Origin of the sequence: Pontibacter sp. H249, assembly GCF_037892465.1 — a bacterium.
Lineage (GTDB): Bacteria > Bacteroidota > Bacteroidia > Cytophagales > Hymenobacteraceae > Pontibacter.
This window is the reverse complement of the sequence record NZ_JBBKTR010000008.1, coordinates 1-57,671: the sequence shown is the minus strand read 5'-3', so window position 1 is coordinate 57,671 and position 57,671 is coordinate 1. Positions and strand designations below refer to the sequence as shown.

Sequence of the window (57,671 nt, the reverse complement as noted above, 5' to 3'; positions counted from 1 at the left end):
ACAATGGATGCCAATTTTTGACCCCGAGGCGGGAACAGTAAAAGGCGAGGGTACTATGCAACAAGAGAGTGGTGGTACCTTGAGTTTTAACTTGAATGTAGCTTACGGGCATAGATATAATACCGCTCCACAGTTCTGGCAATCAAATTTTATAATAGAAGGATTAGGTGAATTCCAAAGCAGTTCGGTGCAATGGCTGGTAGTAACAGAAAACAAAGCAGCATGGCAAGGGGAGGGCACCTTGAACGGCACAGGCTACTATGGTTTTATCACATCTGTGACCGATGCAGGAGGTACAGGACCGGACGATACAGGCGACAGGCTACGACTCAAAATCTGGGACAAAAGCAGGGGCAACCGACTTGTCTACGATAGTTTTGCGGAGGGTGGCGAGATTTTAGATTTAAGTAACCAAGGTCCTACCATAGCCAGGGGCAATATTATCATACAGGACAATGGCAGTAGCACGACTAGTACCGAAAGCGCTATAAGCCTAGAAGCTTATCCTAACACATTTACGGAGCGAACAGCTATAGCATTCAGACTGCAGCAAGGTCAGCAGTACCATATCGATATTTATGATACAAAAGGCAACTTTGTGCAACGGCTTGCTGAGGGCAGCGCTATAGCCGGAAAGGATTATGAGTATGTACTAAACGGAACAGGACTTGATAATGGGCTTTACATTGCCAGACTGGTAACACCCAAAGCATCTAAAAGTATAAAGTTACTACTGAAACGACATTGAAACCACTAATAAAAGAGGAAGCCCAGGCTTCCTCTTTTATTACCTGAGCAACGTGACAGTACCGGTTCTGCGTTTGGTCTCGCCGAAGTTAGTTTTAACCGTAATTTCGTAGGCGTATGCTCCAGCCGGCAACAGCTTACCCTGGTAGGTTCCATTCCAGTTGGCTGCACCATCCGTTCCCTCATACACTACGTTGCCCAAGCTGTTGTATACTTTTAAAGTATAGCTTTGGATAAAGCGTCCTTTTATTTCAAGTTCATCGTTAAGGCCATCTCCGTTTGGTGTAAAGGCACTCGGAATATACAGCTGCAGCTCTTGCTTTATACTTTCCAGGTTTGAGAAAGATACCTCTGTGCCAGTGTTTGAGCTTGCCCTTACACGATAACGTAGTACCTGCTGTTGATTGCTTAGTGTAGCATCGGTGTAGGAAGTACCCTGTGCAACAAAGGAGTTGATTGTATTGCCGCTTTCATCCAATAGCTCAACAACGTATTGTTTTATACCATTAGGGAAACCGGTGTAGCTGCTCCACCTTAATAGTACCGATCCATCCGATTGTCTTTCAGCTTTTAATAACATGGGGCAGGCTGTGTTGCTCATAGGTGATGTATTGATGCAGGGATCAGTAAAAGTAACCTGATAGCATACTTCTGTCATGTTAGGCAGCTTATCTGTATACTGCGGTTGCTGCACAGTTGCCAGGCGCTGGTAAGCGGCACCATTAATACTTTTCTGAATGTCAATTTGCTGTGCTATTTTATCTTGCGGTAAAGTTATACTTAGCTCTACCTCGTTGTTCAGGTTAAAAGACGCCAGTAAATACGGAGCAGCTGGTACGGTGGAAGAGGTAACCTGCACAGCCTGCGGAGCAGAAACAGAAGTACCCCCATCTGCACTAATTCCTTTAATAAAATAAGTATACGTCTGGCCGCAGCTGAGTCCGTTATCGGTGTATGTGTTTGTGCCAGCCTGCAGTGTGGTTATTAATGTATTGTTGCGATACACCTCAAATTGATTTGCACCCGGTATATATTGCCAGTTGAGTACTGCCTGTTCGTTACCAGAAGTGATAGCAAGAGCAATGGAGCTTACAGTATTAGAACTACTTGCAGCAGTTATGCTATTGCATTGGTCTGCGATCCGGATCAAATACTGTACAGCTTCAGTAGTGTTTACATTCCGAACTGTGTGGGTAATATTAGTTTGGCTGATGTTCCGTATAGTATCGATTTTTACAAAATTTCCCGCGGAGTTCTGCCAACGTTCTACAATGTACAGGTAGCCCGGTTGCAAGTTCTGAATATCAAACTGTATCTCACCTGATACGCCTTGCTGAGCCACAGCAAGATTTTGCAATCGGGGTAGTACAAACGGTGGAAGTGTACTAACCTGCTTTGCGCTGCTTCCGTTGCAGGTGCCTCCAGTATATCGCCCTGTTACAGTTACGGTGTATGTTCCGGAGGTGGGGTAAGTATAATTAGGGGCAGTACCGCTTTGTGTTTGTTGAAAGGGAGTGCCTCCATCACCGTAATTTATGGTATAGCTGTCGTAGTTGGTATCGGTGATATTTACTCGAACAGCATTGTTAGCGCACGCTGTTACGGTAAAAGCCGGTGCAGGCGTATCTTTTACCTCAAATACCTGTGATACTGTATCGGTGCGGGTAGCGCCACCATAGTTGGCAATTTGCAGCACCCTATACTTGCCAGGTTTTGTGTAAGTATGCTTTTTAATAGGTGCTGTTACTTGTGGTATTGCTGTGCCTGATTTATAGTCAAACACATAATATTCCTGGTCATCGGGCACCACATTGCCACAGTCCTGAAACGTAACTTCCTGGTTTACGCATAATGTTGTAATCTCAGTACCAGATGGAGCATAAGCCTTAAAGCATCCATTTTGAGCATAGGATGTAAAGGTAAGCAGCAGCAATACTATGTAAAGTGTACTTTTCAGCAAGGGTTGTTTATGAAATGCTTTACCGAATTTACTTAATTAATGGGTAACAGGCATTATTAATCTTTTACTAACTAAAAAGACCCTGTTTAAGTTAAACTTTAAACAAGGTCTTTTCATTATAATTTATACTTTAGGCTAGGCGGTATACTTTCTCATAAAGTCGATGGTTTTTATAATATCGTTGTGCAGTATTCTGTCAGTGTCTACAAAAGGAACTGCCACACGGTAGTCCTGTACCAACTGTTCAAGTATAGGAGATGTTTTCTCTGGTCTCCTAAACTCCACTGCTTGTGCGGCATTCAACAATTCAATAGCTAAAATACGCTCCAGATTATGCACCACCTGGTATAGTTTAGTAGCGGCATTGGCACCCATACTTACATGGTCTTCCTGGTTGTGCGATGATGGGATAGAGTCGATGGAGGCTGGTGTGCAAAGTTGCTTGCTTTGGCTAACAATGGAGGCAGCCGTATACTGGCTGATCATAAAGCCCGAGTTTAAGCCTGGCTCGGCTACCAGAAAGGCAGGTAAACCTCTCTGCCCTGAGATAAGTTGATAAGTCCTGCGCTCTGAAATGCTGCCGAGTTCTGCCAAAGCAATAGCCAGAAAGTCGAGCGCTAGTGCCAGAGGTTGGCCATGAAAGTTACCGCCAGAGATTATCTCGTCTTCATCAGGGAAGATGTTTGGGTTGTCAGTTACAGCATTAATCTCTGTCAGAAAAACCTGCTCGGTGTAGGAAATGGCATCTTTCGAAGCACCGTGCACCTGTGGTATGCAACGGAAAGAATAAGGATCCTGCACATGCTGCTTTTCTCTAATTATTAACTGGCTACCCTGAAGTATGTTTCTAAAGCTCTCTGCCGTCTTCAACTGCCCTTTGTGCGGTCTGATGCGGTGGATCAGTTCGTTAAACGGTTCAATTCTGCCATCAAATCCATCCAGAGACAATGCACCTACTAAATCTGCCTGCCTGGAAAGGCGCTTAGCCATTAGCAGCACATACACACCGTAAGCAGCCATAAACTGCGTGCCATTTAACAGGGCTAGTCCTTCTTTGGCTTTTAAAGCGATAGGTTCCCAACTAAACATTTCCAGCACATGTTCACTTGCCAGCTTATAGCCCTGAAAGTTTACCTCGCCTTGGCCGATAAGCGGCAGGCAAAGGTGCGCCAGAGGTGCTAAATCGCCGCTGGCACCCAATGAGCCCTGCTGGTACACCACCGGGTAAACATCACGGTTAAAAAAATCGATCAGACGTTTAACTGTTTGTAGCTGCACACCACTGTGGCCATATGCTAATGACTGTATTTTGAGCAGCAGCATCAGTTTTACCACACCAGCCGGTACTTCAGCACCTGTACCACACGCATGCGACATCATCAGGTTGCTTTGCAGTTGCTCCAGGTCGGCAGGAGAAATCTTTTTACTATATAAAGACCCGAAGCCGGTGTTGATGCCGTAAATGCTGCGGTCAGAATCCTTTATTTTCTGGTGCAGGTAATTATAGCAGCGGGTTATTCGCTGTTCGGCATCCTCTGAAAGCGCTAAGCTATACTTTTCGCTGATGATAGTTTCGATCGTCTCCAGACTTAGGTATTCGCTGGAGATGTAATGCACATGGCTCATTCAGTTCTTTATTTGGTAAGCTCACTGATAATTTCTTCGATTGTCAGGTCCTGTTGTTCGCCTAGCTGCATGTTGCGTAGCTTCAGTTTTCCTGTTGCAATCTCTTCTGAGCCAACCAGGATCACGTAAGGTATATTTTTTTGGTCAGCATAGCCCATTTGCTTTTTAAGCTTGGCCGCTTCAGGGTATAACTCCGATGCTAAGCCTGCATCACGTAGCTTCTGAAGTAAAGGCAGTGCGTGCATTTCAGATTCTTTATCGAACTGCACAAGCAGGACTTTAGTGCCTACCTGGCTGCTGTTTGGGAACAGTTGTAGCTCTTCCAGTACATCATAAATACGGTCAACTCCAAAAGAGAAGCCAACACCCGAAACACCAGGCATACCGAACATGCCTGTCAGGTTGTCGTAACGGCCGCCGCCGCTGATGCTGCCCATGCTAACATTATTCACTTTTACCTCGAATATGCAGCCGGTGTAGTAGGAGAGACCTCTTGCCAGTGTTACATCCAGCATCAGCCTTGGATTATCTGATTCGTTTTTAGCTGTTAAAGCCTTGCTGTTAAGTGAAGCTAAGTATTGCCATACTTCGCTCAGGTCTTTCAGGCCACGCTGGCCTTCTTCTGTGTTGCCAAGTATAGTTTGCAGTTGCTCCAGTAGCTGCTCGTTGTTACCCTCTAAAGTATAAAGTGGCTCAAGTTTAGATACTGCCTCCTCTGCTATGCCTCTTTCCAGTAACTCTTTGCGGACACCTTCCTGCCCGATCTTGTCTAGTTTATCGATAGCCACACAGATGTCGCCTTCTCGCCCTTTTTCGCCGATAGCTTCAGCAATACCTGCCAGTATACCTCTGTGGTTGATCTTGATAGTAAAGTCGGTTAGGCCCAAGTTGGTTAGCACCTCGTTAATCATCTGCACAATCTCAGCCTCACATAGCAAAGAATTGGTGCCTACCACATCAGCATCGCACTGGTAAAACTCACGATACCGCCCTTTCTGCGGACGATCAGCTCTCCAAACCGGCTGAATCTGGTAACGCTTAAACGGAAAAGTTATTTCGTTGCGGTTCATCACCACGAAACGGGCAAAAGGCACTGTAAGGTCGTAGCGTAGCCCTTTTTCAGAGACTTTGCGCGTCAGGTGTTTATACCCTTGTTCAATATCTTCTGCTTTGGTTTTAGCCAAAAAGTCGCCTGAATTAAGAATTTTGAAAAGTAATTGGTCTCCTTCGTCGCCATACTTGCCTGTAAGTACAGACAGTTGTTCCATGGCTGGCGTTTCGAGAGGCAGATAGCCAAATTTTTCGAATGTGCGCTTGATGGTATTAAAAATGTAGTTTCTTTTAACAACTACTGCCGGGCCAAAATCACGGGTTCCTTTTGGTATAGATGGTTTCTCTTTGCTCATACTTCTGCAGGTTTGCCGGCGAAGTTACTAAAAGCTTGGGAAATGGGGTAGGAGTGGTGCGTGAATTCCTGAGCAAAGACTTCTAAAGAGTAGTACTCAGGTACTAACAGGTGCTGGCATACTATAGGTAGAAACAGGTTCTTCTTTTAATAATAAGTGTTTCTCTTCAGCTTCAACAGTATACTTGGTGATAGCGTTTTTGTTTATTTCCTTCCTTTCAATATCATTAAACCAACCCCATTTTGTAAAGTATTTGATCATAGAAACTGTATGAAGCAGAAACATTTTAGGATTTCTAGAAGATGCTCTTTGATAGTGATGGTAAATAGTTGCCTGGCCGTGATAAACTATTTTAAACTGTTTACTCATACGCCTGCAGAGGTCAAGGTCTTCGAGGTATACAAAATAGCGCTCATCAAATAAACCAACCTTTTCTATTGCAGACATCCTTAAAAGCATAAAACAGCCTAAAAGAAACGGGACTTCGAGTATAAAACGGTTATCTACTTCATGGTACTCGTTGATGCTGGCCCTTTTTTTAAAAATAAGTTTACCACCTGGCAGTCTGCGAGCTACCAAATCAACTGGGTTTGGTATTAGCCTTCTGGATACTTGGGTATCGCCGTTTGGGTATAATACTTTAGGCGCAATCAAGCCTACATTATTATGAGCTTCAAGATAATTAAAAAGTAGACTTAGGGTTAGCTCATCAAAGTATACGTCAGGGTTTAATACTAGAAAATACTTAGCCTTATTTCTATAGTATTTGATTCCTTGATTATGCGCTTTACTGAAGCCTACATTTGCATTATTGAATATGTAATGAATGCGTTCGTCTTTTAAAAGCTTAGATTTAAGAACATCAGTAGGAGAGTTGTCTACAATAAGTATACTTACACTTAAGCTAGTATTGAGAAAGCTAGAAATAGCCTTGTTGATGATAGCAGCATCATTTTTATAGGCAACAATGGATGCTGCGATATCACAACTGAACATTTTACCCATTCCTTGAATTACTCTATGCTGCAGCTAATAGTTAAGATCTTTTATAAAGGTAGATAAATATAATTATTCTATTATGAAAATCAAGCTGTTAAAGTTAAATGATTATTAATAGGCATGTTCATCTCCCTTAAAAATGTTAAGTACAGTGTAGAGTATAATTTTTAAATCCAGAATGAATGACCAGTTCTCAAGATAAAAAATGTCAAGTTTTACACGGCCCCTTATCTGGTAAAGCTCAGATGTATCGCCGCGATAGCCTCTAACCTGAGAAAGACCTGTAATTCCAGGCTTAACGAAGTGGCGAACCATGTACTTATCTGCTACCTGCGCATACTCTTCGTTTAGTTTTAACATGTGTGGTCTTGGACCAACAATAGACATATGCCCAAACAGAACATTAAAGAATTGTGGTAACTCATCGATACTGGTTTTGCGGATAAACGCACCTACAGGTGTAATTCTGGAGTCGCCTCTTCGAGCAAGCTGCTGATTTGCTTGCTCATTTACATACATGCTCCTTAGTTTATAGCAGTTAAAATTTTTGTTGTTGATACCCGACCTAACTTGTTTAAAGAATATTGGTCCTTTAGAATCAAGTTTTATGGCAATTGCAATAATTGGCAAGAGCCAGGAAAGTATAAATACAATTACAGTAAGAGAGAAAGCTATATCAAAAGTTCTTTTTATGAGTTTGTTCATCGCATCATCAAGTGGGATGGTACGAACCATTAAAATTGGAAGGATATCATATAAATCAATTCTTAGCTTTTGAAAACTGTAGTTATCCAGTTCCGGCAGGATTTTGATACGGACCAGATTGTTGTCTGCAAAATCAATCAGCCTCTTCATATCCTTCTTTCCAATTTCATTCTGGCAGCAGTAAATTTCATTCACGTTGCTATCAAGAACATACTGCTCAATATCGTTTAGTTTACCTTTTAAATTTGGGTTGATAACCTTCGTATCACTGAAAAAACCCATAAACTTATAACCGTACTCTGGATGAGCAGTAATGAAGCGATATATCTCCAAGGCCATCTCGTTATGGCCGGCAATAATAATCCTTCGTAGGTTATAGCCTCGGCTTCTGTATATCCTGAGTGAAGTAGTAACGGTAAGCCTTAGAGTTACTACTGATAAAGCAAGAAGTATATAATGGTAAATAAGTGTTTCGCGTGATAGTACAGATGTGTTTGTAAGGTTTAGCCCTGCCTCAAATAAAATAACATAAAGTATAACTGTTTTTAAAGCAGACAGAAGTACATAAAGTCTCCTGGAGATACGATAAATCTCGTATGATCCAAGCAAGTTAGTGCATATCATCCATCCCGCAACAGAAAAGAAAGCGAAAGGTAAGAATAGATGCCAATTACTACCATTATTGTTTGGCTGGGAGAAGTAAAGTGCGCCTGTTATAGAAAACAGAATGGCGGTTAAATCTCCTAAGTTATAAATAAGCCTTATATATTTTGAGTATCGGCTAGGCATACAATCTTGTATAGGTGAGTATTGTAAGTTTTCGTAAAAGCTTATTTTCTGTTTATGTATCTGTCTGAGATCAGATGAATAGAGATTTAAAATAATTACGAATATATGGAAAGGCAATTACAAATGTAACCGTAAAAGAAAATTGACTTAGGGGCAGCACTTAAATTGGATGTACTGAGTAAAACTTATGCCATATTATTTTGATGCAGTAAGTACTTTTCTTGGACGTATTTCATTATGTTAGCATTAAAATTGCTTTTGTCAAACTTCTCCGCATGGTGGCGTATAGTTTCAGCATTAAACGAGTTTGCTATTTGCTCAAAGTATAAAATAGCCTGTAGAAGGCTTTCTGTTGTTTGCTCCTTAAAAAATACGCCTGTTATTTGCTCCAAAACAGTTTCAAGTGCTCCCCCTTTACCATATGCAATCACAGGCGTACCACATGCCTGTGCTTCTACTGGTGTAATTCCAAAGTCTTCATCAGCTGCAAACACAAATGCTTTTGCTTTTTGCATATAGGCGTTTAAAGTGTCGAAATCTTGGTAACCTAACAACTGAACATTTGCTTTGGCCTTCTGGCGAATTTTATTAAAATCAGGGCCATCCCCTATAACAATAAGCTTTTTGCCAGGTAACTTATTAAAAGCTTCAACTATCAGATCTACTTTTTTGTAAGGAACCAGGCGAGATGCAGTTAAATAAAAGTCTTCCTTCGCTGTGCAAAGCGTGAAGCTATTTACATCTACTGGAGGATATATAGTGTCTGAAGTTCTATTATATGTTCTCCTGATTCTTCTGCCAATGTAGTTTGAGTTAGAAATAAAGTAATCTACTCTGTTTGCTGTAGTTATATCCCAAATCCTAATATAATGGAGTATAAGTTTGGCAGCAAAACCTCGTAGTCCTCTTTTTAAGTTAGTTTCGTGCAGGTAATGATGATATAAATCCCAGGCATACCTTATAGGAGAGTGTACATAACTTATATGCAGCTGATTGGCATTTGTTATTATGCCTTTAGCCACTGCATGACTACTTGAAATTACGATATCAAAGCTTGATACGTCTAGTTGCTCTACTGCCAGCGGCATCAGTGGCAGATAATTTCTGTATTGTTTCTTGGCGAAAGGTAACTTTTGTATAAATGAAGTTTGAACCGGTTTATTGTTTACAATAAGAGATTTATGATTTTCTGATAAAAACTCAACTAAAGCAAATACTGTGGCCTGTGGAAATATTTGAACAAGTTGTTCAAGAACTTTTTCAGAACCTGAATAATCTATCAACCATTCGTGTACAATAGCAATTTTTAAGTTATCTATCATGTTTTAACAGCTTGTATCGCAACTAGTGGTGACCTCTGTGATTAATTTGCAACAATATTAAATCCAGTGATTAAGGTTAGATTAATATAAGAAGACTGCGCTTATTTAGAAGTTTACTTAAACGGGTACAATAATTAATTTCCTACTCCACAAAAGCGTTTATAACGCGGTGAATAATATAAATATTTAAAATCATAATATAGAATTTGACTTTTCAAATATAGCGTTTTAGACTATGAGTAGTAAAGGTATATCCGCAATTCTAAACTACCTTGTACAAATAATAGGTTGTAGCGGAATATATGAAAATTTAAATTCGTTAAGCAGGGTAAGCCGTTTTAATATCTTTTTTAGTCTCGGTACTAAATAAGCTGAACATAAAAATAGAATTGAAGAAAGCATAAAACATTATTCCAGCCTGCCTAGATAACATGCTTTCAGCAATACAGCATAAAGCAAACAGAAGTATAAAACTTGTGTAAAGGTACTTCTGATAATAAATGCTGAATCCAAATGCTATAGCTAAACTAGCAAACAAAAGACCGAATCCAACTATGCCATTGCGGAGCATTTCTTCCAGATACTCATTATGTGCATTATGTTTTTGTCCAAAAATCCATGGATTTTTTCTTTCATAGCATTCTAGTAGCTGATCTTTAGGAGCCCCAACCCCTAAACCAGTGAGCCAGTTGTTGTCCCTTTTGATAATTTCTAAACTACAGCCCCAATTTATATATCTTATATTTATACTTGATACTAAGTGTATGTTATACTCTTCATATGAAAAGTCTTCGAAAGTTGTTATTTTACTGTATATAGTTTTTAATTGATCGTTCGTCTTTATTAAATAAATACCCACTATTAAAGATGCTATAAACATCAATAACGATAAGTAAATATTTATTCTTCGTGCTACATATATAAATATAATTATAGGAGAAAGTATAGCCAGAGCTACAATAGCCATTTTAGCATGAACAGCATAAGTATAGAAAAGAAAGTAAGCTGCCAGAAGCAAAGCTACAGACTTAACTATCCAATGTATTTTATACTTTAAAAAATGAATTATAATTAGAAAAGCTAATACACTATACATTCCTAAGTAAGGCCTATGCAGCGGTACAAGCCGCAGTAAATTAGTTAGATCATTCTTATCAAGCAAAATAGTTACTCCTTCTCTAAAAGTATAAAGTGAGATAAGAAACATACTTGATACAAACACTAATAATAAACCATGAATATGGCCCTTTGATAGGCGTGGTGCTGTAGCAATAATTACTGGTAGCAACAAAAGAGGCAGTTTTCTAACTAGCAAATCACTTCCATCATCAGAATTATCTGAATACCAAATAGTGATGAGGTTTACCAGATAAAGAGAGGTAAAAAGCCACAAAAACTTATTATGCCTTATTTGGTGCCATCTATTTTTCCAATTGCCCGTAAGCAAGTACCAAGCAAGAAGTAATACCGAGGCAAAACTTAAAGCTTTAACTTCAAATAATTCAGTTGTTGGTAATAAGGCAGCATTTAGTGCCAATATTATAACATATATATTAAAATATTTTTTTTCGTATAGAGCTTTCATATCAAGACTCAGTTTCAGACGATAGTATTGAGTGAAGCATCTGCCCAGCAACCTCCCAAGAATACTCTTTTATGAGATAGTGTCCTTTTTTGACTAAATCATTTCTCAGCACATCATCCGTGGATAGGGTTTGTATTGCAATAGCTATTTGCTTAGGATCTCTAGCATTTATATATAAACTTGCATCCTTACATACTTCAGGCATACTAGCAGCATCCGAAACAATAGTTGGACAACTACATGCCATAGCCTCTAAAGGAGGTAGGCCAAAGCCTTCATAAAGTGAAGGAAATATAAAAAGATCAGCCTGTTGATAAACAACTGGCAAATGATCATTATCTACAAATCCAGTAAAGAAAATGGAGTTGCTTAATTGTTTTTGCTGAATAAGCTTGTATAGCTGCTTATCTGCATTCAAGAAACCTTCTTTTTTCCCAACAACAACTAGGGGTATACACTGCTCAGAATTAAGTAAAGCTATAGCCTCAACAACATTAATTAAGTTTTTATGCGGTTTAACGTTACCAACATAAAGCATGTATTTACTTGGTAAGTTATACTTTAATCTTATGAGTTCTACTAATTTGCTGTCGTGGCTGGTATAGTTAAATCTAGACTTGTCAACTCCTAATATAATCTTATGTACCGGCTTATTTCCAATATTCAGATATCTTTTCATTTCAGATATTGTAAAATCTGAAATGGTAATTACTTTATCAGAAAGCTTTGCTGCTGCAGTTAGCAAAAGCTTAGCGTAGAGTTTCTGAATAGGATTGATTGATGTTGATGCCAAATGGTACACATCATGAATAATAACAGCACGTTGTTTTGCCTTAATAGGCAGAAATGGAACGTTAAAATGAGGTGATAGAAAAATATCACAAGTAGGTACTACTAAAGGAAGCAACAACTGCTCTGAAATTGAGTAGATGGGACTTGTAAAACTTATTACCTCTAAGTCTTTCGCCCATTCATATTGGTTAATCTCTTGAGAGTTACCAAGAAGTGTTAACCTATACTTTCGCATTAGGTATGGTAGAAGGTTTTGAAGATCAGTGCCTATGCCTGACGCATTAATCATTCTTACATCTACTACTAATTTTTTAAGCTGATCACTCATTTACTGCTTTTGATTTTTTTGCAGGAAAGGCAAGCGCCATCCCGATCAGGAACCAAATGTACAGAAAGTGTAACTGTACACCTAACATGCTAATAAGTATGAATAACAGAATTAGTTGTTTTGAAGCTGTAGCGTAACTTTTGTAAATACTGTACAATAGACTGCAAAACAAAAGAAATCCAATAATACCGTGGTCAACTAAGAGGGAAATGAACACACCTAATCCAGGAGCATCCCATAATTTAACCGTAGGCCACATGCCTAAGTACTCAGGATTGTTGCGCAGTAGTGCGTAGTTCCCTAAACCAATCCCAAACAAGGTATTATCGAAAAACATGTTGGGAGCTATAAAAACTGCTGCTATTCTTCCCATCACGAAATTTGTGTCGGTTAGTCTGTTAGGCAATATTTTATCTACATTAGAAAGTAGGTAAATGTATTCTTGAGCAATTTTAGTAAAAGCAACAATAAACACAGGGACAATCAAAAGAATAATGATCGGTTTTAGCCAAACAGTATTATGAAATCTTCGGTAAAATTTATATGCTAACCAAGCAATAACTCCTACTAAACCTGCTTTTGATTTAGCCATTAATATTACAGTAAAGAAAATTGCTTGGTAAAACCACCTTTTACCTTGTAACCAAAAGGTGAGTATAAAAAGGAAACAGTATAATAACCCTAAAGGACCTCCCTCTACATAAAAGCCTCTTAACCTTATTGTTGGGTCGCTATAAGGGCTTGCATTGTACAATAAAGAAGAGGTCTCAAGTCTCTCGATATTAAAGTATGTAAGAAGGTAAGCTATTATAAATATAAATGATATCAAGACATTTATATTTAGCACATCTTTTATCACAAGGCTTGCTTCTTTACCACGGTCTAAATAAAATTTAAACGTTTTGTAAGTTATTACTGCAAATGCTAAGCAAGCTAAATATTCTATGAATCTTGCTACACTAATCATGTAAGGCCTCTTCAGAAAAGATAAGCCATCAATGTTAAGATAAAATGTTTGCGTAAGGTTTTTAGCAAAAGTGATTAAGAGTATTGATATAAAGAAGATTAGAAAATATAAAAGAAACTTGTTTATACTTCTGATTGTGAGCAGCAGGAAGGGAATTGTAAGTAAAGAGATTAGTTCATTAAGCTTAATGTCATAGAACTTAACTTCTGTAAAGTGAAAGCATATAACGCAGTAAATTGAGAATAAGAGTAACCTTATATTAGGTACTAATAACTGAGTTGAGGCTTTCAATTGTGGGGTTTATAAATACTTTTAGCAATTAACTTTAGAATCATTGGCAATCTATCAAACTGCCTTCTTTTGATGCGATTAGCAACTACAAATATTAAGCTAAAGTATACAGAAGGCAAATAACGTTTATAATATTTTTTGGTAATTAAGATTCTGTTGCGAATACTGTAAAAGTCAGATAACTCACTTTTATTGTTATTGTCTTTTAAACTACCTCCAATTGATGCTCCCTCTTTATGATATACTTTTGAATTAATGCAGACATCTATGGTGTATCCATATTTCTGACCTCTCTTAACCCAATCTAATTCTTCAAAATATATAAAGTAATTTTCAGCCATAAGTCCAACTTCCTTAATAAAGTCGGTTGAAACAAACATAGAAGCGCCAACTACATAATCATTTTTTTGTATTGTGGGAAAACTTGTATGATGTCTATCTTTAGAATGTAAACCAAGATGTTCTGTAGTAGCCGAAAGTGGTTTATATCTACCCAGCAGTGCCTGAACTGTATCTGGATTATGGTAGTATAATAATTTAGATCCTAGAATACCTAATGCTTCTTTGTTATGACGCTTTCTTCTAAAATATTTAACAAGTTTGCTAAGCGTATCTTGTTCAACCACAGTGTCATTATTGAGAAGCCATACGTAGTCTGCTTGATTATTAAGTGCTATTCTTATACCGATGTTGTTTCCTCCGGCAAAGCCTAAGTTTTTTTCTGAATCAACTACAAGTAAATCATAGTTGCCAGGATTTGCCTGATCTAAATTATCAGCGTGAATATGCTGGCAGGTTATAGTTTTGTTAACTAGTTCGGGTTTTATAAACTGGCTTTTGTAAACTTCTTCCTGTATTGGTAAAGTATACTCTGAATTAGACCAATCTCTTATTTGCTCTACAGAACCATTTGCAGAGTTATTGTCTACTACCACTACTTTAAAGTTGACATAAGATAAATGGAATAAGCTATTCAGGCATTCAAGTGTATCTTGCCAGGTTTTATAGTTAACTAATACTATATAAACTAAGGGTTCATTAATCATATTTGGCTATAGAAGCAGATTTAGTAAAACAATCATGCTCGTAATAATATATTAACGGTTTTCTTTAAAGTACACCGGTAAAACTGATGTTTTATGATAAGATATTTCTTCTCAAGAAAGCTACTGTCTTTAATAGCGATGAATGCTTTTAATATTTTTAATTTATTCGGTTGATTGGACAGTTTATCAATATATGCATTGTAAAAAGAAGAAGCTTGTTTAATTTCTGGCCCAAGAAGCAAAAAGTCGTTGTTCTTTATTTTTAAAATGCCGCTTTTGATTTTTTGATAAAGTGTTGCTTGGTGCGCACCCACCACATTATTGGTATGTTGTCTGTAAAGAACAGTTCTATTGAGTAAGTAAGAAACATTACCAAAGTATGAGGCAACTAGTAAAAACCAGACATCATGCATCATAGCGTCTTTAGGAATAGGAAGTGCCATATCTATTGTAGCCTTATTCATCAATGCAGTACAACCAGTCACAACGTTTTCAACTAATACTCTGTTTAACTGAGTATTTTTCGGATTTAGCTTCATATAGTCCCAGTAAGAATTGTTGATAATATTTAAGTTGTCGTCAACTACAGCTAAATCACTAAAAACAAGTGCTGGTTTACCTTCGCCATCTTTCTGCTCAATGGCTTTTAACAGGTGCAGGCTAAGTTCGAGCTTTTCTGGCTTCCAAATATCATCCTGATCTGAAAGAGCAATGTACTTTCCTTGAGCATAGGTAATAGCTTTCTCAAAATTCTTAACTACACCTAATCTTGATTCATTTACATAATACCTTAATCTATACTTCTTTTCATACTCCTGAAGTATCTTAATAGTATCATCTGTAGAAATATCATCACAGACAATTACTTCAAAGTTTTTGTAAGTCTGATTAAAGATAGACGTTAACTGCTCTTCTAGATATCTAGAACCGTTATATGTTGCTATCACTACAGATATCAGATCTTCAATAATCATTTATTCAACTTATTAAAATGAATTTTAAGGATGAATATAACTTAGGAGCCATTTTAATATAAAATGAAATAACAGAAGTATGAGCTACCATGCCGTTTATCAGTAGTCATATTTACCAAAACGCCTCCTCTTAAAGTCTAAGTAGCCTAATAAAAAACTTTTAAGTTTTCTAAACTTATCCTTTTCAAGGAGTATCACTTTTACTATTTCAAGCAGGTTCTTATTTTTTTCTGTTCTTAAATATTCTGGAAAATTGCGCTTGTACAGCTTCAGTATTTCTAATCTGTTTCTTGTTATGTAATATCTTCTTAAGTAATTATGGTTACTCGTGCATATAATTCTTCCGAACAGGTTGTGAGATGTTAGGTTGCCAAGGTTATGCAACAGCTTTACGTCGTTTAAAACAAGAATTTTGAAGCCTTGTAATTTTAGTCTTAAGCAATAGTCATGATCTACAAAATCAATAAATAAATCATCTCTAAAAGAACCCACCTGTTTATAAGCTTTAAGATTGAGTAGGCTACCAGAAGTAATAGCAGTATAAACTTCTTCTACCTTGGGCTTAGTCAAATTAGCTGGGTTTTCAATGTATTGCGATGCAATTATTCCGACTTTATCACTAGTGGTTCTTAATGCTAATGAAATTAACTGATCCAACTGACCTTCACTAAACTTACTGTCTTGGTCCATCATCAAGATCCAATCATAGCCTTCTTGCGCCGCTCTTACAGCAGCTGCATTTAAAGCAGTGGCTATTCCTTTATTCTCCTTAAATGCTATGTAGTCTAGTTGTTTAGGAATGATACTATGAAAGTGAGAAGTTATACTGGCAGAAGCTTCATCAGAATTATCTATAATAAATAGCTTATCCAGATATGGTATATATGTGCAAATATTTTTTAGCACTTTGGTCTCTGGATTGTAAAGTACTACTACACCGGCTACTTTGTTACTCATGATTTATGCTGATATAGTCTACTGATTATTCAAATTCTAAGTAATCACTTTGCTTTGCTATAGCTTTCCTATTAAAGAAGATGTACTTAGGATGGTACTTATATAAAACATAGTATAGGGTGCAAACAACTACAGTTTCAGTGACTAAGATGCAAATAGCAGTTCCAACAGCTTTAAAATAATAAGCCAATATAAAATTCAAGCTTACATTCAAAACTGCACCGATGCTCAAAATAACAGCATAATCTTTACTAAGCTGGTTTGCTAACATAACCTGTGATGCAGGTACAGCAAGGGCAGCCATTAGAGGACCTATGGCTATGATTCTTAGTATAAGTGATGCTTCATCTATATATTGCCCTGATACTAAATATATTATGTAATCGGAGAGGAAAAAAGTAACAATTGAAAGAGATAGAAATGCAGCGATTATTACAGCTGTAGTTTTTCTTAAAAAGTGAGTGAGCATAGAAGTTGATTCTTGCGCAAGAAAGCATACTCTTGGATAAATAACTTGATGAAGTATGATCGCAAATGATCGAAAAATTATGAAAATTTTTTCAGCTATACTATAGTATCCAAGCACTAAAGGATTGGCATAAAATCCTAAAATTAAAATATTTGTATTGTTAGCTATCGTAACAGTAACATTTGAAAAGAAGATATTCCATCCTTCTTCTAATTGTTGCTTAATTTGTTCTAAAGATGGAAGATGAACTTTAATTTGGAATTTTTTGAAAGCTATACCTAAAATCAATATACCACCAACTATTGAACTTACGCCATTAATCAAATTTATATAGATATAGTCATCTTTTTGCTTTATATATAGGAAAATAAGTATAGCATAAAGTGCTCTGTTGATTATATTTATATATGTAATGTACTTCATCTTTTCAATTCCTTGAAAAAACCAAGTTGGGATTATAAGTTGACCCAATACAATAGTTAAGCTAAATAATGTAAGTGTAATATATATTCTATATTCAGGAAGGAAGAAAAAAAATGCAAAAATTGCAAATAGCGATGCGACAAAGAGTATTGTTTTTGTAGCTAACACTTCAGAAAATATTGCTGATACCTTAAGTAGATTACCTCTATGCGTAGACACTTCTTTAGTGGCCGATAGATTAAAGCCGTAGTCTGTCAAGACAGTAAAATAAAACATCAAAGCTTGAAAAAAAGTGACAATACCAAAGTTCTCTACACCAACTGTTCTGATTATATAAGGGAAAGTAAGTATCGATAGTAGGAAATTAGTGCCTTGTATGAATCCAAGTGAAAAGAAGTTTGCAATTAAGGTTTTGGATTCTTCATTGCTTATTTTGTTTATAAAATTCTGAACTTTAGCTTTTGTATTCAAGTGTATTTAAATAATCGTTTGGTAAAATAAGCTGTATAAATGAATATGTTCTGCTGAAGTAAATATGGTTTAATCAAGTTTACCTGAGATGAATTTAAGAGAAGCTTTCTTGCTCATTTTATTATTTATACTGTTTGTATATATCAATAAAGTTTTTCAATCCCGAATTTTTGTACTTCTCAATTTCACGGTCAAGGTGCCCAAATTCTTTTGCATAGTAAGGACCACAAGCGTGGAAGCAGTATTCTTTCTTTATTATGCCTGATTTTAGTCCCAATTTTTTATAAAGTAGTTTCGTTATAAGTCCATCCTCACCTCGTTTCATGTTCAAATTTGTGAATAAAAATCTAAGTCGGATTTTGCTATAGTCTTTCACTCTAAAGCAGGAACACCAGCCACCTGTAGGTCCTTGCTCAATTGTTTTATCTTCTTTAGTATCATCTACATAAAAAGAAGGTTCTGGCTTTGCACCATTAGTAAACTCGTTCTGAATAACGTTTAGTGCTAAAAAACCATAATCTTGGAAAGAGGTCATGTAATCGATGAAAATTTTATCTACACTTTTCGGAAAGTTAAGTACATCATCGTCAACAATTACCACATATTCTCCTGAAGCTTGCTTGAATAATTTTTTATAAGCATTAAGTCCGTAATTTTTCTTTCTTCTAATAATTTTTACAAGATTGTTATTAACAAACCTGTTTAAAACCTCAGGTGTTTTATCAGTTGAACCATTATCCATTACAATTATTTCACTATTCAGTTCGTCGTCGATACTATTAACTAACTCTTGAATACATCTTTCAAGAAACTTGTAGCGATTCCAAGTCAAAATGACAAAGCTTACTTTCATGAACTGAATGAGTTAATTGTGTAAATAGTTAATAGTTTCTGATGTAGCTATGGATGATTGACCCTAATAAAGCTGATGAAATTAAAACTATGAAGGTTAAATTTAGCTATACCTTCAATAGTTATTTGTAATATACTTTATTTGAATTAAGGCAATCTAAAAATGGTCAAACAATTATGCCTAAACCATTGCAGTGAGGGTAATTATAAACTTTTTTTCTGGTTGCTTTAGCAATATCTATTACAGCTTTTCTTACCTCAACAAAGCTTTCGGTGTCATGAAATATTGTACACTTGCTGTGTTTCGCAGCCCAAAGGCCACACTCAAAAGTATGTTCATAAGTGTGTACAATATCTACATGAGCTAAATCATATTTACTGTTGTCTTGTTTAATCCAATCTTGGTAAGCAGACTTGACTAAAGTTATATTATTAAAAGCAGAAAGAGCCTGTCTAGTTTCTTCGAAGTGGTTTCCTTTATGGGTCGTGTGTATGTCACCTTCAAAAGTATCTACTCCAATTACCTCTTTAAAATAGTTTGAAAAAGCAACAGATGAGTAACCAAATTCAACTCCAAATTCTATACACCTGTCTCTACCTATATCGAATCTTTCTAAAATATCCTCAATTATAAGTTCTAATCCTTCCCAAGCTGAAACGATATTTATCAGTTTTTGAGGACTAGACTTTTTCTGAGGTCTATAAATCGGAATATTATAATATTTATTTTGTATTTTCTTAATGATGGATTTCATAGTTTGACTTTAGTAATTAATAATGATATAGATTATATGATCAATATTTGAATCTTAACTTTAATAGATTTTATATAAGTATATATTATTCTTCATAATAATTATTTTCAACAATTAGAAAACCTGATTTTTAGATTAATATCTTAGAGAACCAAATATCATTATATTTGCATAAAGAAACTACAAATGTACGAGAATAAACAGCAGGAGAAGAGAGAAAAAAATAACATACAGCATGATGAGATAGATCTGTATTTTATATATAATAAGATCAACTTATTCGCTAACCGTATAGGTCAAAAGATTTCTTACTTCTTTAAGCTTCTTTTTATATACAAATGGCTTCTGATCTTATTTGTGTTAATTGGCGGTGCTCTTGGCTATTTGGCTTTTTACGTTACTAAGCCATACTACAGCTCAACCATGACACTCATGCTTTCAAATATCAGAAATGAGTTTATTGAGGATCAACTTAGTAAGCTTACTGATATGGTTAAAGAAGATAATTTTGAGGAAATTGCTAATAGGCTAGATATTAACTTAGAAGCAGCGAAACAAATTAAAGCATTAAACTTTTCTAACTTGGATGAAGATAGAATTGAAGAAGATAGTATTCTAGTAGGATCTCCTTTCAAAATTGAGCTACTGCTATATGATCGTAAGCTTTTTAATTCGATGGAGCCTGCAATAACTAACTACCTAGAAAATAATCGTTATTTTGCTAAGCAAAAGCGGATAAGACAAAAGCAACTTGAAAGTTTAATTAATAAGTTAGAGAGTGAGATTTCCTCTATTGATAGCATCAAAACTGAAATAGGCTCACCTAGAGGACCTGTAAATGGATTTGTATACGGCCAGCCGATTGATCCTACTAATTTATACCGAGAAAGTGTTAATATGTATAAAGAGCAGGTTAGTTTATCAGCAAATCTTGATCGTTTAGAAAACGTAGAAGTTATAACAGGTTTTGCCCCTAGACTATATCCTTCAGGACCTAATTTGATAAAGTATATCCTTATAGGAGCAATAGTTTCCTTTCTATTTGGAGTTATAGTGGTACTAAATAAAGCCAGACCCACTAAATAATATTTTACAAGTATTTTTTTAAATTAACAAGGCCGCTATTTATGCAATAGCGGCCTTGTTAATTTTGGAGTTTACTCCTCCTTCCGCATTACCCAACTCAAGCTATACAAATCTTTACGCCTATCTCTTAAATTTCTCACACTACCAGCTGTGTTCAAGTCCTTCAGCAGGTCCAGGTCTAGGTCGGCAATAAGCGTCATTTCGGTATTAGGAGTGGCTTCGGCTACCACAGCATCGTGCGGGAAGGCGAAGTCGGAAGGGGAGAATACCGCAGATTGAGAATACTGGATATCCATGTTCTCTACTTTTGGCAGGTTGCCCACGCTACCGGTAATAGCTACATAGCACTCGTTTTCAATAGCTCTGGCCTGGGCGCAACGACGTACGCGCAGGTAGGCGTTCTTGGTATCAGTCCAGAAAGGTACAAACAAGATCTTCATGTCCATGTCGGATAGCATGCGTGCCAGTTCCGGGAACTCAACATCGTAACAGATCAGGATACCTATTTTACCAATATCTGTGTCAAATATTTTAAGCTTATGTCCGCCGCGCATACCCCAGTAATGTGACTCGTCAGGGGTTACGTGCAATTTATACTGTGCATCATAGGTGCCGTCGCGGCGGCAGAGGTAGCTTACGTTATAAAGCTTGTTATCATAATACTCAGGCATACTGCCGGCAATGATGTTGATGTTGTACGACAGAGCCATCTGCACCATTCTTTCACGGATCTCTTCGGTATACTCAGCCATACTTCTGATGGCTTCTGATGGAGATTCTTCATTTGTGAGGGCCATCAGCGGGGCATTGAAGAACTCAGGGAACACCACCATGTCTGATTTATAAGAGCTCACCGTATCCACAAAAAACTCGATTTGCTGCATCATGTCGTCTAGGTTCTTAACCGCACGCATCTGCCACTGCACAATACCTATGCGAACTACTGTTTTTTTGCCGCCTATCAGCTTCTCTTTCTCCTCGTAGTATACATTTACCCATTCCAGCAGCGTAGCGTAAGCCCGAGAGTCTCTATCGTCTGGCAAATAACCTTTCAGAATTCTGCGCACGTGGAAATCGTTGCTCAGTTGGAACGACAGGACAGGGTCTGACAACTCCTTGTTGCGCACCATTTCGATATACTTAGCAGGTGTAAGCTTATCGGCGTAATTTTTATAGCCAGGTATACGGCCCCCGGCAATTATGCCACGCAGATTTAGCTTTTCGCAAATCTCTTTCCGGGCATCGTATAGGCGTCGGCCCAGGCGCAGGTTGCGATACTCAGGGTGTACAAATACATCTATACCATACAGTGTGTCACCATCCGGGTCGTGTGTTTTAAAAGAGCCTTTGTCTATTATCTGATCGTAGGTGTGCTTATCTCCATATTCATCGTAATCAATAATGAGGCTAAGTGCAGCAGCTACTACAGTGCCATTATCTTCGATGCAAATTTGGCCCTCTGGAAATTTCTTTAGCAGATTGGAGAACTCTTTTCTGGTCCAGGCGCCATCAATATTAGAGTACACCAAGTCCATGATATTTTTTACTTCTTTGTAATCCTTCAGCTCGAGCTGGCGCAGCAAAAGCCTGTGCTCAAAGCTGGTCTCGTTTCTTTCGCTCATTTGTGTTTTTATCGCAATTTATACTTGCTACTAATATACGTGTAGTTTATGTAGTTTTGATATATTATAATTTAAGCATAGCTATGTGCTAGATTTCTTCAAACTTCGAAAATAAAAAAGCGCAGCTGTTAAACTGCGCTTTCAGAGCTTAAAACCAAAGTCTTATACTTTTATTTCAGGCACCTCGCCCTCAATAACTAAATTGCCTTCTGTAGCTTTTTTGATGTCCTCCACACTTACTCCGGGGGCTCTTTCCAGCAGCTTAAAACCGCCTTCAACCACTTCCAGAACAGCAAGGTCAGTAACGATCTTCTTCACACATTCCAGGCCGGTAATAGGCAAGGTGCATTCTTTTAGCAGCTTAGAAGAGCCATCACGTGCAGTATGTTGCATGGCTACGATAATATTTTTGGCAGAGGCCACTAAGTCCATGGCGCCGCCCATACCTTTTACCATTTTGCCTGGTATCTTCCAATTGGCTATGTCGCCGTTCTCGGATACCTCCATAGCGCCAAGTATGGTCAGGTCAACGTGCTCGCCGCGTATCATGCCAAAGCTCTCTGCCGAGCTGAATATAGAGGAGCCTGGCAGGGTTGTGATTGTCTGCTTGCCTGCGTTAATCAGGTCAGCATCTACTTCATTGTCGGAAGGGAAGGGGCCCATACCTAGTAATCCATTCTCCGACTGCAGCACTACTTCTATACCATCTGGAATGTAATTTGCTACCAGGGTTGGAATTCCAATACCCAGGTTAACATACATTCCGTTTTTAACTTCTTTTGCGATTCTTTTCGCTATCTGATTTTTATCAAGTCCCATGTTGTTTCGTTTTAAGCCTGTCTAACTGTCCTCTGCTCGATGCGTTTTTCATACTTTTCGCCCTGGAAAATGCGCTGTACAAAAATGCCAGGTGTATGAATCATATTTGGGTCTAGTTCGCCGGCTGGTACCAGCTCTTCTACCTCTGCAACAGTTATCTTGCCGGCCGTAGCCATCATTGGATTAAAGTTTCGGGCTGTTCCTTTGTAGATCAGGTTGCCAGCCGTATCGCCTTTCCAGGCTTTTACAAAAGCGAAATCAGCTCTAAGCCACTCTTCCATCAGGTACATTTTGCCGTTAAACTCACGACTTTCTTTGCCTTCGCCTACCTCGGTGCCGTAACCAGCCGGCGTAAAAAAGGCAGGTATACCAGCTCCACCTGCGCGAATACGCTCTGCCAGTGTGCCCTGTGGTATAAGTTCTACCTCGAGTTCTCCTGAAAGAAGCTGGCGCTCAAACTCAGCGTTCTCACCTACATAGCTGGAAATCATTTTCTTTACCTGGCGCTTCTGCAACAGCAGGCCAATACCAAAATCATCTACACCGGCGTTGTTAGAAATACAGGTCAGGTCTTTTACGCCTAACTTAAGTAGCTCTGAAATAGCGTTCTCCGGGATTCCGCACAGGCCAAAACCACCAAGCATCAGAGTCATGCCGTCTTGCACGCCCTGTAGAGCTTCTTGTGCGTTCTTAACAGTTTTATTAATCATAGTTGGTTTATTGTGCTGATGTGTTCATGTACTAAAGCAAGTAATAACTACTTGTTTCTCCATAAAAGCACTGTTATACATTTTATTTCTGTAGTAGGTAAGATAGATAGAAAAAAAGCCATATACAATGTATGGCTTTTCGTTTTTGGGTGAAATAGGTTTTATCTTAGGTGAAATTTATTGTCTATACCTCATACTTGCAGTACCTTCCTGGTTGCCTCCTCGTCTCGTTTTAACTGCGTTTTCAGTTCATCCAGTCCACTAAACATCTTCTCGTTGCGCAGGTGCTCTACAAATTCTACTGTTATACTTTTGCCGTAGATATCTTGGTTAAAATCAAGTATGTGCACTTCTAATGAAAGATCTTTCCCTGACACCGTAGGTCGTAAACCTATGTTCATCATAGCAGGGTAGTTCTCATTATCAAGAGAGACTATAACTGCATATACGCCATTGGCAGGTGTAAGCTTATGAGCTTCGGGAAGTGCCAGGTTTGCAGTAGGAAACCCAATAGTACGGCCAATTTTATCACCTTCTATAACAGTAGATGTGATCGTATACTTCCGTCCTAAGTATAAGGTAGCTGTATCAATATCGCCAACCTCCAGGGCTTTGCGGATTTTGGTAGAGCTAACTCCAACGTCATCAATATCCTGGCGCGGAATCTCTTCTACTTCAAAGCCATACTGTGCAGACCGCGCCTTTAGGTTTTCGAAGCTACCCTCACGATTTTTACCGAAACGGTGGTCGTAGCCAATAACTAGGAGCTTTGTATTAAGTGCCTTAACTAGTATATCGGTAATAAAGCTGCGGGAACTGGTACGCGAAAACTCTTTTGTGAAAGGTATAATCAGCAGGTAATCAATTCCAAAGCCGCTCAACTGATCAATTCTCTCCTCAATAGTAGAAAGCAGCTTTAGCTTGTTATCTTCCGGAAAGAGCACCAGACGGGGGTGTGGCCAGTAAGTAATCACCACACTTTGCCCGTTTTTTTCTTTGGCGCGCTCTATTACACGCCTCAGTATTTTCTGATGGCCAATGTGTACGCCATCAAAAGTACCGCTGGTAACAACGGGGTAACTTAATTGCGGAAAGTCTGCTATATCACGAATTACTTTCATTCGCCTCTAGCTGCTTTTTTCTGATTTCCTGGATGTCTTCTATCGTAAGGGCATCTTCCAGTTTATACTCGCCAATGCGCGTTCGAACCAGAGAAGAAAGGTGTGCTCCACAACCTAATATCTTACCCAAGTCATGCGCCAGGCTGCGAATGTAAGTACCTTTTGTGCAGATTACGCTAAAGTGCAGTTCAGGGCCTTCTATTTTGTTGATATCAAATGCCTTGATGGTAATGGTACGGGGCTTGAGCTCTGCAGACTTTCCTTTTCTGGCTAGGTCGTAGGCACGCTTACCGTCTACCATCACAGCTGAATAGATAGGAGGGACCTGTTCTATGGTGCCAACAAATTGCTTGGCAGCTGCCTTTATTTCGTCTTCTGTCAGGTGACTGATGTCGCAGGTCTCGGTTACTTCGGTCTCGCGGTCGTAAGAAGGGGTAATTTCACCAATGCGGATTGTACCGGTATACTCCTTTTCCTGCCCCTGAATCTCTTCGATGCGCTTAGTATACTTGCCTGTGCAAAGTATAAGCAGCCCCGATGCCAGAGGGTCTAAAGTGCCGGCGTGGCCTACTTTTTTAACACGTATAGTGTTGCGCACCTTCTTAACCACATCAAAGGATGTCCAGTCGAGTGGTTTGTTTATTAGTAGTATTTCGCCTTCGGCAAAATTATAGTCCATAATTATACTCTTAAGTCTACGCCCATGGCAAGCAGTGCAAGCAAGGCAATACCAAGTGCTATTCTGTAGTAGCCAAACATTTTAAAGCCATACTTTGTCAAGAAGCTGATGAAGAAGCGAATCGCCAGCATGGCTACGATAAAGGCTACAAAGTTACCAACCAGCAGTATCTGCAAATCATCAGATGTGATCACTTCAAAGCTGTTAGTTATTTTAACGATGTCGAACTTTAAAAGGTCAGATAGCTCTAAGCCAAGCAGATCAGTGATAAGCTTGTAGGTAGCAGCAGCCAGCATGGTAGGTACAGCCAGGAAGAAAGAGAATTCTGCGGCAGCTTTCCTGTCGATGCCCTGCGCCAAACCGCCGATAATGGAGGCAGCCGACCTTGAAACACCTGGTATCATAGCCAGACATTGTGCTAAGCCAATCAGGAAAGCGTTTTTATAAGTAATCTCAGTGTTATCTGAGTTGCGGAACCACTTATCCACGAACAGGAGTACAATTCCTCCTAACACCAGCATAGTTGCCGTAACAAGAACACTCTCCAGAAGCGAGTCGATGATGTCGTTAAAGGCAAACCCTAAAACGGCGGCAGGTATAAAAGCAATGAATAATTTAAAGTAAAAGTTTATACCCTGTACAAAGCGGCGCCAATACAGCACTACTACCGAAAGTATAGCCCCAAACTGTATGTTAACTGTAAAAATCTTGGTTATCGGCAGCTCGTTTATACCCATCAGGCTCGAAGCGATAATCATGTGTCCGGTGGACGAAACAGGTAAGAACTCGGTAAGCCCTTCAACAATGGCTAATATGATAGCCTGCCAAATACTCATTTATCTATGTGTTTTATCCTTTACCATGATAGCAAACAGCTCAATAATAAAGCCTGCCATTACTACTATTGGGCCCAACGTGATGCCCATAAATCCAAGGCCATATGCCTCTTTATCCAGCGTCATGATGATAAAACCTACAGCTAATACCACTATGCCAATAAGCATAAGAGTATAGTTTTTTTTGCCGAAGGCCAGTCTGTCTTTATTTTCTTCCATGTTTAGTATAGTTCATCTAAAGATAAGCCAAGGTATTTACGTACAGCTCTGTAAGAGCTTAAGAACCCGATCACAATACCGATAAGCACTAACGCACCCATCAACAGATAGGTTTGCTCGTCGTTGCGCAGCAACTTCAACTCTTCTACCTCGTGGTAAGCGTACTGCATCAGGGCAAATAACAGCATAGAGGCTACAACACCGCTTATCATACCCTGCAATGCGGCTCTGTTTAAAAAGGGCCGCTGAATAAAATACGATGTCGCACCTACCAACTGCATACTCCTGATCAAGAAACGCTGCGAGAATAACGCCAGCTTTACTGTATTATTAATAAGTATGATAACTACAAGTATAAGTATACCTGCAAATGCCAGCAAGAGGACGCTGATTTTCTCAATATTGGAGTTGATAGATTCTATCAGGCTCTCCACATACTGTACTTCATACACGCCGTTCACAGATTCCAAGTCAAGCTTTATACTTTTGAGTTCGGGTGAGCTGGAGTGGTCTGCGTCAATTCTAAGCACATAGGCATCGCGCAGCGGGTTATCGCCCAAGAATTCCATAAAGTCTTCGCCGGTCTCATCTAAAAAAGCCTTTGCACCTTCTTCTTTAGAGATAAAACGTACTTGTGCCGTATCGTTTTGCTGCGCTACGTAATCTTTAGCGGTAAATGTTTTTTGCAAGCGGGTAAGCTGTGTATCGGTCAGGTTTTTATCAAGGTAAACCTGCATTTCAATACTTTCTTTTACTTTATCAGAGAGTTTGCTGGCGTGGATTAGCAGCAAACCAAAAAGCCCAATCACAAACAGGGCCAGCGATATGCTGAATACCACCATCAGGTGAGGGTAATTACCTAACTTCTTTTTCTTGATATGTTTAATGTTTCTTGCCATACTACGAGCTTCCTCACAAAAATAGAAATATTATTTAGAAATATAGCGGATAAGCCCCTTCTAAAGCAAAAAGGCCCGGCTTTATACTTGCCAGGCCTTTTTGCTTTTATAGATTTAATCTTGGATCGGAATCCAGAATGATCCTTTCCCGCTCTAATTCCCGTTCCTGCTGCCTTCGTTCGCGCCTCTGGCTGCCAAACAGCTCCCGCAAGTTATCAAAACGCTTCGTGTGCAAAAAGCTGATACGTTGCCTTGATGCCACAGAAGTTCTGTAGTCGAAGTAGGTGCGGGGAGTGGTGCTGTATTCCAGTCTTAGCCTGAGCTCGCCTGATTGTGTAATGTAATATTCTAAGAACCAGTCTCCAACATAGTTGGTAGCGTTGTTAGCTCCGTTTAGTTCGTTGCTGCCTCCAATACCTGTTTGGTTTGTTACCCTTAGCCTGCCCTGGAAAAAAGTATAGCTCAGGCGCAGTTGCAGGGTAGAGAGAGATTCTTGGTTGATGCCCGTTAAACCTATGTCTATCTCCAGGTTGCTGTCGATGCTGCTCAGGAAGGTATTTAGCTGCCCAGTTAGTAAACTACCTAAGCTACCACCCACCGCACTTGCGCCCACGCCGCTTTCCAGGGTAAGGGAGCCCGGTGTGGTAAGGCGTTGCAATACCAGCAAGCTAAAGACCTGCCTGTTCAGTTCTGTTTCATCATTGTTTATACTATTAAGTATAGAAATATCAGTTGTAGCCAATCGTAAGCCAAGGTCAACCTGAGGTGTTAAAAGTGGGCCGGTCAATCCGATCTCTACTGTAACTGGCTCCCGAACGTTTTGATAGCCTAGCGGCTGTAGCGAAGTAAGTTGTGTGTATTCTGCCACAATGTTCATGACACCGGCTGTCGGATCTCCATTCCAAGTGATAGTGCCTCCCGGTACTACCCTGAATTCCCGGCTTACAAGCCCCTCAAGCAGGTTAAGGTTGTAAGCGCCATTCGTAATTTCGAAGCCGCCATACATGTTAAATTCACCCCGCGTGTCGATGGTCATCCTGATGTCGCCGTTGCCGCTGCCCCTGATCACGTCACCGGTGGTTCTGTCGATGATGATCTCAAAGTATGCGTCGTCGGTAACATTCAGGTTAAAGTCCAGGTTAATGCCAGATAGGTCGACCTGCTGGTCCTCTACAGCCAGTCCGATGCCTGTTGTATCGGCACCTTCTTTCTCTACAAACCGGATAAAGTCTTTTCGAGCTACATCTGTCTGATAATCGAGTGGCAGTACGATACGTGTGTTCTCGTTACTGGTGGCATCCACTTTTACCTGCAGATTATCAGTAGGGCCCAAGACACTGGCAGACCCAGAGGCGAACGCGGTACCGTAGAATAACTCGTTCTGCTCTTCTGTGGTATTTAACACCATAAAGTTCTTGTAACGGGCATCGATGTCAAGCACCATGTTTTGGAAACCATCGTGGGCGATACCACCCGATACTGTTGCACGGTTACCAAAGATATCACGTAGTTGAGCGTTCCGGAAGCTGATGCTGTTGGCGTCAAAGTATATTCTGTCGGAGAAAGTATAGGCTGTGTTCAGGTAATCAAATGTAAATTGGCCTTTTGTAACCATTACAGAGCCTTTGAGTATCGGGTAATCAAGTCGGCCAAGTATGCGCAGCCTGCCTTCCATCTCCCCGTTTAGGTCAGACATAATATCTTTCAGCACCGGCTCTACCAGTTTCAGATTGGTCTGATCGAGCACGGCCAGCAGGTCTAGTTGGTCTTCGTTGGCTAATGGGCTGTAGTTACCTGTAACAGTTAATACTTTTTTGTTATCCCGTTCAATCCCGACATCTACAGAGGCTTGCTTAAGTTTGTTATTCCAATGCGTTTGCCCTTGCACATTGCCAATATAAACTGCATCCAGGTAAAATGAGTCTACCCGCATACTCCCGTCGAAGGTGGTGTTCTGATAAACATCCTGGGTTATAACCTCGCCTGTTACCTTGCCTGCTATAGGCATTGTCAGGAGTGGGTTTAGGTTACGGAGGTCAAAATTATCTACATTTACCACCAACTTGCTATCTGGCGCCTCTGACACTTCGCCTTCGGCCCTGATGACCTGATCTTTGTTTGAAAGAGAAAAGTTCTCAAAAACAAGTTTCTTGCCCGCTTCACTTATATATAAGGTATTGCCAGGGTTAAATGCCCAGGCGTTTTGTTGTACTACAATGTTAGATCTGTCAAATACAATCTGTATCTGATCCTGCAAAAAGTTAAGGTCTCCTGTAATAGAGGCTCTGTTATTAAGCTCTGGTTGCCGAATGCTGGTTGCAAAATCTATTTTACGTTCACTCCAGATGCTTTCCAGGTAAAAATCTTGTGTGGCACCGGCGCCAGGCAGTTGTTGTTTTTGTGATGTGAAAAGTGCAGCCGCCAGTACGTCAGGGTTGTTCTGTATTTTTGATGTGTTTAGTTCTATGGCATTATTATACAGCTCATAGTCTTGGTAGAGCAGTGTGTCTACAGCTGCATAAAGCGTAAGTATAACCGTGTTCTCGTGCCGAAATGATCCTTCTATAGTAGTAGGAGAGGAGATATGCAGGTCGGGAATAAACAGGTTAAAAAGTGGCTGAGGCCTTTTCAGGTTGATGTTGTAATTTAAAGCGTACTCCTGACTAGGCTGTTTGGACTTTCGGGCATAGTAGGCATCGGTGGCGGCATCGTTACTCTCGAAGTTAAGCTCATACTCATATACCAGCGTTTTCAGGTCGTCAATCAGTGTGGTATAGTCAAAGTTGCCGTTTACCTTCAGGTTTAGCAAGTCGGAGGTAAGGGCGAGGCTTCTCTGGCCACCCGCAACCTCAGAGTTTACCGCGATGGTATCTAATGCAAGGTCTTTGCCCTTGTAGCTGATAAAAGCACTATCTAATTGGGCACTTCCTGCAAAGGCATCCAAACTTAGGCCGCTAAAGTTAAGATTGGCATTGGCGCTTAAAGAGAAGGGAACATCAGAGATTTTTAAGGCTTGCAAGTCTACACGCCTGATATCTGCCATCATATTAAACGCCTGTTGCTGTTGTGCCAGGTTAACTACACCGTTTGCTGTAAACGTAAGGTTTGGGTCGTTGGCAGAAACCTGGCCTGTAAAGGTTTGTTGAGCAAGTGTACCATTAGCCTTAATGTTTTGGTAATTGTACCCCAGCATCTGTACCTGGTTGATGGTGGCATCCATATTTACGTTAGCATCCTGTAGCGTAAAACCAGAGCCTTCTAACTTGCCACTCATCGAAATCGTCCTGATCTTGTCTTCAATATTCAGGAGTCTCCCAATGTTGAAGCTGTTTGTAGTCAGGAAACCGCTGTAGGAAGAGCGCCGGGTATTGTCATCAATTTTTAGGTTAATATCTGAACGTAAACTACCCAAGGCAGTAGAGAAATTACCATTGGATACAAAGTCATTGTAAAAACCCAGAAAGCGGCCATCCAGACGTACAGTGCCAAGGCGTGAAGCAATATTAAATGCGTCCCGGGGAAGAAACTGCTGTATATCCCGGGCATTAATAGTTGAAGACTTCAGACGCAGGTTAGCAAAAGTCTCTTTAAAGTTTGGCAGGCCATCGGCACTTATACTTCCAATGATGCGCGTGTTTTCGCCGTACTCCAGGTCCACATCGGTGGCTGTAAAGTTTTTTACCTTGCCTTTAAAATCCGCGGAATTTACCTGAATTACTTCCTTTTGGTATTCTTTGATCTGCGGAGCAAAAACTATAATGTCTTTGAAATATACTTTAGAGTCCTGTAGCCGCACCGTCATTTTTATACTATCGTTGAACTCGGTAAAATTTCCGAACTCCTCATAGTCGAAGCGTATAAAATCTTTCAGGTTACTTTCGTTTACCTGCAGGTCTAGCTGGTCCCACTCCCAGAAGGTGGAGGCGTAGGTCATGCGGGTATCCAGGTTGTGCAGCTTGGTATTAGAGCGGGCTTCAATGGTGCTGAAGTTTGTAATGTTGGCTTTCAGCGTGTCATCGAGTTGCAGTTCGTTAAACCGTCCGCTTATATTGTCAAAGGTCATGTGGGCATAGTCCATGCCTTCTGCAGTAGGAACCTTCCTGAAATCATCGTAAATAAAACGGCCATCGTTCAGCACCAGCTCATCCAGGGTAAAGTAAAATGGCTGAGATGGTTTGGTGGTGTCTTTTACAAACAAATTGCCGAGGGCAGATATGAACCTGCTCATATTAAGAGAGTCGGTTTTTTCATACACTACAAGGCTGGCCCGGGGCTGATCCAGGGTGAGGGTGCTTATATTTAGTGTATTTGGGTTAAAAACGGACCAGGTGCCAATCTCAGCATCTGCCTTGCCAATATAAAAGAGCTCATTGCCCCGGTAGTCTTTCACCAGTACATCTTCTAGTACTACCTCACTGAAAAAGGAAATATCTACGCGACCTATACTTACCTCATGGTTTAAGCGGTCAGAAAAATAAGAAGCTACTTCTTTTACGATCCTGGTCTGCACTCCCGGGAAGCGAATAGCCACAAAAACAGTCGCAAAAACGAGTAAAAGGAACAGGATTAGCCCTAAAACTATTTTTAGAATAGCTTTTCCTATAACTTTGAAGTAATTTATTGACTGTTCTTTTTCCAAAAGATGATTGAACCTACGATTTTAGCGATCGAATCCTCATGCGACGATACCTCCGCTGCCGTTATACGGGGCGGCAAAGTATTGTCTAATATAGTAACAACGCAGGCTGTGCACGAGCAGTATGGCGGTGTGGTGCCTGAATTAGCTTCCAGAGCACATCAGCAGAACATCATACCTGTTGTACACCAGGCTTTGCGAACAGCAAATGTAAGTAAAAGTGAGTTAAATGCAGTTGCTTTTACCCTCGGCCCCGGCCTTTTGGGTGCTTTGCTTGTTGGCTGCTCTTTTGCCAAATCGTTTGCGTTGGGGTTGGGCATACCTTTAATTGAGGTAAACCACATGCAGGCGCATATTTTAGCGCACTTTATCGATGATCCTAAACCGCAATTTCCGTTCCTATGTTTAACCGTTAGTGGTGGCCATACACAAATAGTTTTGGTAAAAGATCACCTAGACATGGAAATTATTGGCCAGACAACCGATGATGCCGTAGGAGAGGCCTTTGATAAAACAGCTAAAATGCTGGGCCTGCCTTACCCGGGCGGACCAATGCTGGATAAGAAGGCTGCATTAGGCAACCCGGATGCCTTCCAGTTTCCGGTGGGCAACATGCCAGAGTATAACTTCTCGTTCAGTGGCATTAAAACCTCTGTTTTATACTTTCTGCGCGACAAGGTAAAGGAGAACCCGAATTTTGTGGAGGAGAACATCAACGACATCTGCGCCAGCGTACAGAAGACCTTGATCAAGACGCTACTGAAGAAGCTGAAGCTGGCTGCTAATGATCTGGACATAAAAGAAATTGCGATAGCAGGTGGGGTGTCGGCCAATTCAGGGCTTCGCCAAACACTGCAGGAATCAGCTAAAAAGTATAACTGGAACGTATATATTCCGGCTTTCCAGTACTGCACCGACAATGCCGGTATGATTGCCATGGCGGCACACTACCAGTACTTGAAAGGTGATTTTGCTGACCAGTACGTAAGCCCGGAGCCTAGACTCAAGTTTTAGTTGCTGATTATTGACTGATATTGAGGCTAGATCAGGGAATATTATTCATACCATAACGTATTTATACTTTATCTGAAAAGTATGAAAGAAAACAACCAACAGGCAGCAACAAAGAATATTAAGATAGGCGCCACCCGAACCTATATAAAACACGTAACTGCCGCAGACTTTGCCCGTTTCGAAGATGGTCTGGTACACGCTGTTTGCTCTACTTTTTCGTTAGCGCAGGCTGCAGAATGGGCAGGCAGGTTGTTTGTTTTGGATATGAAAGCAGAAGATGAAGAGGGTATAGGTACTTGTTTGACTATCAATCATAAAGCCCCAGCTTTTGAGGGCGATAGTATAACTATAGTAGCCACCCTGGAGAAGTATGACGTGTATGAGGTGATCTGTAGCTACAAAGCCACTGTAGGTGAGAGATTGGTGGCAGACGGGCAGACGGGACAGAAGATTTTGAAAAAAGAGAAACTAGCCAGAATTTTGGCGCCGAAGAAAGTATAAATGGCAAAAGATAAAGACAGAATTCAGAAGCACGTTAACATCGTAAACCGTAAAGCTTCGTTCGAATATCAGTTTATTGATAAGTATACTGCAGGCATTATGCTAAAGGGTACTGAAATCAAGTCTATAAGAGAGGGTAAGGTAAATATGCAAGATGGCTATGCTGTGTTCACAAGCGGAGAGCTTTGGTTGCATAACCTGCACATATCTACTTATACCGAGGGTACACACTATAACCACGAACCGATGCGCCCACGCAAGCTGCTGTTGAACAAGCGTGAGCTTCGTAAACTGGAGTCGGGAGCAGAGGAGCAAGGCGTTACCATTATACCTACACGTGTTTTTGTAAATGATCGTGGCTTTGCTAAAGTAGAGATTGCGCTGGCCCGAGGTAAAAAGCTGTACGATAAGCGGCAAGACATCAAAGAAAAAGATGTGAAGCGCGAAATGGACAGGGCAGGATATTAAGTGAATTTTGAAAGAGTGAACTATTAATAGCTCGGTCAATAGTCTTGCATTTGACTTAGTGATCGACAATTAATTTGCTAACCCATCATTCTGTAATCTCTCATTCAAAGAACAATCACTCATTTAAAATTAGAAAATCGTGGAATACGGGATATGCTCACTTAGTTTGGTGCCGATGCGTTCCGAAGCTTCTGATAAAGCAGAGGTAGTAACGCAGGTTCTTTTTGGCGAATGCTATGAGGTAATGTCCAGAGATGGTAGTTGGCTGCGCGTGCAATTAGCATCGGATGGCTATCAGGGTTGGATAGATCAAAAGCAACACACACCAACTGCAGGAGACTATTACAAGGAATGGGCTAGTAAAACTCACCCACGAGCCCTGGATCTGCTACAGGTAGTAACCGGCAACAATACTCGTGTTCCTATAGGTGTTGGCAGCTATCTTCCTTTCTTTGATGGGATGAGTATTCGGGTGAATGATGAAAGTATGGTTTACAATGGTCGTGCTTCAAATCCCTTAGTGCCAGCCACTACAGCACAGCTAGTTAAAGTGGCACTTAATTTTATCAAAGCTCCTTACATGTGGGGCGGCAAATCCATTTTCGGTATCGATTGTTCGGGGTTTGCACAGCAGGTATTTGGTATCTGTGGGTACCAGTTGCCCCGCGATGCTTATCAGCAGGTGTCGCATGGGGAGGAGGTGCACTTTGTAACGCAGTCGCAACCCGGTGATTTAGCCTTTTTCTCTAACGACGAAGGACGAATTGCTCATGTGGGTATTGTGCTGGAGGGGCAGAAAATCATACATGCCCATGGAGAAGTGCGCATCGACACGTTAGACCATAATGGTATTTATGATACCGAAAAGAAACGTTACTCTCATAGCTTACGCATTATAAAGCGTCTATCTTTCTAATTTTCAGCAGTTTTCTTTAAAACTTTTACCCTTTTCGATAGGTTTTCTCCGTAAAAGCTTTTTGTAAGCTACGGAGGCTGCCATGAAAGATAAAGTTCTCATCCTTAACCAAGACTTCAGTGCCATCGCAGTATGCTCTGTGCACAAAGCATTCCTGCTGGTATACCTCAACAAAGCCGAGACAGTATCAAAGGCCCAAGACGCATTTCTGCGCACTGTAAATAGGGTATATCCTGTTCCGTCAGTAATCAGGCTGCAGCATTACGTGCGGGTGCCCTACTATGGTATAGCCCTGAGCAGGCACAACGTAATGCGCCGTGATAACTATAGCTGTCAGTACTGTGGCTCACCCAAAAACCTTACTTTAGACCACCTGATGCCGCGCTCCAGGGGAGGGGAGACCAATTGGCTGAACCTTGTTACAGCCTGCATGCGCTGCAACACACGAAAAGGCGATCGCACCCCAGAAGAGGCAGGCCTGAAACTTAGTCGTAAACCCATCAAGCCATCCTTGCATTACTTCCTTCAAATGCACCTTAATTCTGATAATCAGGACTGGGGAGTATACTTAGGTAAGGCTAAGGAATTTAATTAAGCTAATACTAAAATATTTAGCTTAAACTTTATAAAAGGCATTAAATCAGATGGAAGTACTTGTCTTGTTAAGGTATAAATATAGGTGCTAAGTATAACAGAGTGCTTTAGGAGTTATAAGCTGTTTGGCAGCGTATATCATGACTAATACTCCCTTTTGCTGTTACAGTTTCAATGTAATTGTTAGTCCCTGTATGCTAACCTCAACCCTGATCCAATTATCCTGTTACTAGGCAGGAGTCTCTGATATTACTCTTGTTAGATATAAGTTAAGCAACTTGATCCTGAACACCCTGCTGTCAAGATCTACTTACATGTCAAAATTGAGAATGTTGCTAAATAAAAGATAAATGGAGTAAGAAGTATAAATCTCTCTCTTTGATAAGGTTAGTTAGGTTAGGTAATTCAAGCAAAATCCTACGCATTGACATGTGCTTCACAAAATTTCCTGGATTATATACTTGTTTATACTTCCACTCACCATAATTCATACTTGCAAAACTCAAAAGGATTAGTTTTTTATAAGAGATTTTGTTACTTTTGCCGCTCATTCAAGTGAGTGGTCCTGAGTCATATCAGGGAAATGTATAACCTAAACCAAATCAGCGGATTGCTCTACGCTGGTGGCTACTCCAGAGCAATAAAATAATATGAGTAATTCTCCAGAAAATTTCGATTGGGACAAGTTTGAGTCTCAAGGTTTCGGCGGCGGCTACAGCAAAGAAGAGAAAGCCGAAATGGAAAAAATGTATGACGACACCCTGACTACCGTACAGGAGCAGGAGGTTGTTAAAGGAACAGTTGTTGGTATCACTGATCGTGACGTGATCCTGAACATCGGTTTCAAATCTGACGGCTTGGTTCCGGTTTCAGAATTCAGAGATCTACCTGAACTGAAAGTTGGTGACGAAGTTGAAGTATTTATCGAAGACCAGGAAGATCCAAACGGTCAGCTTATCTTGTCTCGCAAGAAAGCGAAAATCGTTTCTGCTTGGGCTAGCATCTACGATGCACTTGAGAATGACAACATTCTGGAAGGTATCGTTAAGAGAAGAACGAAAGGTGGTCTTATCATGGATATCCATGGTGTTGAGGCCTTCTTACCAGGTTCTCAGATCGACGTGAAGCCGATCCGTGACTTCGACGTGTTCGTAGGTAAGAAAATGGAAGTGAAAGTTGTGAAAATCAACGCCGCTTTCGACAACGTAGTAGTTTCTCACAAAGTACTTATCGAGAAAGACCTGGAGCAGCAGCGTGCCGCTATCCTGAACAACTTAGAGCGTGGTCAGGTATTAGAGGGCGTTATCAAGAACATGACAAACTTCGGTGTGTTCATCGACCTTGGTGGCGTAGACGGTCTGCTTCACATCACAGATATTTCATGGGGCCGTATCAACCACCCAGAGGAAGTATTGAACTTGGATCAGAAGGTACAGGTAGTAGTACTTGACTTTGATGATGACAAGAAGCGTATTTCTCTAGGCATGAAGCAGCTTACTCCGCACCCTTGGGATGCGTTGCCAGCTGACATCGAGGTTGGCTCAAGAGTTAAAGGTAAAATCGTTAACGTGGCTGACTACGGCGCATTCCTTGAGCTGATGCCAGGCGTTGAAGGTCTGATCCACGTTTCTGAAATGTCATGGTCACAGCACCTGCGCAACCCACAAGACTTCATTAAGCAAGGCGACGAGGTTGAGGCAGTTGTATTGACGCTTGACCGCGAAGAGCGTAAGATGTCTCTGGGCATTAAGCAGCTTACTGAAGATCCATGGACGAAAGAGGATGTGTTAACGAAATACGCAGTAGGCACTAAGCACACTGGCGTTGTTCGTAACCTGACTAACTTCGGTCTGTTCTTAGAGCTTGAAGAAGGTGTTGACGGTCTTGTACACGTTTCTGACCTTTCTTGGACTAAGAAGATCAAGCACCCATCTGAGTTCGTTAAAGTTGGCGAAAATCTTGACGTAGTTGTTCTGGAGCTTGACGTTCCAAACAGAAGACTTGCGTTAGGTCACAAGCAGCTTGAGGAGAACCCATGGGATACGTTCGAGTCTGTATTCAACATTGGCTCTACGCACAAAGCAACTGTTCTTGAGAAATCTGAAAGAGGTGCTACACTTGAGCTGCCTTACGGCATCGAAGGTTTCGCTTTCCCTAAAGGATTAACTAAAGAAGACGGTTCTCAGGTAGAAGCAGGTGAGAGCCTTGACTTCAAAGTAACTGAGTTCTCTAAAGAAGATCGTAAGATCATTCTTTCTCACACTGCTACGCACACAGAGAGCGCTGATGCTGCTCGTATAGCGAAAGCTACGAAGAAGCCTTCTGCTGCTGCTGGCGAGAAGAAAGAGAAAGCTCCTAAAGTTCAGAAAGAAGCAGAGAACAAGTCTACCCTAGGTGACCTGGATGCCCTTTCTGCTCTGAAAGAGAAGATGATGGACAACGAGAAAGAAGCTGGCGTTAAAAAGTTAGAGGCTGCTGCTAAAAAAGCAAAAAGCTCTGACGAAGAAGCTTCTGAAGAAGAGAACAACGCTTAGTCTTAAGCTTGTTACATAGCAAAAGGCCCCGGAGCAATCCGGGGCCTTTTTTTGTATCATAACCTCGTACATTATTAAATAACTAAAATCTGTGCATTGCGAAGCTGATAACCAAATCACATAGTCAAAGTATAAACTTTAGCTTTACCCAAACCATATATTTTAAAATTGGTTAAAGTATTTTATACATTATTAACTATCTCTAAACTATGAAAGCAGTTATACTACTGGGTACCTTAAAAAGAGAGGGTTTATCTAACACTGAAGTTTTATCTGAATTTCTGGCGCAAACTTTTAAAAAACAGGGTGTGGATTGCAAGATCATTAAATTGGTGCAGCACACGATTTTACCAGGTACCTACAGTAACATGGGAGCGGGAGATGAGTGGCCGGCTATACTTGAGCAGCTACTAGACTCAGATATTATAATCATGGCAAGCCCAATCTGGTGGAATAACCAGTCTTCGGAGATACAGCGTGTGATTGAAAGGCTTGATGAGTTACATGATGAGATTCTGGAAGGCAAAGAGTCTAAACTAGCCGGTAAGACAGGGGGCATTGTTATAACCGGAGATTCAGACGGTGCCCAACATATAATTGCCAACGTGAGCAACTTTTACAATGCCATTGGTATATTGCTGCCCCCTTTTGCTACTCTTTCAGTGCTTTGGGAAAAACAAGCAAAAGGAAAAGACACAACACGTGAGGAGTTGATGGAAAAGTATAATAAGGAGTATGCTGATACGGCCGATAAAATGGTGAAGCAGCTTGTGAAGTATAGTAGCAGCAAGAGCAGCTAGTAATGGCTTAGTTTTAAATGTAAGATTGCCTTTTCCTTAAAATTAAGCGTCTGATAGTATATAACTTAGCAGTGTAGTATAAAAAATCTTACCGCTATAGTTTGACATGCATACATCTATGTGTATATTTGCACACCAAATAACACGGTAACGTGGCCGAGTGGCTAGGCTCAGCTCTGCAAAAGCTGCTACAGCGGTTCGAATCCGCTCGTTACCTCAAAGCCCTGATAAGAAATTATCGGGGCTTTTTGTTTTTACAAATTACTAATTCTCAGCCCAATCTGGCAGCTGCCTCAGTTTACCCTCTCTAAACGTAGAATTTGGACTATATTTTTTGATTCTGCTTAAATCTTTTGCCATTCTTTGACGTATGCATCTGTAAAAATACAGAAATAGCACCTTCACTAAAATCATATTCATAAGACTTATCATCGAATCAAGCAAAAAGTATAAAGCTCTTGTGCCTGACAGATTGGACAAGTAGGTTGACGTTTATACTTCGGATTACTGTTGCATTACAGCCAGAAGTATAAAGCACACATGAAGACAAAATAGCAATGCTTACGCACACAAATTGACACATGAAGATTATAGATTTGCGCGTGATGCGCGGACCAAACTATTGGTCAGTGAAGCACCCCAAGATCATCGTTATAAAGCTGGATTTAGAAGACCTTAGCCAGACACAAACAAACCAGGTACCGGATTTTTTCAGGCGACTTAAACATACTTTACCTGGTATGCACAGCCACCGCTCCGCAGAGGGCATAGAAGGTGGCTTTTTTAAAGCTGTGGAAGAGGGCACAACCTTTGGCCACGTGGTACAACACGTTGCCTTGGAGCTGCAAACCATTGCCGGTATGGACTCAGGATATGGTCGCTGCTATCCTGCAAAGGAGGAGGGGCATATGGTTGTTGTTTTCTCGTACCAGGAGGAGAGGGCCGGAGAGTATGCTGCCTATGCTGCGGTGCGTGTTACAAATGCGCTTATAAAAGGAGAAAAGTATAAACTAGCCGATGATATTGACCGCCTGCATGAAATACGGGAAGATGAGTATTTCGGACCTAGTACTTACGCCATTGTATCGGAGGCTGTAAGCCGTAATATACCCTATATCAGGCTCAACCGTCATTCCTTAATCCAGCTTGGCTACGGTGTAAACCAAAAGCGCATACAGGCTACCATGACAGGACAAACCGCCTGCTTTGCCGTAGAGATTGCCGGAGATAAGAACGCAACAAAGGCAATGTTGGAGGATGCGGGTATACCAGTACCGAAAGGCACTACCATCAGCACCTTGGATCAGCTTAAGCGGGCTGTAAACTGGCTGGGCTATCCGCTAGTAATTAAACCATTAGACGGGAACCACGGCAAGGGTGCTACTATCAACATCTCAAACCTGAAAGATGCACAACGTGGTTTTAACGAAGCTAAAGAGTACTCCGAAGATGTAATTGTGGAGCAGTACATCAGCGGCTTTGACTTTAGGCTACTTGTGATTAACGGTAAGTTTGTAGCAGCAGCCAAAAGAACGCCTGCTATGGTAACAGGAGATGGAGTTTCTACGATTAAGCAGCTCATCGATAAGGAAAACCAGGACCCAAGGCGTGGTGTAGGCCACGAAAAAGAGCTCACCAAGATTAAGATAGATAAACACACCCAGAATATTCTCAAAAACCTAAACCTGACCACTAAGTCTGTTTTACCAGCCGGTGAAGTGTTGTATCTTAAATCTACAGCCAATATAAGTACAGGCGGTACTGCCACCGATGTGACAGATTTGGTTGACTCTTACAATATATTGATGGCAGAGCGTATTGCAGGACTTATCGGGTTAGATATTTGCGGCATAGACGTAATGACCAATGACATTGCCATACCACTAAACGAGGCAAGAGGAGCTGTTCTGGAGGTAAATGCCGCACCTGGTTTCAGGATGCACATATCCCCAACCTATGGTTTGCCAAGAAACGTAGCAGAGCCGGTGGTGGATATGCTCTTTCCGAGAGGTACTCCTGGCCGAATTCCGATTATTGCTGTTACGGGTACTAACGGAAAAACCACTACTACCCGCCTTATTGCGCACATGGTTAAAGGCAAAGGTTACCAGGTTGGCTATACTACCACCGACGGTATTTACATTCAGGATAAACTGTTAGAGAAAGGCGATACAACCGGGGCCTACAGTGCAGAGTTCGTACTAAAAGATCCTACCGTGAATTTTGCTGTACTGGAATGTGCGCGTGGTGGCTTGCTGCGTTCAGGCCTTGGCTTCCAGCAATGTGATATCGGTATTGTTACTAACGTTAGTGCCGATCATTTAGGCCTAGGTGGCATAGATACCCTGGAAGAACTGGCAAGACTTAAATCGGTTATTCCGAAAAGTGTAAGCAAAGACGGCTATGCCATACTTAACGCCGATGATGACTTAGTATATGCCATGGCAGATGAGTTGGAATGCAAAGTAGCCTTGTTTAGTATGGATGAAGAAAACCCACGCATCCTGAAGCATATTGCCAAAGGCGGATTGGCAGCTGTATTTGAAAACGGATACATTTCTATCTTTAAAAACAGCTATAAGATCAGGATAGATAGGGTAGCAGATGTGCCTTTAACCTTTGGCGGGAAGGCCAGATTTAACATCGAAAATATTTTAGCTGCAACATTAGCAGGATATATTTCACATTTCGATGTTCAGGATATTAAAACTTCACTTCGCACGTTTATACCATCACCGAGCAAGACGCCAGGCCGTATGAACCTGTTTAAGTTTCCGCAGTTTGAGGTACTGGTAGATTATGCTCATAACGCCGGAGGGCTAAAGGCCATTGGCGACTTTGTAAATGCACTGGAAGTAACCAAGAAAGTTGGCATTATAGCCGGAGTAGGCGATCGCCGAACAGAAGACTTTTATGAGTTAGGACGTGTGGCAGGAGAGGCATTTGACGAAATAATAGTAAGGCTTGATGCCGATCTGCGTGGAAAGACAGCCGATGAGATTATTGGGCCTATTATGCAGGGTATAGAAGATGTAGCACCTGAAAAACAGGTAAAGCTGATAGCGGAAGAAATGCGTGCCATTGCTTACGCGCTGGAACACGGAGAACCGGGTTCATTTATTGCCATTTTCACCGAAGATGTTCACGAGTCGGTAAGGATGGTGGAAAGCTTTAAAGTTATTCAGGACCGTAAAGTACTTGTTGATTAATTCTAACGCTTGCGTTAGAGCTATTTTTACATGTGAACGATGGACTAAAGCCTCACCCTTAGGAGTGGGGCTTTTTTTATGGCTTACTATTTATACTTTGGCAGCAAACTATTCCATCTGCACGGCGAGATAGGCAATAAAAAAGCCCCTGCTAAGAAACAGAGGCTTTTTAACTAGGTTTTAAAGCTGTTATTTAAGCACGAAGTTTGTTCTGCCAATCATAAAGCCATCTGCGTACAGCTCAATAGTATGCTGTCCTTTTTTATACTCGGCGTTCTTATCGTATAAAAAGCTAAGCTGCTGCTGCGTATTGTCGAAAACAAAGTCGCGCTTGGCAGTATAGTACATGTCTTCTCCGTCTATCTGGAAAGAGCCAGAACCCATAGACAGGTTGTACAAAGCGGCTCCGTCTGGTTCAATTAAGCGCATATACACAGTTTTAGGTTCTTTTTCAGCAACATCGTTCTTAGCAAGTTTAAAAGCAACTCTGATCTTGTCTACGCGCTTGGCACGGTACTCACTGTCGCTGTCTTCTTTTTCTTTGCCACGCTGGTTTATAATGTTAACCTGAATGCTCTGTGCTTCTAGCCTTGATGCCACCTTTACCTTTTCTGTAAGGTCTGTATTGGTAGTTTTCATGGTAGTAAGGCTATCAGAAAGGCGATTCTGCGTTACTTTAAGGCCTGTGTTCTCTGTATACAGTGCCTGGTTATCTTCTTTCAGCCTAGCAATTTCAGCATCTTTTTCTTTTAGTTGCTTCTCAAAAGCGCTGGCTCTGTCGCGGAAACGGCGCTGGTCTGCAAGGCTGTAGCTGCTCTTTCTGAAACCGCGCAACTGGTTAAGGTCAGTTGAGATCTGGGCAATCTGTGCCTCCAAAGAATCATTTTCCAGTCCCATTGCCTGCAGCTCCTGGCTTTGTCTCTCGAAATCAGCCTTTAGGGCCTCGTATACTTTGATCTGGTTTTCCAGTTCGCTGTTCTTTACCCTGATAATCTCTTCCTGCTCTTCGGTTTTCTCTTTTTTCTGGTAATTCATGTAGATGAGAATACCATTGATGCTCAGTAGGACAACAAGAAGGCCTCCGATTAAGAGTTTGCGGTTGCTTCTATTTTCAGGTGTGTTTACTGACATAAGTAAGGGTTTAGTTTAATTATCTTCTTCGAAAAAATCTGTAATTTGACCAGTACTGAATAATGTAAGATTCAAATATAAAACATTTGTGTTATAAACAAATTAGCATGAAGCAAGATTTTGATGCCGGCTATTGGCAAAAGCGATACTTACAAAATAATACAGGCTGGGATACCGGAAGTATAACGCCTCCACTTAAAAGTTATTTTGATCAATTGCAGAACAAAGACCTGCGCCTACTGATTCCAGGGTGCGGAAATGCTTATGAGGCAGAGTACCTGCACAACAACGGGTTCAAAAATGTTTTTCTGGTAGATGTAGCTCCTGCACCATTGCAGAACTTCGCACGACGGATGCCAGACTTCCCAAGGGAGCACCTGCTGAACCAGGACTTCTTTGAGCTGGAAGAAGAGTATGACCTGATCGTGGAGCAAACTTTCTTCTGCGCCCTCGATCCTGCGTTAAGGCCTGCTTATGCTCAAAAAATGGCTTCTTTGCTCGCTCCGGGAGGTAAATTGGTGGGTTTACTGTTTGATACCAACTTTCAGAAGCCAGGACCACCTTTTGGGGGCAGCCGGGAAGAGTATAAATCATACTTTGAGCCATACTTTAAATTTAGGCACTTCGAAACCGCCTATAACTCCATACCGCCACGCCAGGACAACGAGTTGTTTATACTTTTGGAGAAGTAGATTGTATAAGAAGCAGAACGGGAAAACGCTTGATTTTATGGTTTAAAACCTTATACCGTGCCGTAAGTTTGCGGCAGAAATAAACGATGCAGTCTCTTGCATTTACAACACTTAAACTCTCTAACTCCCAAACTTTCAACCTCTCTAACTTTATAGCTATCTTTGTAGCGCCAAAGAGTAATTATCAAAGTATAGAAATCATGTTTGAGATACCTAAATTAAAACATACCAATAGCGGCAACTTCTTTTTAATGGCTGGCCCATGTGCGATAGAAGGCGAGGAAATGGCGCTGCAGATCGCGGAACGACTGGCTACCCTGTCTGATAAACTTCAGGTGCCGTTGATTTTTAAAGGCTCTTACCGCAAAGCAAACCGCTCCAGGTTAGATTCTTTTACTGGCATTGGCGACGAGAAGGCATTGCGAATACTACAGAAAGTAGGGCAGGAGTTTGATCTGCCAACTGTTACTGATATTCACGAGTCTGACGAGGCTGCTATGGCAGCAGCGTACGTGGATGTGCTGCAGATACCGGCTTTCCTTTGCCGCCAGACCGACCTATTAGTAGCAGCCGCTAAAACAGGTAAGGTGGTAAACGTTAAAAAAGGCCAGTTTTTGTCGGGTGAGGCCATGCGTTTTGCCGTAGATAAAATACGCCAGTCTGGTAACGATAAAGTTATACTTACCGACAGAGGTAACAGCTTCGGCTATTCTGACATGGTGGTAGACTTCCGTAATTTGCCGGAGATGCAAACCAACAATGTGCCGGTGGTAATGGACGTGACGCACTCGCTACAGCAGCCAAACCAAAGCTCTGGTGTAACCGGAGGCAAGCCTGCTCTTATCGAGACGATTGCTAAAGCTGCCATTGCTGTAGGGGCAGATGGATTGTTTATAGAAACGCACCCGCAGCCAAGTATAGCCAAGTCGGATGGGGCTAACATGCTGCCACTCGACCAGTTGGAGGACCTGCTTCCCAAGCTGATCCGTATCAGACAGGCAATTCGCTAAGCTGAGAGCCATACAAGTTTAAATGTTATTTTATGAGTAATTCTCACCAACCCGATTGGGACGTTTACTTTTGCTACCTCGAGGATACGCCAGCCTTTATAAGTGTAGACCTGGGTTTGTATGATTTAGCTCCCTTGCCGGATAAACCCCACCTAATAGAGGTAGTGGTCGGTTTGCTGACCACCAATGAAGACGGTTTTCCGGATAATGAGGAGTGGACGAAGCTGGAGGAGATAGAAGATGTACTTGTGAATAGCTTTGAGCAGAAGCTGGAGGCAGTTTTTGTAGGTAAGACCCTAAACAGTGGCCGCAGGGGCTTATACTTCTACAGCGGCGATACGCTGCTGGTTGAGCAGATGGTGGATGAACTGCGTGAGCAATTTCCAGAGTATACTTTTGAGCACCAGTTAACAGAAGATCCCAACTGGGAGGTGTTCTTTGAGTACCTGTACCCGGATGAGGAGAGCTTGCTGCGCATTCATAATAACAAAATACTGCAACTACTGGAGGAGCAGGGAGACCAGCCCTTTGTACCGCGTAAAATAACCTATACGTTATACTTCCGGACAGCCGAAGACAGGGCTGCCGCAAAGTATGAAATAACTAACTCTGGCTTTGAGGTAGAGGAGGAAATAGAGTCGGAGGAATATGAGCTGCCTTTCAGCCTAGTACTTTCAAACCAGAGCAAGGCCGATGAAGAAACTATTTACCTTACCACCGAAATGCTGATGCAGTTAGCCATAAAGCACGACGGGGAGTTTGATGGTTGGGAAACGCAGATTGTGCAGGAGAACGACTAAAAGTATAAAGTAAAGTTTTCCTTTGGCTGCGAAGTCCGGAAGAAGACAAGACCTACATAAAAGAGATCGACAGTTTGAAGCACCTTCGGGTGCTTCTTTATTTCCTGCCACGCACGTTTCATCTCTGCAGACCAGTACAGGTCATCAATCACAAAAACACTGTACTCGTGGCTTTTTGTGAGACAAAGGTTAAAGTAGCGCATGGTAGGCTCGTAACGGTGGTTGCCGTCAAAGAATACAAAATCAAGTTGCTGTACTTGCTCTACCTGCTTTTGTAGTGTAACATTCAGGTTGCCAAGCACCAGCTGCACATGGTTTAGCCCCAGCTTTTTAAAGTTCTGCTGCGCCAACTGCGCAATATTGGGGCATCCTTCAAAAGTATAAACCTTACCTTTTCTGCGTGCCGAGGCCAGGTAACTAGTCGTGATACCCAGCGAAGTACCCAAATCAAAAATTGTATCCGGCTGAAAGTGGTTCACCAACCTGAACAGCAATTGCCCATACTTTTCAGGTTTAGCAGAAGATCTGGCAATATCTTTTACCAGCCGTTTTTTCTGTTTGCCTGCTTTGGGGCCAGCGCCAAAATCTGTTACCTCCAGTTGTGTCTCGTCCTGCAGCAGCTCGCTTCGCAGTGCCTCTACATTGCCGTAATCTACATAAAAGCCATCGTGTAGTATGACATTGTGGTATAGATCAAAAATGAACGGAGAATGCACACCGTGCAGTTTAAAAGCTTTTGCTCTGTAAATGGGGTAATAGGCGGCAAGGTGGATAGGGAGCACTAATCTGATCGTTGATTGTAGGGTGGTTGATTGGTTCAGGAGTTAGTAGAAAGCCTATAAAATTGCTGTCATTTCGAATGTAATGAGAAATTTGGAGTATCACAATTTAAAAGATGCCCCGCTTAGCTCGAAATGACATAACGAGCTTAATTCAGCTTATACGGCACGATCAGGTTAAACTCTGGTATGGTTACGTCAAACTTCTTTCCGTCTACCATGCGCTCCATTAAATAGGTGCCTCGCATCTTACCCATACCTGTTTTCAGATTGCATCCAGAAACGTACTCATGCGATTCTCCCGGCTCTAAAACCGGCTGTTGCCCCACTACGCCTTCACCCTCTACCTCGCGCACAACACCAGTAGAGTCATGTATGTACCAATGGCGGCGCAGTAACTTAACCGTAAACTCAGAATTATTCTCTATACTAATCTTGTAGGCAAATACATAATGCTGCTGCACAGGACTGGAGTAGTCTGGAAGGTAATTTGTGGTAACGGTAACTTTTACACCTTCTGTCGTTTTTGTATCCATGTTACAGAGTTTTTTGTATACTTTAGAACCATTTATGGATGCAATGGTTGCACCAAAGGTACTGATTGTGTTTTACCAAACTCACTACCCTCAACGCTTATGAATGTAAAGATAGAAGAAAGCTGGCAAAATGTGCTGCAAGATGAATTTGAAAAACCGTATTTCAAAAGTCTTGTCTCCTTTGTTAAAGACGAATACACTTCTCAAAAAGTTTACCCTCCAGGTGGCCAGATCTTCAATGCTTTTGAAATGTGCCCTTTTGATGAGGTAAAGGTAGTTATACTTGGGCAGGACCCTTACCACGGGCCAAACCAAGCAAATGGCCTCGCTTTCTCTGTTCGTGATGAGGTTCGGATACCGCCTTCACTGATAAATATCTTTAAAGAAATTAAAAGTAACCTGGGCAAAGATTTACCTGCAACAGGAAACCTGGAGCGCTGGGCTAAACAAGGTGTTTTACTCCTGAACGCCACTCTTACGGTAAGAGCTGGTAATGCAGGGTCGCACCAAAAAAAGGGTTGGGAGGAATTTACAGATGCCGTTGTGCAGCAGGTGAATGAAAAGAAGGAGCATGTTGTATTTATGCTGTGGGGAGCCTATGCTCAAAAAAAGGGCGCTTTTATTGATGAACGCAAACACCTGGTGCTAAAGTCTGCACACCCATCGCCTTTTGCTGCAGACAGAGGCTTTTTTGGGAATAAGCACTTTAGCAAAGCAAATGCCTATCTGGTAGAAAATGGTAAGGAGCCGATCGACTGGTAATGCTTAATTGCCTGTACAGCTCTTAAAGTAGCAGTGAGAAACTATACTTTCTAGTTTCTCACTGCTTTACATTTACCATGTTACTTATTACCACTTCACATTGGCAAACAGAGCCGGATCGTACCAAGCCTTGTCCATTGCCTTTGGGAAGCGCATGTTAAAGTATTCTTCTCTTAAAGTAGTTTTACCATCGGTTTTAAAGATGATTTCAGTGGCTACCCATTTGCCTTCCAGTTTCTGGTAATTGTTGATCTCCACATCACGAGGTGTACCTTTCGGGTTAGTTAACACCCGCACTACGTACAGCCGCTCTTTGTCTACCCAAAACTGAGGCGTGGTAGTATCAGCTGCATCCGTCGTACCAATTATATAAGCATCGCGGCCTTGCCATTTAGCTTCGGTCATCTTGGTAAGGTCAAAACCGATTTTCTGGAGCTTGTTTATACTTGCCTCCGGCTGCAGAAAGTATACATCGAAACAAAGCAGAAGGAGTGGGTGCAGTTGGAAAACTTTACCCTGTAGCTTGTTCTCTTTAAAAGTATACAGCGAATCCTCCCTGAAAATTACACCGTTGCCGCTCTCAAACCCATCAAAGCGAATACTCAGATAACCTGGCTGGCTGTATACTTCCTGCCACACTTCTTCTTTGGTTACTTTATCGCCTTCGTAGTAGATGGCGCGCTGCTCAAATGCAAAATTAGAGTACCACTTTTTGTGCCACTGGCTGTGCATGGCTTTAACAAGCTGATTGCCATTGGTAATGTTTTTGGATTTGCCGGGGGAGGTAAAGCTCCAGAGGTTTAGGCAGGCAAAGCAAATTGCCAGTACGCCAGCCCAAGTGTGTAATGTCTTTTTCATAGTAAATTTGATCAGATAAGGCGGCAATGTACTAAAAAGTTAAGGCACCTAGCTTTACTTTCTTGCTAAACCTGCGCACTATGTTTAATTTAGAACTACAAAATGTAAGCTATGATTAAGATATACCACAACCCAAGGTGCAGCAAGAGCCGACAGACTTTAGAGCTAATTACCACTGCTGGGCAGCAGCCACAAGTAGTAGAGTACTTAAAAACGCCACCCACTGGCACAGAGCTAAAGGACTTGCTGCAGAAGCTAAACCTGAAGCCTGAGCAGCTACTACGAAAAGGGGAGCAGCTTTACAAAGACGAGTATAAGGGCAAGCAGCTAACCGACGAGGAATGGATACAGGTTATGGTCGAGAACCCTGTACTAATTGAACGCCCTATTGTGGTAAAGGATAACAAGGCCGTACTTGGACGACCACCTGAAAATGTACTGGAGTTACTTTAGAAAAGGTTTTGAATCAAAAGCGCATTAATTAAGGCTTATCTTTTTCTAATATCATCTTAATTCGCTTTAGATCTTTGGTGTTGGCCTTGCGCATCATGGTCGCCATAAGTGGGGCAAAAATCTTAGAAAATCCAGATGGCTTTCCAGCATTTCGCAATATCATCCGGGTATGAGAGCTATCAATTGCTTCCCATTCGTAAGTAGTTTCCATCGGAAAAGGGCCTTCTGCCGTGCGCATCACTAATTTCTGCCCGGCAATGTACTCTATAATCTCATACGTATAGGCAAGCTCACGGCCCAAGAATGCCGCTTTAAAAGCAACCTGCGAGCCTAATGCCACCGGCTTGGGTGTCTGCCACACTGCCGACTTTATATTCTCATACCACTCTGGTGCGTTATCCGGGTTTGCAGCGTATGCAGCTACTTCAGCAAGCGGCCTATTAATCACAATGTCTGTTTGTACGTCAACCAATCTTTTACTTCTATAGTTAATAAGATTCAAATATACCTTCCTCAGGAGATTATAACGAAAGTAAAAGCAACAATGATGATCGGGAAGATGTAGTGCTGGTAAATTCTGGCTACTTTGCTTTCGGTGTCATACTTTTTGCGCTTTACAAATTGAAGAATAGATGTGCCGATCAGTGATGTGATCATAATATAGGTGAAGATGAAGATTTTATCTGAAATGGTGGCGTATTCCATTTCCGGTTTGTAAGCAGAAAAGTATAAGGCAATAGATGCCAGAAGCGAAGTAACCTGTATAGCCTCCAGCGTTTCGAAGCGGTGCAGCGGAATGTAAACCGAAAAGTATGTAACAATAAGTATAACAAGTAAAGGCGTGAGCACCTTTAAAAAGAAGTCTACTCTGGCTCTGGCTAAAACATACGTGTAACTGAATTTATAAAAAGGCAACGTTTGCTGCTTGTCTGTAAATGCACTGACATACTTTATAATGTCATGATCGTAACCAACATACTGATTGCGGTAGTGCCAGCCCTTCACCTCAAAAATAGAATCATTCAGGGCAGTATTGGAAGGCTGAATCAAAAACGGCTGCACTGCACTGGCAGGCTGAAAGTGTATGGAAAACTTCTGCTTATCAAAAGGATATTTCTTTAAATCAGGCTCAAAGAGAAATTTGCCTGAAACTTTATACATGTAGTTATAAAGTGTTGGCTGCCCTGCTAAGGTTTTCCTACTGATTGTTTTGATGTCGAGCAGGTACTCGTGGTTTGTTTCGCTTCTGGCTGCGTTGGTAAAATCTATTTGCTGCACCGAAACGGGGTTAGTAGAGTTAAGCTCCAGGTAAAATGTAGCGTAGAAGCTACCTTCAATATCGCTTATCCTGTTAATCTGCACCATATCCATATGCATATAAAATACGGGTACCTTCTTTGTGGTATCATTTACAAGCATATATTGATCTGGAGCAAGTATAGGTCTGTCGAGTTGAGAAGGTTTCCAGGCTAAAAGAACGTCGCCAGCTATGGCTTTGTCTGGTGTAAAATACCAATCATCGAACCAGCCTCTGTAAATATTGCCACCACGTATGTACTTATGCAGACCGTTATTTATGCGCTCCCTGATATCTTTTATATCTGCATCTCCTGTTTTGGCGGCTTGGGCTAAAATGCCAATGCTATCAGCGAGGCGTGCACTAAAACCAAGTTGTAACTCCATTGTCTCACCAGCTTCAATTTCTGTCATCAACGTGGGTATCTGTTCCTGAAGCCGCAAATTAAATGTGCCGGGTATTCCCACTACGTTTAAATCGTAAAGTTCTCCGGCTTCTTTGCCATCGGCCTGCGACACCACAAAGCCCATATCGCCCAACGCCGTGAAAATAGGAATTTGAATATTCCGTTTGCGCAACTCTCGTACTATACTGGAGGAGATACCACTCTCAAATGAAAGTAATAAAAAGTCGGCCTCCTTTGCCAGAAGGAGAGAGAGTGTGTCGTAGTCTGCTGCTGTAAAACTGTAATTAGCCGGATACCATTTCTCAAGTACAACTTTCGCCTTTGAATCGGACTTTTCTAATGCCATCATTCTATCCAAAAGGGCAATAGAATAGAGATCGTTGGCTTTACCAATAAAGGCAGGGCGTTTAAAATTGGACTTCAGCAACAGGTCGAATCGAGCAGCTACATCCTTTATCCCCTGTTCAGCGGAAAACATGGAAGGGTAATTGTCAAAGAGTGTAGTAAGCGTATAACCACCGATAAAAGGTACTTTGGCCGGACCAACTATTTCCGAAATTGCTTTAGAGCGTGTAGAGCTCCAGCAACCCACATAACCAATTAAATTTTTGTCTGATATAGTGTTCTGAACTACCTCTTTGGCAACCTCTGTGCTTCCTTCGTCATCTAAATATTTTACTCTTAGCTCTCTGCCGTTGATACCTCCTTGCCTGTTGATCAGATCAACTTTCATTTTGATGACATACCGCACCACCTCCATATCGGCTGGAGTTAGTTCGATGTTGTTGAGTATAACGCCTATAGTATAATGGCCTCGCAGAGAGGAATGCGTAAATTGGTTATAAAGAATGTATACTACGATAAGAACCCCTGTAAATACAATGGCAATCTGTTTGTATAATACATCCTTTTGAGGCATTACCTGCTTACTAAAACTTTGATCAGATCAAGGTTATACTTTAACATTTGTAAAGTATAGCGATGCACATCCTTGTATACGAAACCTGCTATAAAAGCGGTAAAGTATGCTAAGGTCCCTTTTCTAAGTGATCAGAAGTATCGGCTTTCTTGTATGTCTGCCATGGGAATTTGCCTTCTAGTTCTACTTGTAACGATAAGCTTAAGAAGGTACGGATCAACACAACTAAACCAAGGGTAAGCACTTTCGTCATGGTAGGCTCAGTAACTACAGTGGCAATAATATCGGCAGCAACCATTATTTCCAGCCCTAAAAGTATGGCTTTGCCTAAATCCTGGCGCAGCTGCCTGTACGACCTGGGGTGGGAGTCCCAAATAGGCACAAAGAACCGAAGTAGGGCAATGGCGGCTCCTAAGGCAATAATTATCACGCCAATTGCTTCTATTACCTGTGCAATATACTCTATATACAGCTTTATATATTCCATGATGTGGTGGGGCAGCAGCACTGTGCTTGCTGCCTCTTTTTATTGCCTTAAAACGACCTTACACCAGAACAGGTTATATATAGTAATAAAGCAGGAAAGCCAGACCGTTATGGCCTGGCTTTCCTGATTTATGAATAAAGTATAAACTTAGTCGATGATGTTGAAGATGCGGTTCCAGCGTATCTTACTCAGGAAGCTGCCATTCGGGTCGGTAGACATCCAGATCATAACGGCTTTGCCTACCACATGGTCAGCTGGCACAAAACCCCAGTAGCGTGAGTCAAGTGAGTTGTGGCGATTATCACCCATCATGAAGTAGTAATCCTGCTTAAACGTATATTGGTTTACTTCTTTGCCATCTATAAATAATTTACCGTCACGTATTTCGGCGTTCTCGTTGTGCTCGTTGTGCTCGTAGGCAAGTATAACACGCTCGTAAAGTGGTAAAGTATTTTCGTTTATGGCAACAGTAGCACCTTCTTTTGGTATGTACAGCGGTCCGAAATTGTCTTTGTTCCAGTCATACTTGCTAGGCACGTGCGGGAATACTTCTGGGTCGCCTTTGCCAGGTATATCTTTCAGCAGCATTACTTCCTTTACAAACCCCAGCGTTGCCAGTTCTTTAGCCTTCTCAGGAGAGGTATCAATTATGTAGCCTCCTTGCCAGCGGGTGATATCAGTAATCTCGCGGTCCAGGAAGAATTTATGGTTTAGGATATTATCTGTTGAGAGAAAATACTTGTACTGCATTTCTGCAGGGTTTTCAGCAGGTTTGCCGTTAATATACACCTGCATGTCACGGATAGTAATGGTATCACCGGCTATGCCAATACAGCGTTTAATGTAATTCGTACGCAGGTCAGCAGGATGCTCGTCTTCCGGCGGGTAGTTAAACACTACCACATCGCCACGTTGTACTTCCGAAAAACCCGGCAGGCGGTAAGAGTTCAGCTGTATGGCATCTGAGTAAGACGGAATATTAGTGCCCCAGATGGTTTGGTGCGTAAGTGGCACCTGTAATGGTGTAATAGGAGTACGAGGACCATAATGTAGTTTACTCACAAACAGAAAATCGCCAACCAGCAACGACTTCTCCATGGATGGAGTAGGGATGGTATACGCCTCAAAAGTAGCCCAACGGATTAAACTAGCCGCTATAACAGCAAAAAGTATGGCATCGCCCCACTCACGGGCAAAGCTCTTCTTCTTTTTAGGCTCCTTGGTTACAGGTTTCTTCTCCCAGAATTTTACGTTCATCAGTAAGTGCTATGGTTACAGGTTCAGCATGTCTTTCATGCCGTAAACGCCCTGGCGGCCGGCAAGCCACTCAGCAGCCATTACAGCGCCTTCGGCAAAACCAGCGCGGCTGTGGGCAATATGGCCAAGCTCTATCTGGTCTACCTCTGAGCTGTAGGTAACAATGTGTGTACCTACTACATCAGGCTCACGCTCCGAAGCAATGTTTAATTTACCTTTTTCTTCCGGATTATCAGCAACCCAACCTTCTAAATTCTTGTAGCTGGCAAGTATACCCTCGGCAGCTGTTATACCGGTACCACTTGGCTTATCTACCTTCTGCAGGTGGTGTATCTCACGTATTGCTACATTATACTCCTTGTACTCCTGCATTTTACTGGCGATGTACTCGTTAAAGTGGAAGAACAGGTTAACGCCTACGCTATAGTTAGAGGCATAGAAGAATGCGCCTTTTTTCTGCTCACAAAGCTGTTTTGCCTCTTCAAACTTATCTAGCCAACCTGTAGAACCGGAAACAACCGGAATACTATTGCTAAGGCAGTAAGAAATGTTTTCGAAAGCAGCCTCTGGGTGTGTAAACTCAATGGCTGCATCGGTATTGCTTCCATTATAGTTCTGCAGGTCTTCAGAATTGTTGTGATCTATCTTCCCAACAATGGTGTGGCCTTTGGCCTGGGCCATCTGCTCAATAGTTTTACCCATTTTGCCATAGCCGATCAAAAGTATTTTCATTTCTATTTAGCGTATAAAACAAGCGTCAAGCCGGGGGTCATATTGCGAAAATTACCATTAACCGGTATTATATCAGGCTGAACCCGCAATGAAAGGTCGTCGCTTACATCAAAGTCTTTTAAATGAGCATGTACGTAGGCCTCAGCAATGTTTAACCCATAAGCCAGCACAGACAGCATAATAGTAAGATCGCGGTTTCGGCGGTAAAAGTCACGGCTGTAGCGGAGATTCTCCGTGCCACGCTGGGTTGTAACACCGTTATTATTTAAATTGTAAACACCATATACACGGTCATTTACATACACATCACTAGAGTCGCGATTACGTCGATTCAAGGCTTCCCTAAAATCCTGGTACTTGGTGTTGTTGTCGATCAGGAAGTACCCAAGAACAGCACCCGTTGCGTAAATGATAGGTACTTTCCAATAAGATTTGTTATAAACCTGCCCAGCGCCGGGTATAACTGCAGAAAATAGCGCAGCCTTAGCAGGTTTATCCCAAGTGCTCAGAAAAAAGCGTTTCTGAGCTGTATCCGGTACTGCAACAGCCACCTGTACAGAGTCGGGGCCGGCGGTAACTACTTGGGCCTTAGCCGTAGCAGGGGAGAAGTATAAAAGTATACTTAGCAGAAACGCAACAGCACCAAAATGTAGCTTCATGTAGCTTTAGTAGTTTAGTATTTCTAAAATACGGTTTAACTCATCAACTGAAACAAATGGAATTTTGATCTCGCCCTTGCCATCGTTGTTTGCCTTTACCTGAATTTTAGTACCGAACTGTGATGTCAGCTTAGATTCAACCGTTTTCAGCTCCTCATCATACTTGTTAAATTGCAGCTTTTGCTGCGCATCCGGCTTTTTCTTAGCGTTCTGCAGGTTACGCACCAACTCCTCTACTTTACGCACCGACAGTTCTTTGGCAACAACTTCTTTGAAAACGTCTAATTGTTGCTCAATCGTATCGATGTTGATCAGGGCGCGTGCGTGGCCCATGCTAATGATGTTGTCGCGCAAGGCAATCTGAATATCTGGCGGAAGCTTAAGCAGGCGCAGGTAGTTAGTAACAGTAGTTCTTTTCTTGCCTACACGGTCGCCTAGTTCTTCCTGCTTCAGGCTACACTCTGTTAAAAGGCGCTGATAGGAGAGGGCGATTTCGATGGCATTCAGGTTTTCACGCTGAATGTTCTCGATCAGGGCCATTTCCAACATTTGCTGGTCGTCGGCCTTGCGTATGTAAGCAGGAATTACCTCTAAGCCGGCAATTTTAGCGGCCTGGTAACGGCGCTCACCAGATATTAGCTGGAACGTGTTCTGGTCCAGTTGGCGAACGGTGATAGGCTGAATAATGCCTTGTATTCTGATAGACTCTGCCAACTCTTCCAGTGCCGCCTGATCGAAATGCGTGCGGGGCTGGTATGGGTTGGTCTGTATATGGCTAATGGCTATATCTGCGATAGTATTAACTTCGTTAACGGTGGTTGATGACTCAGTTTTTCCGGTGTACTTGTTACCCTCCAGGAGAGAGCCCAGGCCTCTGCCGAGGCCGCCTTTGCGTTTAGCTGCTGAATTCTTGTTGTCGGACATGTAATCGTAATGTGTTATTTCGCCAGCACGACGCTGTTCTTCTCTGCTATCTCACGCGCCAGGTTCAGGTAACTAAGGGCACCCTTGCTTTCTGCATCGTGCAACAGGGCCGGTATACCAAAGCTTGGCGACTCACTCAACTTCACGTTTCTAGGAATAATGGTATCAAACACCATTTGCTGGAAATGCGTTTTTACCTCATCCACTACCTGGTTGCTCAGGCGCAGGCGCACATCATACATCGTTAAAAGTATACCCTCTATGGCCAATTCCGTGTTCAGGCGCGACTGAATGATCTTGATCGTGTTCAGCAGCTTACCTAAACCCTCCAAAGCAAAGTACTCGCACTGTACTGGAATCACCACAGAATCAGCGGCAGTAAGCGAGTTAACCGTGATCAAACCCAGTGAGGGAGAGCAGTCAATAATGATGTAATCATACTTATCCTTCAGAGGTTTAAGCGCCTCACTCATCTTCTCCTCACGGTTCGGAATGTCGATCATCTCTACCTCGGCGCCAACCAGGTCGATGTGCGACGGGATCAGGTCCAGAAACTCGATATTCGGCGACTGAAGTATAATATCCTCTACCTTTACATCCTCCACCATGCACTCGTAAATGCTGGTGGTAATGGTGGCAGGGTCGAAACCAAGACCAGACGTGGCGTTTGCCTGTGGGTCTGCGTCAACCAAAAGCGTTTTATATTCTAAAGCTGCTAAACTGGCGGCAAGGTTTATAGCCGTGGTGGTTTTACCCACGCCACCTTTTTGGTTTGCAACTGCAATAATTTTTCCCATTCTAAAACTATAGGTTAATTGTCTGACCTATCTCCATCAAAATAAGTTCTTTATCTGTCATTCTGGCTACCTCCTGCACTTCTTCCTGGTCAATTTTGATGTAAGGGAAGGTGTCGTAATGCATACCAATTACTTTATCTACCTGCACAAAATCGGCGGCAATCATGGCGTCATGAATATCCATGGTAAAGTTATCTCCGATCGGCATCAAGGCAAAATCCACATCAAATTGTTCCGGTATCAGCTTCATATCGTAGGTTAAAGCGGTATCGCCGGCATAGTAAAATGTTTGTTCTTCGGTTTCTACCACAAATCCAGCTGCCTGGCCTCCTGGTGTACCATCAGGCAAAGTACTGGAGTGTATGGCATTCACCATTTTAACAGTGCCAAACGGTAGTGTTACTTTACCTCCAATGTTCATCGGGTGCACGTTCTGGATGCCCTTTTCACCGTACCAGCTGGTAATCTCAAATGCAGCCACAATGGTGCTGTTATTGTTTTTAGCAATCTGTTCAGCATCGTGCACGTGGTCCTGATGGCCGTGTGACAGCAGGATGTAGTCAGCTTTTATGTCGTCTACGTTTATACTTGAGGCTAGCTCGTTAGGGGAAATGAACGGGTCGAATAACACGCGATTGTCTCCAATTTCGAATAAGAAGCAAGATTGTCCGTAGTACGTTATTTTCATAATTTCTAAAATTTAGTGCTGAACTAGTAACGTAAATTACCTGATACTTGCACAAAGATACATTTTTTTAGCCATAAAGATTGAAGTGTTCCACGGTTCGTTACCTTTTTTTATCCACCTATTTACCCACATTTTTTTGGTGCTCCGGGACTAATGAAAGAACTTTAGGAGAGGAGGTTTTTGTGCTATAGTTAGTCGAGTAACCTGAGCTAACCAGACAGCAATTGTGTGATCTAATTAAGTCACTATGTAGCTCAGGATTGGTTGTGTAATGATTGGCAGAAGTAGATCAAGTGTTGAAATAAGTACTATAATTGGTTGATCCTGGCAAAATAAAAATTGCATTATGAGTTATAC

The 57,671-nt window shown here is 41.5% G+C and carries 52 protein-coding genes and 1 tRNA gene (1 of these 53 running past the window's edge); 16 read left to right on the top strand and 37 right to left on the bottom strand.

Translation table 11 applies throughout. The features are described from left to right. A protein-coding gene (locus WG943_RS11565; RefSeq protein ID WP_340409130.1) for an outer membrane protein assembly factor BamB family protein crosses the window boundary here: on the top strand, positions 1-748 show its final stretch. It extends 2,867 nt beyond the left edge of the window; 748 of the gene's 3,615 nt are visible here — the last part of the coding sequence; its start codon lies beyond the left edge, outside the window; it ends in the stop codon at positions 746-748. Between the two features lie 39 nt (positions 749-787). Here WG943_RS11565 and WG943_RS11560 read toward each other — a convergent pair whose 3' ends face one another. From WG943_RS11560 to WG943_RS11490, 15 genes are all read right to left on the bottom strand, one after another. Further along, on the bottom strand, positions 788-2,707 hold the full coding sequence (locus WG943_RS11560; RefSeq protein WP_340409129.1) for a T9SS type B sorting domain-containing protein: 1,920 nt from the start codon (positions 2,705-2,707) through the stop codon (positions 788-790). Between the two features lie 135 nt (positions 2,708-2,842). Beyond that, complete coding sequence (hutH, locus tag WG943_RS11555; RefSeq protein WP_340409127.1) at positions 2,843-4,333, bottom strand: histidine ammonia-lyase; 1,491 nt, start codon at positions 4,331-4,333, stop codon at positions 2,843-2,845. Positions 4,334-4,341: 8 nt separating this feature from the next. Beyond that, a complete protein-coding gene (gene hisS / locus WG943_RS11550; protein WP_340409125.1) occupies positions 4,342-5,739 on the bottom strand; it encodes a histidine--tRNA ligase in 1,398 nt (465 codons plus the stop codon). 96 nt (positions 5,740-5,835) lie between these two features. After that, entirely contained in the window at positions 5,836-6,744 is a 909-nt protein-coding gene (locus tag WG943_RS11545) for a glycosyltransferase family 2 protein (RefSeq protein ID WP_340409123.1), read from the bottom strand. 105 nt (positions 6,745-6,849) lie between these two features. After that, positions 6,850-8,232: an undecaprenyl-phosphate glucose phosphotransferase gene (locus WG943_RS11540; RefSeq protein ID WP_340409121.1), complete on the bottom strand. Its 1,383-nt coding sequence runs from the start codon at positions 8,230-8,232 to the stop codon at positions 6,850-6,852. Positions 8,233-8,417: 185 nt separating this feature from the next. Continuing rightward, positions 8,418-9,554, bottom strand: a complete 1,137-nt coding sequence (locus WG943_RS11535; protein WP_340409119.1) for a glycosyltransferase family 4 protein — start codon at positions 9,552-9,554, stop codon at positions 8,418-8,420. Between the two features lie 319 nt (positions 9,555-9,873). Then, positions 9,874-11,139 carry an O-antigen ligase family protein gene (locus WG943_RS11530; RefSeq protein ID WP_340409117.1) on the bottom strand — a complete coding sequence of 422 codons (1,266 nt, stop codon included), beginning with the start codon at positions 11,137-11,139 and terminating at the stop codon, positions 9,874-9,876. A 1-nt stretch (position 11,140) separates the two neighbouring features. After that, positions 11,141-12,259: a glycosyltransferase family 4 protein gene (locus WG943_RS11525; RefSeq protein ID WP_340409116.1), complete on the bottom strand. Its 1,119-nt coding sequence runs from the start codon at positions 12,257-12,259 to the stop codon at positions 11,141-11,143. Further along, positions 12,252-13,226, bottom strand: a complete 975-nt coding sequence (locus WG943_RS11520; RefSeq protein WP_340409114.1) for a hypothetical protein — start codon at positions 13,224-13,226, stop codon at positions 12,252-12,254. The genes WG943_RS11525 and WG943_RS11520 overlap by 8 nt, the downstream gene beginning before the upstream one ends. A gap of 287 nt (positions 13,227-13,513) precedes the next feature. Next, positions 13,514-14,563, bottom strand: coding sequence for a glycosyltransferase family 2 protein (locus tag WG943_RS11515; protein ID WP_340409112.1), 1,050 nt, complete (start codon positions 14,561-14,563; stop codon positions 13,514-13,516). 32 nt (positions 14,564-14,595) lie between these two features. Further along, the gene (locus WG943_RS11510; RefSeq protein ID WP_340409111.1) at positions 14,596-15,537 is read right to left on the bottom strand and encodes a glycosyltransferase family 2 protein; all 942 of its coding nucleotides are present in this window, start codon (positions 15,535-15,537) and stop codon (positions 14,596-14,598) included. A gap of 99 nt (positions 15,538-15,636) precedes the next feature. Further along, positions 15,637-16,494 (bottom strand): glycosyltransferase, encoded by an 858-nt coding sequence (locus WG943_RS11505; RefSeq protein WP_340409110.1) that lies wholly within the window; start codon positions 16,492-16,494, stop codon positions 15,637-15,639. A 25-nt stretch (positions 16,495-16,519) separates the two neighbouring features. Continuing rightward, positions 16,520-17,857: a flippase gene (locus tag WG943_RS11500; protein ID WP_340409109.1), complete on the bottom strand. Its 1,338-nt coding sequence runs from the start codon at positions 17,855-17,857 to the stop codon at positions 16,520-16,522. A gap of 121 nt (positions 17,858-17,978) precedes the next feature. After that, positions 17,979-18,710 (bottom strand): glycosyltransferase family 2 protein, encoded by a 732-nt coding sequence (locus WG943_RS11495; protein WP_340409107.1) that lies wholly within the window; start codon positions 18,708-18,710, stop codon positions 17,979-17,981. Between the two features lie 166 nt (positions 18,711-18,876). Continuing rightward, positions 18,877-19,464, bottom strand: coding sequence for a class I SAM-dependent methyltransferase (locus tag WG943_RS11490; RefSeq protein WP_340409105.1), 588 nt, complete (start codon positions 19,462-19,464; stop codon positions 18,877-18,879). A gap of 186 nt (positions 19,465-19,650) precedes the next feature. Here WG943_RS11490 and WG943_RS11485 point away from each other — a divergent pair, with 186 nt between their 5' ends. Then, the gene (locus WG943_RS11485; RefSeq protein ID WP_340409104.1) at positions 19,651-20,550 is read left to right on the top strand and encodes a chain length determinant protein; all 900 of its coding nucleotides are present in this window, start codon (positions 19,651-19,653) and stop codon (positions 20,548-20,550) included. Positions 20,551-20,621: 71 nt separating this feature from the next. Here the strand turns inward: WG943_RS11485 and WG943_RS11480 are convergent, their stop codons facing one another. The 9 genes from WG943_RS11480 to WG943_RS11440 all read right to left on the bottom strand — a co-directional run bounded on the left by WG943_RS11480 (position 20,622) and on the right by WG943_RS11440 (position 32,094). After that, positions 20,622-22,172 (bottom strand): GNAT family N-acetyltransferase, encoded by a 1,551-nt coding sequence (locus WG943_RS11480; protein WP_340409103.1) that lies wholly within the window; start codon positions 22,170-22,172, stop codon positions 20,622-20,624. A 162-nt stretch (positions 22,173-22,334) separates the two neighbouring features. Continuing rightward, a complete protein-coding gene (locus tag WG943_RS11475) occupies positions 22,335-22,991 on the bottom strand; it encodes a CoA transferase subunit B (RefSeq protein ID WP_340409101.1) in 657 nt (218 codons plus the stop codon). Between the two features lie 11 nt (positions 22,992-23,002). Continuing rightward, positions 23,003-23,701: a CoA transferase subunit A gene (locus WG943_RS11470; RefSeq protein ID WP_340409099.1), complete on the bottom strand. Its 699-nt coding sequence runs from the start codon at positions 23,699-23,701 to the stop codon at positions 23,003-23,005. A gap of 191 nt (positions 23,702-23,892) precedes the next feature. Next, positions 23,893-24,822: a bifunctional riboflavin kinase/FAD synthetase gene (locus WG943_RS11465; RefSeq protein WP_340409097.1), complete on the bottom strand. Its 930-nt coding sequence runs from the start codon at positions 24,820-24,822 to the stop codon at positions 23,893-23,895. After that, complete coding sequence (gene truB, locus WG943_RS11460; protein ID WP_340409096.1) at positions 24,806-25,501, bottom strand: tRNA pseudouridine(55) synthase TruB; 696 nt, start codon at positions 25,499-25,501, stop codon at positions 24,806-24,808. The genes WG943_RS11465 and truB overlap by 17 nt, the downstream gene beginning before the upstream one ends. A gap of 2 nt (positions 25,502-25,503) precedes the next feature. Next, a complete protein-coding gene (locus WG943_RS11455) occupies positions 25,504-26,337 on the bottom strand; it encodes an undecaprenyl-diphosphate phosphatase (protein ID WP_340409094.1) in 834 nt (277 codons plus the stop codon). Then, on the bottom strand, positions 26,338-26,556 hold the full coding sequence (locus WG943_RS11450; protein ID WP_340409092.1) for a DUF3098 domain-containing protein: 219 nt from the start codon (positions 26,554-26,556) through the stop codon (positions 26,338-26,340). 2 nt (positions 26,557-26,558) lie between these two features. Then, a complete protein-coding gene (locus tag WG943_RS11445) occupies positions 26,559-27,455 on the bottom strand; it encodes a cell division protein FtsX (RefSeq protein ID WP_340409091.1) in 897 nt (298 codons plus the stop codon). A 106-nt stretch (positions 27,456-27,561) separates the two neighbouring features. Then, positions 27,562-32,094, bottom strand: a complete 4,533-nt coding sequence (locus WG943_RS11440; RefSeq protein WP_340409090.1) for a translocation/assembly module TamB domain-containing protein — start codon at positions 32,092-32,094, stop codon at positions 27,562-27,564. A gap of 3 nt (positions 32,095-32,097) precedes the next feature. Here WG943_RS11440 and tsaD point away from each other — a divergent pair, with 3 nt between their 5' ends. From tsaD to cphA, 9 genes are all read left to right on the top strand, one after another. Further along, complete coding sequence (gene tsaD / locus WG943_RS11435) at positions 32,098-33,105, top strand: tRNA (adenosine(37)-N6)-threonylcarbamoyltransferase complex transferase subunit TsaD (RefSeq protein WP_340409088.1); 1,008 nt, start codon at positions 32,098-32,100, stop codon at positions 33,103-33,105. 81 nt (positions 33,106-33,186) lie between these two features. After that, on the top strand, positions 33,187-33,606 hold the full coding sequence (locus WG943_RS11430; protein ID WP_340409086.1) for a thioesterase family protein: 420 nt from the start codon (positions 33,187-33,189) through the stop codon (positions 33,604-33,606). Continuing rightward, entirely contained in the window at positions 33,607-34,074 is a 468-nt protein-coding gene (smpB, locus tag WG943_RS11425) for an SsrA-binding protein SmpB (RefSeq protein WP_340409084.1), read from the top strand. A gap of 139 nt (positions 34,075-34,213) precedes the next feature. Then, positions 34,214-34,990, top strand: a complete 777-nt coding sequence (locus tag WG943_RS11420) for a C40 family peptidase (protein ID WP_340409082.1) — start codon at positions 34,214-34,216, stop codon at positions 34,988-34,990. An 82-nt stretch (positions 34,991-35,072) separates the two neighbouring features. Further along, the gene (locus WG943_RS11415) at positions 35,073-35,585 is read left to right on the top strand and encodes an HNH endonuclease (RefSeq protein ID WP_340409081.1); all 513 of its coding nucleotides are present in this window, start codon (positions 35,073-35,075) and stop codon (positions 35,583-35,585) included. 649 nt (positions 35,586-36,234) lie between these two features. Then, positions 36,235-38,118 carry a 30S ribosomal protein S1 gene (gene rpsA / locus WG943_RS11410; protein WP_340409080.1) on the top strand — a complete coding sequence of 628 codons (1,884 nt, stop codon included), beginning with the start codon at positions 36,235-36,237 and terminating at the stop codon, positions 38,116-38,118. 209 nt (positions 38,119-38,327) lie between these two features. Then, positions 38,328-38,918 (top strand): flavodoxin family protein, encoded by a 591-nt coding sequence (locus WG943_RS11405; RefSeq protein WP_340409078.1) that lies wholly within the window; start codon positions 38,328-38,330, stop codon positions 38,916-38,918. A 146-nt stretch (positions 38,919-39,064) separates the two neighbouring features. Beyond that, positions 39,065-39,135: transfer RNA gene (locus WG943_RS11400), tRNA-Cys, on the top strand. Between the two features lie 364 nt (positions 39,136-39,499). Next, positions 39,500-42,127, top strand: a complete 2,628-nt coding sequence (gene cphA / locus WG943_RS11395; RefSeq protein ID WP_340409076.1) for a cyanophycin synthetase — start codon at positions 39,500-39,502, stop codon at positions 42,125-42,127. A 189-nt stretch (positions 42,128-42,316) separates the two neighbouring features. Here cphA and WG943_RS11390 read toward each other — a convergent pair whose 3' ends face one another. Further along, positions 42,317-43,258: a hypothetical protein gene (locus WG943_RS11390; protein WP_340409075.1), complete on the bottom strand. Its 942-nt coding sequence runs from the start codon at positions 43,256-43,258 to the stop codon at positions 42,317-42,319. A 107-nt stretch (positions 43,259-43,365) separates the two neighbouring features. On the opposite strand from WG943_RS11390, the gene WG943_RS11385 reads away from it, so the two are divergent. The 3 genes from WG943_RS11385 (at position 43,366) to WG943_RS11375 (ending at position 45,760) form a co-directional block, all read left to right on the top strand. Next, complete coding sequence (locus WG943_RS11385; protein ID WP_340409073.1) at positions 43,366-43,950, top strand: methyltransferase; 585 nt, start codon at positions 43,366-43,368, stop codon at positions 43,948-43,950. Positions 43,951-44,150: 200 nt separating this feature from the next. Next, positions 44,151-44,960 (top strand): 3-deoxy-8-phosphooctulonate synthase, encoded by an 810-nt coding sequence (kdsA, locus tag WG943_RS11380; protein WP_340409310.1) that lies wholly within the window; start codon positions 44,151-44,153, stop codon positions 44,958-44,960. 32 nt (positions 44,961-44,992) lie between these two features. Further along, positions 44,993-45,760, top strand: a complete 768-nt coding sequence (locus WG943_RS11375) for a DUF695 domain-containing protein (RefSeq protein ID WP_340409071.1) — start codon at positions 44,993-44,995, stop codon at positions 45,758-45,760. On the opposite strand, the gene WG943_RS11370 is transcribed toward WG943_RS11375, so the two are convergent. Further along, positions 45,757-46,542 (bottom strand): O-methyltransferase, encoded by a 786-nt coding sequence (locus tag WG943_RS11370; protein WP_340409070.1) that lies wholly within the window; start codon positions 46,540-46,542, stop codon positions 45,757-45,759. The genes WG943_RS11375 and WG943_RS11370 overlap by 4 nt on opposite strands. Positions 46,543-46,688: 146 nt before the next feature. Then, positions 46,689-47,075, bottom strand: a complete 387-nt coding sequence (apaG, locus tag WG943_RS11365) for a Co2+/Mg2+ efflux protein ApaG (protein WP_340409068.1) — start codon at positions 47,073-47,075, stop codon at positions 46,689-46,691. A 99-nt stretch (positions 47,076-47,174) separates the two neighbouring features. Between apaG and ung the strand changes: the two genes are divergently transcribed. Beyond that, positions 47,175-47,837 (top strand): uracil-DNA glycosylase, encoded by a 663-nt coding sequence (gene ung, locus WG943_RS11360; RefSeq protein ID WP_340409066.1) that lies wholly within the window; start codon positions 47,175-47,177, stop codon positions 47,835-47,837. An 87-nt stretch (positions 47,838-47,924) separates the two neighbouring features. Here the strand turns inward: ung and WG943_RS11355 are convergent, their stop codons facing one another. Beyond that, positions 47,925-48,695 carry an outer membrane lipoprotein-sorting protein gene (locus WG943_RS11355; RefSeq protein ID WP_340409064.1) on the bottom strand — a complete coding sequence of 257 codons (771 nt, stop codon included), beginning with the start codon at positions 48,693-48,695 and terminating at the stop codon, positions 47,925-47,927. Positions 48,696-48,806: 111 nt separating this feature from the next. Here WG943_RS11355 and arsC point away from each other — a divergent pair, with 111 nt between their 5' ends. Beyond that, positions 48,807-49,148, top strand: a complete 342-nt coding sequence (gene arsC / locus WG943_RS11350; RefSeq protein WP_340409062.1) for an arsenate reductase (glutaredoxin) — start codon at positions 48,807-48,809, stop codon at positions 49,146-49,148. A 28-nt stretch (positions 49,149-49,176) separates the two neighbouring features. On the opposite strand, the gene WG943_RS11345 is transcribed toward arsC, so the two are convergent. The 9 genes from WG943_RS11345 to WG943_RS11305 form a co-directional block, all read right to left on the bottom strand. Next, positions 49,177-49,620, bottom strand: coding sequence for an SRPBCC family protein (locus WG943_RS11345; protein ID WP_340409060.1), 444 nt, complete (start codon positions 49,618-49,620; stop codon positions 49,177-49,179). Between the two features lie 41 nt (positions 49,621-49,661). Beyond that, positions 49,662-51,770 carry an ABC transporter substrate-binding protein gene (locus WG943_RS11340; RefSeq protein ID WP_340409059.1) on the bottom strand — a complete coding sequence of 703 codons (2,109 nt, stop codon included), beginning with the start codon at positions 51,768-51,770 and terminating at the stop codon, positions 49,662-49,664. 109 nt (positions 51,771-51,879) lie between these two features. Next, the gene (locus tag WG943_RS11335; RefSeq protein WP_340409057.1) at positions 51,880-52,257 is read right to left on the bottom strand and encodes a DUF1622 domain-containing protein; all 378 of its coding nucleotides are present in this window, start codon (positions 52,255-52,257) and stop codon (positions 51,880-51,882) included. Between the two features lie 147 nt (positions 52,258-52,404). Next, the gene (gene lepB, locus WG943_RS11330; protein ID WP_340409055.1) at positions 52,405-53,514 is read right to left on the bottom strand and encodes a signal peptidase I; all 1,110 of its coding nucleotides are present in this window, start codon (positions 53,512-53,514) and stop codon (positions 52,405-52,407) included. Positions 53,515-53,529: 15 nt separating this feature from the next. Continuing rightward, on the bottom strand, positions 53,530-54,246 hold the full coding sequence (gene dapB, locus WG943_RS11325; protein WP_340409053.1) for a 4-hydroxy-tetrahydrodipicolinate reductase: 717 nt from the start codon (positions 54,244-54,246) through the stop codon (positions 53,530-53,532). A gap of 2 nt (positions 54,247-54,248) precedes the next feature. After that, a complete protein-coding gene (locus WG943_RS11320; protein ID WP_340409052.1) occupies positions 54,249-54,905 on the bottom strand; it encodes a DUF5683 domain-containing protein in 657 nt (218 codons plus the stop codon). Between the two features lie 6 nt (positions 54,906-54,911). After that, on the bottom strand, positions 54,912-55,829 hold the full coding sequence (locus WG943_RS11315; RefSeq protein WP_340409050.1) for a ParB/RepB/Spo0J family partition protein: 918 nt from the start codon (positions 55,827-55,829) through the stop codon (positions 54,912-54,914). A gap of 14 nt (positions 55,830-55,843) precedes the next feature. Further along, positions 55,844-56,626: a ParA family protein gene (locus WG943_RS11310; RefSeq protein ID WP_340409048.1), complete on the bottom strand. Its 783-nt coding sequence runs from the start codon at positions 56,624-56,626 to the stop codon at positions 55,844-55,846. Positions 56,627-56,633: 7 nt separating this feature from the next. Continuing rightward, positions 56,634-57,314: a metal-dependent hydrolase gene (locus WG943_RS11305; protein WP_340409046.1), complete on the bottom strand. Its 681-nt coding sequence runs from the start codon at positions 57,312-57,314 to the stop codon at positions 56,634-56,636. Between the last annotated feature and the right edge of the window lie 357 nt (positions 57,315-57,671).

Bases quoted from the DNA above. Each gene is read 5' to 3' on its own strand.
- hutH (WP_340409127.1), bottom strand. From the start codon at position 4,333: ATGAGCCATGTGCATTACATCTCCAGCGAATACCTAAGTCTGGAGACG.
- hisS (WP_340409125.1), bottom strand. From the start codon at position 5,739: ATGAGCAAAGAGAAACCATCTATACCAAAAGGAACCCGTGATTTTGGC.
- WG943_RS11545 (WP_340409123.1), bottom strand. From the start codon at position 6,744: ATGGGTAAAATGTTCAGTTGTGATATCGCAGCATCCATTGTTGCCTAT.
- WG943_RS11540 (WP_340409121.1), bottom strand. From the start codon at position 8,232: ATGCCTAGCCGATACTCAAAATATATAAGGCTTATTTATAACTTAGGA.
- WG943_RS11535 (WP_340409119.1), bottom strand. From the start codon at position 9,554: ATGATAGATAACTTAAAAATTGCTATTGTACACGAATGGTTGATAGAT.
- WG943_RS11530 (WP_340409117.1), bottom strand. From the start codon at position 11,139: ATGAAAGCTCTATACGAAAAAAAATATTTTAATATATATGTTATAATA.
- WG943_RS11525 (WP_340409116.1), bottom strand. From the start codon at position 12,259: ATGAGTGATCAGCTTAAAAAATTAGTAGTAGATGTAAGAATGATTAAT.
- WG943_RS11520 (WP_340409114.1), bottom strand. From the start codon at position 13,226: ATGATTAGTGTAGCAAGATTCATAGAATATTTAGCTTGCTTAGCATTT.
- WG943_RS11515 (WP_340409112.1), bottom strand. From the start codon at position 14,563: ATGATTAATGAACCCTTAGTTTATATAGTATTAGTTAACTATAAAACC.
- WG943_RS11510 (WP_340409111.1), bottom strand. From the start codon at position 15,537: ATGATTATTGAAGATCTGATATCTGTAGTGATAGCAACATATAACGGT.
- WG943_RS11505 (WP_340409110.1), bottom strand. From the start codon at position 16,494: ATGAGTAACAAAGTAGCCGGTGTAGTAGTACTTTACAATCCAGAGACC.
- WG943_RS11495 (WP_340409107.1), bottom strand. From the start codon at position 18,710: ATGAAAGTAAGCTTTGTCATTTTGACTTGGAATCGCTACAAGTTTCTT.
- WG943_RS11490 (WP_340409105.1), bottom strand. From the start codon at position 19,464: ATGAAATCCATCATTAAGAAAATACAAAATAAATATTATAATATTCCG.
- WG943_RS11485 (WP_340409104.1), top strand. From the start codon at position 19,651: ATGTACGAGAATAAACAGCAGGAGAAGAGAGAAAAAAATAACATACAG.
- WG943_RS11480 (WP_340409103.1), bottom strand. From the start codon at position 22,172: ATGAGCGAAAGAAACGAGACCAGCTTTGAGCACAGGCTTTTGCTGCGC.
- WG943_RS11475 (WP_340409101.1), bottom strand. From the start codon at position 22,991: ATGGGACTTGATAAAAATCAGATAGCGAAAAGAATCGCAAAAGAAGTT.
- WG943_RS11470 (WP_340409099.1), bottom strand. From the start codon at position 23,701: ATGATTAATAAAACTGTTAAGAACGCACAAGAAGCTCTACAGGGCGTG.
- WG943_RS11465 (WP_340409097.1), bottom strand. From the start codon at position 24,822: ATGAAAGTAATTCGTGATATAGCAGACTTTCCGCAATTAAGTTACCCC.
- truB (WP_340409096.1), bottom strand. From the start codon at position 25,501: ATGGACTATAATTTTGCCGAAGGCGAAATACTACTAATAAACAAACCA.
- WG943_RS11455 (WP_340409094.1), bottom strand. From the start codon at position 26,337: ATGAGTATTTGGCAGGCTATCATATTAGCCATTGTTGAAGGGCTTACC.
- WG943_RS11450 (WP_340409092.1), bottom strand. From the start codon at position 26,556: ATGGAAGAAAATAAAGACAGACTGGCCTTCGGCAAAAAAAACTATACT.
- WG943_RS11445 (WP_340409091.1), bottom strand. From the start codon at position 27,455: ATGGCAAGAAACATTAAACATATCAAGAAAAAGAAGTTAGGTAATTAC.
- tsaD (WP_340409088.1), top strand. From the start codon at position 32,098: ATGATTGAACCTACGATTTTAGCGATCGAATCCTCATGCGACGATACC.
- WG943_RS11430 (WP_340409086.1), top strand. From the start codon at position 33,187: ATGAAAGAAAACAACCAACAGGCAGCAACAAAGAATATTAAGATAGGC.
- smpB (WP_340409084.1), top strand. From the start codon at position 33,607: ATGGCAAAAGATAAAGACAGAATTCAGAAGCACGTTAACATCGTAAAC.
- WG943_RS11415 (WP_340409081.1), top strand. From the start codon at position 35,073: ATGAAAGATAAAGTTCTCATCCTTAACCAAGACTTCAGTGCCATCGCA.
- rpsA (WP_340409080.1), top strand. From the start codon at position 36,235: ATGAGTAATTCTCCAGAAAATTTCGATTGGGACAAGTTTGAGTCTCAA.
- WG943_RS11405 (WP_340409078.1), top strand. From the start codon at position 38,328: ATGAAAGCAGTTATACTACTGGGTACCTTAAAAAGAGAGGGTTTATCT.
- cphA (WP_340409076.1), top strand. From the start codon at position 39,500: ATGAAGATTATAGATTTGCGCGTGATGCGCGGACCAAACTATTGGTCA.
- WG943_RS11390 (WP_340409075.1), bottom strand. From the start codon at position 43,258: ATGTCAGTAAACACACCTGAAAATAGAAGCAACCGCAAACTCTTAATC.
- WG943_RS11385 (WP_340409073.1), top strand. From the start codon at position 43,366: ATGAAGCAAGATTTTGATGCCGGCTATTGGCAAAAGCGATACTTACAA.
- kdsA (WP_340409310.1), top strand. From the start codon at position 44,151: ATGTTTGAGATACCTAAATTAAAACATACCAATAGCGGCAACTTCTTT.
- WG943_RS11375 (WP_340409071.1), top strand. From the start codon at position 44,993: ATGAGTAATTCTCACCAACCCGATTGGGACGTTTACTTTTGCTACCTC.
- apaG (WP_340409068.1), bottom strand. From the start codon at position 47,075: ATGGATACAAAAACGACAGAAGGTGTAAAAGTTACCGTTACCACAAAT.
- ung (WP_340409066.1), top strand. From the start codon at position 47,175: ATGAATGTAAAGATAGAAGAAAGCTGGCAAAATGTGCTGCAAGATGAA.
- WG943_RS11355 (WP_340409064.1), bottom strand. From the start codon at position 48,695: ATGAAAAAGACATTACACACTTGGGCTGGCGTACTGGCAATTTGCTTT.
- arsC (WP_340409062.1), top strand. From the start codon at position 48,807: ATGATTAAGATATACCACAACCCAAGGTGCAGCAAGAGCCGACAGACT.
- WG943_RS11340 (WP_340409059.1), bottom strand. From the start codon at position 51,770: ATGCCTCAAAAGGATGTATTATACAAACAGATTGCCATTGTATTTACA.
- WG943_RS11335 (WP_340409057.1), bottom strand. From the start codon at position 52,257: ATGGAATATATAAAGCTGTATATAGAGTATATTGCACAGGTAATAGAA.
- lepB (WP_340409055.1), bottom strand. From the start codon at position 53,514: ATGAACGTAAAATTCTGGGAGAAGAAACCTGTAACCAAGGAGCCTAAA.
- dapB (WP_340409053.1), bottom strand. From the start codon at position 54,246: ATGAAAATACTTTTGATCGGCTATGGCAAAATGGGTAAAACTATTGAG.
- WG943_RS11320 (WP_340409052.1), bottom strand. From the start codon at position 54,905: ATGAAGCTACATTTTGGTGCTGTTGCGTTTCTGCTAAGTATACTTTTA.
- WG943_RS11315 (WP_340409050.1), bottom strand. From the start codon at position 55,829: ATGTCCGACAACAAGAATTCAGCAGCTAAACGCAAAGGCGGCCTCGGC.
- WG943_RS11310 (WP_340409048.1), bottom strand. From the start codon at position 56,626: ATGGGAAAAATTATTGCAGTTGCAAACCAAAAAGGTGGCGTGGGTAAA.
- WG943_RS11305 (WP_340409046.1), bottom strand. From the start codon at position 57,314: ATGAAAATAACGTACTACGGACAATCTTGCTTCTTATTCGAAATTGGA.